The sequence below is a fragment of the Streptomyces sp. NPDC059957 genome (assembly GCF_042730015.1).
In the GTDB taxonomy this organism is placed as follows: Bacteria; Actinomycetota; Actinomycetes; order Streptomycetales; family Streptomycetaceae; genus Streptomyces.
The window spans coordinates 1-56,101 of sequence record NZ_JBHWMB010000057.1; the positions used below are offsets into that span (position 1 = coordinate 1).

51 protein-coding genes and 2 pseudogenes (1 of these 53 cut by a window edge) are annotated in these 56,101 nt (G+C 72.1%); 26 read left to right on the top strand and 27 right to left on the bottom strand.

What is annotated here, in order from left to right; genetic code table 11:
- Positions 1-142 precede the first annotated feature (142 nt).
- The 3 genes from mtnB to ACFWBW_RS30300 are packed head-to-tail and all read right to left on the bottom strand — an operon-like array spanning position 143 to position 2,033.
- Positions 143-742 carry a methylthioribulose 1-phosphate dehydratase gene (mtnB, locus tag ACFWBW_RS30290; protein ID WP_385379067.1) on the bottom strand — a complete coding sequence of 200 codons (600 nt, stop codon included), beginning with the start codon at positions 740-742 and terminating at the stop codon, positions 143-145.
- On the bottom strand, positions 739-1,452 hold the full coding sequence (gene mtnC / locus ACFWBW_RS30295) for an acireductone synthase (RefSeq protein ID WP_385379070.1): 714 nt from the start codon (positions 1,450-1,452) through the stop codon (positions 739-741). The genes mtnB and mtnC overlap by 4 nt, the downstream gene beginning before the upstream one ends.
- The gene (locus tag ACFWBW_RS30300) at positions 1,449-2,033 is read right to left on the bottom strand and encodes an acireductone dioxygenase (protein WP_385379073.1); all 585 of its coding nucleotides are present in this window, start codon (positions 2,031-2,033) and stop codon (positions 1,449-1,451) included. Before ACFWBW_RS30300 ends, mtnC begins: the two co-directional genes overlap by 4 nt.
- A gap of 266 nt (positions 2,034-2,299) precedes the next feature.
- Here ACFWBW_RS30300 and ACFWBW_RS30305 point away from each other — a divergent pair, with 266 nt between their 5' ends.
- The 4 genes from ACFWBW_RS30305 to ACFWBW_RS30320 all read left to right on the top strand — a co-directional run bounded on the left by ACFWBW_RS30305 (position 2,300) and on the right by ACFWBW_RS30320 (position 6,825).
- Complete coding sequence (locus tag ACFWBW_RS30305) at positions 2,300-2,398, top strand: putative leader peptide (RefSeq protein WP_385379076.1); 99 nt, start codon at positions 2,300-2,302, stop codon at positions 2,396-2,398.
- Positions 2,399-2,758: 360 nt separating this feature from the next.
- A complete protein-coding gene (locus ACFWBW_RS30310; RefSeq protein ID WP_385379079.1) occupies positions 2,759-5,110 on the top strand; it encodes an arylsulfatase in 2,352 nt (783 codons plus the stop codon).
- Between the two features lie 169 nt (positions 5,111-5,279).
- Positions 5,280-5,411 carry a putative leader peptide gene (locus tag ACFWBW_RS30315; protein WP_385379082.1) on the top strand — a complete coding sequence of 44 codons (132 nt, stop codon included), beginning with the start codon at positions 5,280-5,282 and terminating at the stop codon, positions 5,409-5,411.
- A gap of 304 nt (positions 5,412-5,715) precedes the next feature.
- Entirely contained in the window at positions 5,716-6,825 is a 1,110-nt protein-coding gene (locus ACFWBW_RS30320) for an aliphatic sulfonate ABC transporter substrate-binding protein (protein WP_385379085.1), read from the top strand.
- 1 nt (position 6,826) lies between these two features.
- Here the strand turns inward: ACFWBW_RS30320 and ACFWBW_RS30325 are convergent, their stop codons facing one another.
- On the bottom strand, positions 6,827-7,750 hold the full coding sequence (locus ACFWBW_RS30325; RefSeq protein ID WP_385379087.1) for an AraC family transcriptional regulator: 924 nt from the start codon (positions 7,748-7,750) through the stop codon (positions 6,827-6,829).
- Between the two features lie 96 nt (positions 7,751-7,846).
- Here ACFWBW_RS30325 and ACFWBW_RS30330 point away from each other — a divergent pair, with 96 nt between their 5' ends.
- Positions 7,847-8,569: an SDR family oxidoreductase gene (locus ACFWBW_RS30330; protein ID WP_385379090.1), complete on the top strand. Its 723-nt coding sequence runs from the start codon at positions 7,847-7,849 to the stop codon at positions 8,567-8,569.
- A gap of 25 nt (positions 8,570-8,594) precedes the next feature.
- Here the strand turns inward: ACFWBW_RS30330 and ACFWBW_RS30335 are convergent, their stop codons facing one another.
- From ACFWBW_RS30335 to ACFWBW_RS30345, 3 genes are all read right to left on the bottom strand, one after another.
- Positions 8,595-10,058 (bottom strand): oxygenase MpaB family protein, encoded by a 1,464-nt coding sequence (locus tag ACFWBW_RS30335; RefSeq protein ID WP_385379093.1) that lies wholly within the window; start codon positions 10,056-10,058, stop codon positions 8,595-8,597.
- The gene (gene uppS, locus ACFWBW_RS30340) at positions 10,055-10,741 is read right to left on the bottom strand and encodes a polyprenyl diphosphate synthase (RefSeq protein WP_382739587.1); all 687 of its coding nucleotides are present in this window, start codon (positions 10,739-10,741) and stop codon (positions 10,055-10,057) included. The genes ACFWBW_RS30335 and uppS overlap by 4 nt, the downstream gene beginning before the upstream one ends.
- A 275-nt stretch (positions 10,742-11,016) precedes the next feature.
- The gene (locus ACFWBW_RS30345; protein WP_385379097.1) at positions 11,017-11,454 is read right to left on the bottom strand and encodes a SpoIIE family protein phosphatase; all 438 of its coding nucleotides are present in this window, start codon (positions 11,452-11,454) and stop codon (positions 11,017-11,019) included.
- Positions 11,455-11,645: 191 nt separating this feature from the next.
- Between ACFWBW_RS30345 and ACFWBW_RS30350 the strand changes: the two genes are divergently transcribed.
- The 3 genes from ACFWBW_RS30350 to ACFWBW_RS30360 all read left to right on the top strand — a co-directional run bounded on the left by ACFWBW_RS30350 (position 11,646) and on the right by ACFWBW_RS30360 (position 15,484).
- Positions 11,646-12,923, top strand: coding sequence for an Nramp family divalent metal transporter (locus tag ACFWBW_RS30350; protein ID WP_385379099.1), 1,278 nt, complete (start codon positions 11,646-11,648; stop codon positions 12,921-12,923).
- A 199-nt stretch (positions 12,924-13,122) separates the two neighbouring features.
- The gene (locus ACFWBW_RS30355) at positions 13,123-13,965 is read left to right on the top strand and encodes an alpha/beta hydrolase family protein (protein ID WP_385379102.1); all 843 of its coding nucleotides are present in this window, start codon (positions 13,123-13,125) and stop codon (positions 13,963-13,965) included.
- A 118-nt stretch (positions 13,966-14,083) separates the two neighbouring features.
- Positions 14,084-15,484: a carboxylesterase/lipase family protein gene (locus ACFWBW_RS30360; protein WP_385379105.1), complete on the top strand. Its 1,401-nt coding sequence runs from the start codon at positions 14,084-14,086 to the stop codon at positions 15,482-15,484.
- Positions 15,485-15,497: 13 nt separating this feature from the next.
- On the opposite strand, the gene ACFWBW_RS30365 is transcribed toward ACFWBW_RS30360, so the two are convergent.
- From ACFWBW_RS30365 to ACFWBW_RS30395, 7 genes and pseudogenes are all read right to left on the bottom strand, one after another.
- Positions 15,498-16,646: a PucR family transcriptional regulator gene (locus ACFWBW_RS30365; RefSeq protein WP_385379108.1), complete on the bottom strand. Its 1,149-nt coding sequence runs from the start codon at positions 16,644-16,646 to the stop codon at positions 15,498-15,500.
- A gap of 104 nt (positions 16,647-16,750) precedes the next feature.
- A pseudogene (locus ACFWBW_RS30370) lies at positions 16,751-17,491 on the bottom strand (AMP-binding protein); the annotation flags it as partial.
- A gap of 43 nt (positions 17,492-17,534) precedes the next feature.
- Entirely contained in the window at positions 17,535-18,965 is a 1,431-nt protein-coding gene (locus ACFWBW_RS30375) for a dihydrolipoyl dehydrogenase family protein (protein ID WP_385379111.1), read from the bottom strand.
- 40 nt (positions 18,966-19,005) lie between these two features.
- Complete coding sequence (locus tag ACFWBW_RS30380) at positions 19,006-19,413, bottom strand: thioredoxin family protein (protein WP_385379113.1); 408 nt, start codon at positions 19,411-19,413, stop codon at positions 19,006-19,008.
- 314 nt (positions 19,414-19,727) lie between these two features.
- Positions 19,728-21,167 (bottom strand): aldehyde dehydrogenase family protein, encoded by a 1,440-nt coding sequence (locus ACFWBW_RS30385; protein ID WP_385379116.1) that lies wholly within the window; start codon positions 21,165-21,167, stop codon positions 19,728-19,730.
- Between the two features lie 158 nt (positions 21,168-21,325).
- Entirely contained in the window at positions 21,326-22,525 is a 1,200-nt protein-coding gene (locus ACFWBW_RS30390; protein ID WP_385379119.1) for a thiolase family protein, read from the bottom strand.
- A gap of 420 nt (positions 22,526-22,945) precedes the next feature.
- Complete coding sequence (locus ACFWBW_RS30395; RefSeq protein WP_385379120.1) at positions 22,946-23,992, bottom strand: LacI family DNA-binding transcriptional regulator; 1,047 nt, start codon at positions 23,990-23,992, stop codon at positions 22,946-22,948.
- A 286-nt stretch (positions 23,993-24,278) separates the two neighbouring features.
- Here ACFWBW_RS30395 and ACFWBW_RS30400 point away from each other — a divergent pair, with 286 nt between their 5' ends.
- From ACFWBW_RS30400 to ACFWBW_RS30415, 4 genes are all read left to right on the top strand, one after another.
- On the top strand, positions 24,279-25,526 hold the full coding sequence (locus ACFWBW_RS30400; RefSeq protein ID WP_385379123.1) for an MFS transporter: 1,248 nt from the start codon (positions 24,279-24,281) through the stop codon (positions 25,524-25,526).
- Between the two features lie 132 nt (positions 25,527-25,658).
- A complete protein-coding gene (locus ACFWBW_RS30405) occupies positions 25,659-26,354 on the top strand; it encodes an alpha/beta fold hydrolase (protein ID WP_243341112.1) in 696 nt (231 codons plus the stop codon).
- Between the two features lie 525 nt (positions 26,355-26,879).
- The gene (locus tag ACFWBW_RS30410) at positions 26,880-27,578 is read left to right on the top strand and encodes an alpha/beta fold hydrolase (protein WP_385379126.1); all 699 of its coding nucleotides are present in this window, start codon (positions 26,880-26,882) and stop codon (positions 27,576-27,578) included.
- Positions 27,579-27,704: 126 nt separating this feature from the next.
- Positions 27,705-28,367, top strand: a complete 663-nt coding sequence (locus ACFWBW_RS30415) for an HAD family hydrolase (RefSeq protein WP_385379129.1) — start codon at positions 27,705-27,707, stop codon at positions 28,365-28,367.
- 78 nt (positions 28,368-28,445) lie between these two features.
- On the opposite strand, the gene ACFWBW_RS30420 is transcribed toward ACFWBW_RS30415, so the two are convergent.
- Positions 28,446-28,853, bottom strand: a complete 408-nt coding sequence (locus ACFWBW_RS30420; RefSeq protein ID WP_385379132.1) for a RidA family protein — start codon at positions 28,851-28,853, stop codon at positions 28,446-28,448.
- 77 nt (positions 28,854-28,930) lie between these two features.
- Here ACFWBW_RS30420 and ACFWBW_RS30425 point away from each other — a divergent pair, with 77 nt between their 5' ends.
- The 4 genes from ACFWBW_RS30425 (at position 28,931) to ACFWBW_RS30440 (ending at position 32,032) form a co-directional block, all read left to right on the top strand.
- Entirely contained in the window at positions 28,931-29,620 is a 690-nt protein-coding gene (locus tag ACFWBW_RS30425) for a TetR/AcrR family transcriptional regulator (protein WP_385379135.1), read from the top strand.
- On the top strand, positions 29,617-30,078 hold the full coding sequence (locus tag ACFWBW_RS30430) for a type II toxin-antitoxin system PemK/MazF family toxin (RefSeq protein ID WP_385379138.1): 462 nt from the start codon (positions 29,617-29,619) through the stop codon (positions 30,076-30,078). The genes ACFWBW_RS30425 and ACFWBW_RS30430 overlap by 4 nt, the downstream gene beginning before the upstream one ends.
- 106 nt (positions 30,079-30,184) lie before the next feature.
- Positions 30,185-31,033 carry a class I SAM-dependent methyltransferase gene (locus ACFWBW_RS30435; protein WP_385379141.1) on the top strand — a complete coding sequence of 283 codons (849 nt, stop codon included), beginning with the start codon at positions 30,185-30,187 and terminating at the stop codon, positions 31,031-31,033.
- Positions 31,034-31,192: 159 nt separating this feature from the next.
- Positions 31,193-32,032: a dienelactone hydrolase family protein gene (locus ACFWBW_RS30440; protein WP_385379144.1), complete on the top strand. Its 840-nt coding sequence runs from the start codon at positions 31,193-31,195 to the stop codon at positions 32,030-32,032.
- A 33-nt stretch (positions 32,033-32,065) separates the two neighbouring features.
- On the opposite strand, the gene ACFWBW_RS30445 is transcribed toward ACFWBW_RS30440, so the two are convergent.
- Positions 32,066-32,959: a TIGR02452 family protein gene (locus ACFWBW_RS30445; RefSeq protein ID WP_385379147.1), complete on the bottom strand. Its 894-nt coding sequence runs from the start codon at positions 32,957-32,959 to the stop codon at positions 32,066-32,068.
- 72 nt (positions 32,960-33,031) lie between these two features.
- Here ACFWBW_RS30445 and egtA point away from each other — a divergent pair, with 72 nt between their 5' ends.
- The 4 genes from egtA to egtD are packed head-to-tail and all read left to right on the top strand — an operon-like array spanning position 33,032 to position 37,768.
- Entirely contained in the window at positions 33,032-34,477 is a 1,446-nt protein-coding gene (gene egtA / locus ACFWBW_RS30450; RefSeq protein WP_385379149.1) for an ergothioneine biosynthesis glutamate--cysteine ligase EgtA, read from the top strand.
- A complete protein-coding gene (egtB, locus tag ACFWBW_RS30455; RefSeq protein WP_385379151.1) occupies positions 34,474-35,841 on the top strand; it encodes an ergothioneine biosynthesis protein EgtB in 1,368 nt (455 codons plus the stop codon). The genes egtA and egtB overlap by 4 nt, the downstream gene beginning before the upstream one ends.
- Positions 35,841-36,710 carry an ergothioneine biosynthesis protein EgtC gene (gene egtC / locus ACFWBW_RS30460; protein WP_385379154.1) on the top strand — a complete coding sequence of 290 codons (870 nt, stop codon included), beginning with the start codon at positions 35,841-35,843 and terminating at the stop codon, positions 36,708-36,710. The genes egtB and egtC overlap by 1 nt, the downstream gene beginning before the upstream one ends.
- A complete protein-coding gene (gene egtD, locus ACFWBW_RS30465; protein WP_385379156.1) occupies positions 36,707-37,768 on the top strand; it encodes an L-histidine N(alpha)-methyltransferase in 1,062 nt (353 codons plus the stop codon). Before egtC ends, egtD begins: the two co-directional genes overlap by 4 nt.
- A 233-nt stretch (positions 37,769-38,001) precedes the next feature.
- Here egtD and ACFWBW_RS30470 read toward each other — a convergent pair.
- From ACFWBW_RS30470 to ACFWBW_RS30480, 3 genes and pseudogenes are all read right to left on the bottom strand, one after another.
- Positions 38,002-38,535, bottom strand: a pseudogene (locus ACFWBW_RS30470) (lysophospholipid acyltransferase family protein); the annotation flags it as partial.
- Positions 38,532-39,410 carry a GNAT family N-acetyltransferase gene (locus ACFWBW_RS30475; RefSeq protein ID WP_385379158.1) on the bottom strand — a complete coding sequence of 293 codons (879 nt, stop codon included), beginning with the start codon at positions 39,408-39,410 and terminating at the stop codon, positions 38,532-38,534. The gene ACFWBW_RS30475 and the pseudogene ACFWBW_RS30470, both read right to left, overlap by 4 nt.
- A 200-nt stretch (positions 39,411-39,610) precedes the next feature.
- Entirely contained in the window at positions 39,611-40,870 is a 1,260-nt protein-coding gene (locus tag ACFWBW_RS30480; protein ID WP_385379161.1) for an extracellular solute-binding protein, read from the bottom strand.
- 166 nt (positions 40,871-41,036) lie between these two features.
- Here ACFWBW_RS30480 and ACFWBW_RS30485 point away from each other — a divergent pair, with 166 nt between their 5' ends.
- Positions 41,037-41,252 (top strand): dodecin, encoded by a 216-nt coding sequence (locus ACFWBW_RS30485; protein ID WP_243341332.1) that lies wholly within the window; start codon positions 41,037-41,039, stop codon positions 41,250-41,252.
- 247 nt (positions 41,253-41,499) lie between these two features.
- On the opposite strand, the gene ACFWBW_RS30490 is transcribed toward ACFWBW_RS30485, so the two are convergent.
- Together ACFWBW_RS30490 and ACFWBW_RS30495 are read right to left on the bottom strand one after the other, a co-directional pair.
- Complete coding sequence (locus ACFWBW_RS30490; RefSeq protein ID WP_385379164.1) at positions 41,500-41,994, bottom strand: hypothetical protein; 495 nt, start codon at positions 41,992-41,994, stop codon at positions 41,500-41,502.
- A gap of 56 nt (positions 41,995-42,050) precedes the next feature.
- Positions 42,051-42,590 carry an NUDIX domain-containing protein gene (locus ACFWBW_RS30495; protein ID WP_385379167.1) on the bottom strand — a complete coding sequence of 180 codons (540 nt, stop codon included), beginning with the start codon at positions 42,588-42,590 and terminating at the stop codon, positions 42,051-42,053.
- A gap of 116 nt (positions 42,591-42,706) precedes the next feature.
- On the opposite strand from ACFWBW_RS30495, the gene ACFWBW_RS30500 reads away from it, so the two are divergent.
- The 4 genes from ACFWBW_RS30500 (at position 42,707) to ACFWBW_RS30515 (ending at position 48,889) form a co-directional block, all read left to right on the top strand.
- The gene (locus ACFWBW_RS30500; protein WP_385379170.1) at positions 42,707-44,215 is read left to right on the top strand and encodes a hypothetical protein; all 1,509 of its coding nucleotides are present in this window, start codon (positions 42,707-42,709) and stop codon (positions 44,213-44,215) included.
- A gap of 101 nt (positions 44,216-44,316) precedes the next feature.
- Entirely contained in the window at positions 44,317-45,360 is a 1,044-nt protein-coding gene (locus ACFWBW_RS30505) for a S41 family peptidase (protein WP_385379173.1), read from the top strand.
- Positions 45,361-45,435: 75 nt separating this feature from the next.
- On the top strand, positions 45,436-46,479 hold the full coding sequence (locus tag ACFWBW_RS30510) for an MsnO8 family LLM class oxidoreductase (RefSeq protein ID WP_385379176.1): 1,044 nt from the start codon (positions 45,436-45,438) through the stop codon (positions 46,477-46,479).
- Between the two features lie 10 nt (positions 46,480-46,489).
- Positions 46,490-48,889 (top strand): ABC transporter, encoded by a 2,400-nt coding sequence (locus ACFWBW_RS30515; RefSeq protein ID WP_385379179.1) that lies wholly within the window; start codon positions 46,490-46,492, stop codon positions 48,887-48,889.
- A gap of 70 nt (positions 48,890-48,959) precedes the next feature.
- Here the strand turns inward: ACFWBW_RS30515 and ACFWBW_RS30520 are convergent, their stop codons facing one another.
- The 5 genes from ACFWBW_RS30520 to ACFWBW_RS30540 form a co-directional block, all read right to left on the bottom strand.
- On the bottom strand, positions 48,960-49,325 hold the full coding sequence (locus ACFWBW_RS30520) for a cupin domain-containing protein (protein WP_385379182.1): 366 nt from the start codon (positions 49,323-49,325) through the stop codon (positions 48,960-48,962).
- 92 nt (positions 49,326-49,417) lie between these two features.
- Positions 49,418-50,065 carry a hypothetical protein gene (locus tag ACFWBW_RS30525; protein WP_385379186.1) on the bottom strand — a complete coding sequence of 216 codons (648 nt, stop codon included), beginning with the start codon at positions 50,063-50,065 and terminating at the stop codon, positions 49,418-49,420.
- Between the two features lie 105 nt (positions 50,066-50,170).
- Positions 50,171-50,917 carry a succinate dehydrogenase/fumarate reductase iron-sulfur subunit gene (locus ACFWBW_RS30530; RefSeq protein WP_243341339.1) on the bottom strand — a complete coding sequence of 249 codons (747 nt, stop codon included), beginning with the start codon at positions 50,915-50,917 and terminating at the stop codon, positions 50,171-50,173.
- Positions 50,914-52,866, bottom strand: coding sequence for a fumarate reductase/succinate dehydrogenase flavoprotein subunit (locus ACFWBW_RS30535; protein ID WP_385379189.1), 1,953 nt, complete (start codon positions 52,864-52,866; stop codon positions 50,914-50,916). Before ACFWBW_RS30535 ends, ACFWBW_RS30530 begins: the two co-directional genes overlap by 4 nt.
- 1 nt (position 52,867) lies before the next feature.
- A complete protein-coding gene (locus ACFWBW_RS30540; RefSeq protein ID WP_385379192.1) occupies positions 52,868-53,572 on the bottom strand; it encodes a succinate dehydrogenase cytochrome b subunit in 705 nt (234 codons plus the stop codon).
- A gap of 94 nt (positions 53,573-53,666) precedes the next feature.
- On the opposite strand from ACFWBW_RS30540, the gene ACFWBW_RS30545 reads away from it, so the two are divergent.
- Positions 53,667-54,545, top strand: a complete 879-nt coding sequence (locus ACFWBW_RS30545) for a LysR family transcriptional regulator (RefSeq protein ID WP_385379195.1) — start codon at positions 53,667-53,669, stop codon at positions 54,543-54,545.
- 164 nt (positions 54,546-54,709) lie between these two features.
- Here the strand turns inward: ACFWBW_RS30545 and ACFWBW_RS30550 are convergent, their stop codons facing one another.
- Positions 54,710-56,101 carry the 3' portion of a putative bifunctional diguanylate cyclase/phosphodiesterase gene (locus ACFWBW_RS30550; RefSeq protein WP_385379198.1) on the bottom strand. The gene runs 798 nt beyond the window's last position, so only the last 1,392 of its 2,190 coding nucleotides appear in the window; its start codon lies off the right edge, out of view — the gene reads right to left on this strand; the stop codon is at positions 54,710-54,712.

Here is a 56,101-nt window from a genome sequence, read left to right on the forward strand (position 1 = left end):
CAGGCTTTCGCCCGGTGCGGCGAGAGCGCGTGCCAGGCGTCGCGAGGCAGGCGGGAGTTTGACGACAGGCCCTAGGGCGCTCCCCGGACGGGGAGCGCCCTCGGCGCGGCGGGCGACGCGGCGTATCGGGTGGTGTGACGTATCAGCCCGTCGCCAGCTCCAGTTCCAGGAGCCATTCCACGATCTCGGTGTGGTGGCGGGCCTGGCGGGGCGAATCGCCCCACGCGTACAACCCGTGTCCCGCCACGACCACGGCCGGCATCCGCGGATCGCGGGCGGCCTCCAGCCGGTCTCCGAGCACCCGCATGTCCTGGCTGTTGGCGATCACGGGCAGGGTGATCTCCTCCCCCTCCGCCGGATGGCCGACGCCCTTGAGCATCTCCAGGTCCTTCAGCACGATGCCGCCCGGCTGCTTGCGCCCCATGAGGACGGAGGCGACCGTGTGCACGTGTACGACCGCGTTCGCACCCGTCAGCCGGGCCACGCGCGCGTGCAGCTCCGCTTCGGCGGACGGTTTGCCGCCTCGCACCGCGGCGCCCCGTTCGTCCACCAACACCACGTCTTCGGCAGCGAGTTCCCCCTTGTCGTGACCGCTCGCCGTGACGGCCAGCCGGAACGGGTCGCGGGAGAGGAGCACCGAGAGGTTGCCGGAGGTGCCGCGCATCCAGCCGAAGGAGGCGAAGCGTGCCGCCTCCGCGGCCAGTACCGCCCCGGCCTGCTCCAGGTCTGTCACCGTCGTCACGCCCCGCTCCCCACCGCGTCGATGTCTTCGAAGGTCCGGGCCTCCGCATGGCCCCGCAGGCCCTGCTCGTAGTACGGCTCCCCGGGCCGCCGCACGCCCACGGCCCGCCATCCCGCCGCCCGGGCGGCGTCCAGTTCGCCCGGCCGGTCGGAGAGGAACAGCAGCCGGTCCGGGTGGATCCCGGTGTCCGCCGCGATCGTGCGGTAGGACGCGGCCTCTTGCTTGGGACCCGCGTTCTGTGTGTCGTACCAGCCGCTCACGAGGCCCCGCAGATCGCCCTCGGGGCTGTGCCCGAACCATGCCCGCTGCGCCGTGACCGATCCGGACGAGTACACGTAGAGCCGTGCGCCCGCCGCGTGCCAGCGTCTCAGCGCGGGCACCACGTCCGCGTAGAAGTGCGAGACGAGCTCACCGCGCGCGAACCCTTCGGCCCACAGCACACCTTGAAGCGCCTTCAGCGGCGTCAGCTTCCGGTCCTCGTCGAGCCAGGCGTTCAGCGCCTGCTCGATCCGTGCCGGGCCCGCCTCCGGCTCGCCCAGCTCCGCCCGCACCTGGGAGAGGGCGCGGGCCACCTCCGGCTCCTCGGACCGCTCGGTGATCAGCGCGCCGAACCGCTCGCGGGCGTACGGATAGAGGACCTCGACGACGAACCCGGTGGCGCTCGTGGTCCCCTCGATGTCCAGGACGACGGCGTCCGCTCCCCGACTCACGCCGCGTCCTGAGCCGTGATCGTGTCGAAGTCGGGGAAGCGCCGTGCGATCCCGCTGCCGGTGAAGGTGCCGATCCAGCCGTCCTCCTCGTGGAAGAAGCGGATCGCGGTGAAGGCCGGCCGGGTGCCCATGTCGAACCAGTGCGTGGTGCCCCTCGGTACGCCGAGGAGGTCGCCGCGCTCGCACAGCACGGCGTGGACCTCACCGTCCACGTGCAGGTAGAAGATGCCGGAACCCGCGACGAAGAAGCGCACCTCGTCGTCGTCATCGTGCGTGTGTTCCTCGAGGAACTTCTCCCGCGCGGCCTTCGCCTTCTCGGCGAATCCGGGGTCGTCGCCGGGGTGCAGGGCGACCACGTCGACGGTGGCGAAGCCCTCCTCCAGGGTCAGCCGGTCTATCTCGGCCCGGTAGGCGGTGAGGACGGCTTCGCCGTCGGCGTCCACCGGAACGTCGTCGCGTACCGGCCACTGCTCGTAGCGGACCCCGAGGGGTGCCAGTGCGGCGGCGATCTCGGCGGGTTCAGAGGTACGGCGGACAACGGTCCCGGGGCCGCTCTCCGGCCAGGTCGTCAGTAGCGTCACGGAATGCTCCAGGGATGGAAGGGCGGGGTGCGGGGGTGCGGCCCCCCTGGCCCCGGGCCGATTCTCGCCTCCTGTTGTTGCCACAGCGTGGCGGCAGCATGGCACGTGCTCCTGGGGCCCGGCCCAGGGCACGGGGGATCGGCCGGGGCGGTCGTCCTCCTGCCAGACCGGTCGATCCGGATGTGGTGTTGGTGCACGGGATGTGCGGCGATCCGCTACGAACAGTGGCGTTTGACCAGCCATCGGGTGTCTGACAATCTGCGCCCATGACCCCGACCGTGCGGCTCTTTTCCCGCAGGCATGTCGACCTTTGCCGACATGCCAGTGCGATCTGTGCCGTGCCGTCGCCGGGCTGTCCTCGCTGATTTCGATGTCAGCCTGAGCCGGGACAAAGCCCCGGACGCAGCCCCCGGCACGGTCCCGGCAGACGGGGCCTCCCGGTGTGACGCGGCTGCCAAGCCTCGTCCCGCGCTCGGCACTCCTGACCGGACCGCTGCGAAGCCGCTCCGCCTGCCATGCACGCTCCTGCCCACCCGCTCGTGCGCCTGAGCCGGCCGGCCCCGGATGCCCTCCGCACATCGCAGTGACGCGCCGCGGACGGGGCGGCCGAGACCGGTCCCGCCGACGAGGTCTGCACCCGTCCCGCACCCCCTGCGTCCGCACCCTGGTCGCTGCCGTCCCTCGTCCCCCGCTCTCCGCCCTCCGCCTCGAAGGAGCTCCACCCCGTGACCAGCCCGACCACCCCCACGCCCCCCGCCACCCCGAACCGCCGTGATCCCTACGAAGGGTTCGCCGGACGGGTGGGCCGTACCTTCGCCGAGTCCGCGCCGTCCTGGCCGCCGCCGCGCCGGCCCGCGGGCGGCCGCGCCCCGAACGTCGTCGTGGTCCTCGTCGACGACATGGGCTACAGCGACATCGGCCCCTTCGGCTCGGAGGTCCCCACCCCCGTACTCGACGAACTGGCCGAAGGCGGCCTCCGCCTGGCCAACTACCACACCATGCCGCTGTGCTCCCCCGCCCGCGCCGCACTGCTCACGGGTCTCAACCCGCACCGCGTCGGGTACTCGACGGTCGCCAACTTCGACCCCGGTTTCCCCGGCTACGGCATGGAGGTCGGCGAGGACATCCCCACCCTGGCAGAGCTCCTGCACGACGCGGGCTACGCCACCTACGCCGTCGGCAAGTGGCACCTGACCCGCGACTCGGCCTCCAACGCCGCCGACGACCGGCGCAACTGGCCCCTGCAGAAGGGCTTCGACCAGTACTACGGCGTACTGGAGGGCCTGACCAGCCTCTTCCACCCGCACCAACTGGTCCGCGACAACAGCCCGCTGGACATCGACGAGCTGCCCGACGGCTACTACTACACCGACGACATCACCGACCAGGCCATCTCGATGGTGAAGTCGCTCCGCGCACACGACCCCGACAAGCCGTTCTTCCTCTATGTCGCGCACAACGCCGTCCACGGCCCCCTCCAGGCCAAGCCCGCGGACATCGCACGTCAGCGCGGGCGCTACGACGGCGGCTGGGACGCCCTTCGCCGGACCCGCTTCGCCCGCCAGATCGCCGACGGCCTCTTCCCGGAGGGGACCGCCCTGCCGGACCGCAACTCCGAGGCCGGCTTCGACGTAGGCCCCTGGGACGAGCTGACGCCTGATCAACAACGGCGCTACGCGCGCTACATGGAGGTGTACGCGGCGATGGTCGACAACATCGACCAGAACCTCGGCCGACTCACCGAAACCCTGCGCGCCCTCGGCGAACTCGACAACACCATCATCGTCTTCACCTCCGACAACGGCGGAACCGGAGAAGGCGGCGCCGAGGGCACGCGCAGCTACTTCAGCCGCTTCGTCCACCAGCCCGTCCCCGACGACTGGAACGAGGACGTGGACCGGGACACCGAGCTCATCGGTGGCCCGCAGAGCCTCGTGCACTACCCGCGCGGCTGGGGCATGGCCTCCAACACCCCCTTCCGGCTCTACAAGGGCCAGACCTACGCGGGCGGCGTGCGGGTGCCGTTCGTCATCTCCTGGCCCGAGGGCCTGCGCCGGTCCGACGGTGATTCCGGGGTCCGGCAGCAGTACCAGTACGTCACCGACATCACCCCCACCCTCCTTGAACTCACGGGCGTACGGCGCCCGGAGCTGCGGCACTCGCGGCCCGTCCAGGAACCGGACGGCGTCAGCTTCGCCCCCGTCTTGCACGACGGGCGGGCCCCCAGCGCCCACACCGAGCAGTACTGCGAGATGTCGGGCAACCGCAGCTACTACCGCGACGGCTGGAAGCTGGTCACCCTCCACCGGCCCGGGACACCGTACGACGACGGCGAATGGGCGCTGTACGACCTGCGCAGCGACCCGACCGAAACCCTGGACGTCGCCCGGGACCGCCCGGAGGTGGTGAAGGAGCTGGCAGCGGCCTGGGAGTCGGCGGCCTGGCGCAACGGTGTCTTCCCCCTCGCCGACGGCAGCGGCGCACTCGCCCGTCGCAACCCCGCCGAGGAACGCTTCCACCGGCCCCTCACCCTGCTGCCGGGCACGCCCGAGCTGGAGCGCTACCGCTCTTCCCGGCTCATCTCCTTCCGCTCCTTCGACATCACCGTCGAACTCGACGAACACGCCGCCCCGGACCAAGGTGTGCTGGTCTCGCACGGCGACCAGGGCGGCGGGTACAGCCTGTACGTGGAGGACGGGCGGCTGCGGTTCGCCTACAACGAATACGGAGAACTGCACGAAACCGACGCCGGCCCGCTGCCCGCGGGCCGCCGGACGATCACGCTCTCGGCCGAGGCGGTGGAGGGCCTGCGCTGGGAGTTCCGCATCCTGCTCGACGGTGTGGAGACCGGCCGGTCGGCCAGCGTGCACCAACTCATCGGCATGGCCCCGCTGCAGGGCATCAGCGTGGGCGTGGACCGCAAGTCCCCGGTCTCCTGGCCGGTCTACGAACGCCACCGCAGCTTCCGCTACACCGGCGGCCTGCGCTCGGTGACCTACACCCCCGGCCAACAGGCGCCCTACGAACCCGCGCTCGTGGCCCGCGCGCTGCGGGAGGCGGCCGCCGCGTTCGAGTGACGAAGGCTGCCCGCGGGTCCGGGAAATCTCCGCGAAGGCGGCCCGGACCCCGGCCGGCGGCGCCGGGTCACTGCACGAGGCGGTTGCCCCGTCGCAGCACGTGCTCGTCCATCATGTGGGCAACCCCTTGGGCGGTGGACTCCCGCCTGTCAAGATTCCTGTCAACCAGATGTGGAATCCAGGGAGTTGCGAGGTGGCCGTGCGAACACCGCACCAGGCGCGCCCTCTGCTGCCTGCTCTTACGGCCCGTCGGTACATCGACCTGGTCCGGACGTCCAGCGCCATCTGTCAGCCTGCCTGACGTCACCCGTAGGGCCTTGCTCCACGCGCAGTGAACCGCTGTGCGCTGTGCCTTCCCGCTCCCCATCGACCGGGCAGCCCCTCGGCGGACCTCACCGCCCCGCGCCGCCTTCGCACGCGACCTGCGATGTACGGCGGGGCGACGCCGACTCCGCGGCACATCCTCGGCACGTTTCCCTCTCTCGGCCTGCTACGGCGTTCCACCACCGGCGGCCGGGAGCGGGTGCGTGTGCCGTGCGTGTCGACGACGTCGCGTCGCCTGTCTCCCTGTCTTCCTGACGCCCACCCCGTGAAGGGACACCTCCGTGTCTGCCGCCAGACCGCACATCGCCCTGCGAGCCATTGCCGTGACAGCGGCTCTTCCTCTGCTGCTCACGGCCTGCGGCTCCCGTGTCGAGGCGAAGAAGGAGGACGGTGGAACCAACCTCGCCGCCGATGCCGGCAGGAAGCTGTCGGCCTCCGAGGTCCGCATCGGCTACTTCCCGAACCTGACCCACGCCACCGCGCTGGTCGGTCTCCAGGAAGGCCTGATCGCCAAGGAACTCGGCGCCACCGCCATCAAGCCGCAGTCCTTCAACGCCGGCCCCTCCGAGATCGAAGCCCTCAACGGCGGCTCTCTCGACATCGGCTTCATCGGGCCCTCCCCCTCGATCAACGCCTACGTGAAGTCCAAGGGCTCCAACCTGCGGATCATCTCCGGCTCCGCCTCCGGCGGCGTCAAGCTCGTCGTGAACCCGGCGAAGATCAAGACCCTGGACGACCTCAAGGGCAAGAAGATCGCCACCCCGCAGAAGGGGAACACGCAGGACGTCGCGTTCCTCAACTGGATCTCCGAGAAGGGGTGGAAGGTCGATCCGGAGTCCGGCAAGGGCGACGTCTCCGTCGTCCGCACCGACAACAAGGTCACCCCCGTAGCCTTCAAGCAGGGCTCGATCGACGGCGCCTGGGTCCCCGAGCCCACCGCCTCCAAGCTCGTCTCCGAGGGCGGCGAGGTCCTTCTCGACGAGGGCTTCCTCTGGCCGGAGAACAAGTTCGTGATCACGAACATCGTCGTGTCGCAGAAGTTCCTCAGGGAACACCCCGACGTGGTCGAGGCCGTTCTGCGCGGCACGGTGAAGACGAACAGGTGGATCCGCTCCCACCAGGACGCGGCGAGGGCCTCCGCGAATGCCAAGCTCGCGGCGGACACCGGTAAGCCTCTCGACCCGGAGGTCATCAACCCGGCGTGGCCCAGCTTCACGGTCACCGACGACCCGCTGGCTGCGACGCTGAAGGAGCAGGCCGCCCACGCGGTCAAGGCCCGGCTCATCGAGCAGCCCGACCTGAACGGCATCTACGACCTGCGGCTTCTGAACAAGGTGCTCAAGGCGGCGGGCAGGCCCGAGGTCTCCGACGCCGGTCTCGGCGCCAAGTAGGTCAGTAGCTCGCCCTGGACCGCCGATATGCCCCGGGCGGGGCGCCGAAGTGTCGCTTGAATGCCTTGGCGAACGCGAATTCCGAGGTGTAGCCGGCCTTCTCGGCCACGGCGGTCAGCGGGTCGGCCGTCTCGCGCAGCATCCGCGCCGCGACGGCCATCCGCCACGTTGTCAGGTAGCCGAGCGGCGGCTCTCCGACCACCGTGGTGAACCGCCGGGCGAACGCGGCGCGCGACAGCCCGGCCCGGCTCCCCAGCGATTCGACGGTCCACGGATGCGCCGGGTCGTCGTGGATCGCTTTCAGCGCCGGGGCGATCAACGGGTCGTTTAGCGCGGAGGCCCAGCCCTGTGTCTGCTCCCTGGGCAACTCCGCGTACCAGGAGCGCAGGATGTAGAGGAGCAGCAGATCGACGAGCGCCGTGACCACCGAGTCCGAACCCGGCTGGGGCTGGTGGATCTCGGCGCAGAGCTGGTCGACCGCCGAGCGCAGCGCCGGATGGCGACCGGGGCTCGCCGGGAGGTGGATGACCACCGGGAGGTCGCCGAGCAGCGGATGCGGCCGGTCGATGTCGAGGTGGTAGGCCCCGCACACCAGCACGGTGCGAGCGCCGTCGCCCTCGACGGCGAAACGCCCGATCGGCGAGGAGGTGTCGACGCGGTCGGGTTCGAAAGGGACCAGCTCGCTGGTGACCGCGTCGCAGATGGCGTGATCGGTGCCGCGCCGCAGGAACACGACGTCGCCGGGGCCCAGGGCTATCGGATCGCCGCCGACCGGCACGAGAAAGCAGCGTCCTTCGACGACGACGTGAAATCCGGCTCCCGCGATGGGCTGGAAGCGCACCCCCCACGGCGCCTGCGCGTCGGTGCGGACAACAGACGGACGCCCGGTGCGCAGGGCAGCAAGCGTGTCACTGAGTATGTCCATGCGCTCACCCTAGCGGGCCGGGATCGAGACGATCAGACAGGGAATCAAGACTTGAGGCCATCCACTGTCTCCGTCGTGACACGTAGCGTCCTCTCCATGAACAACACAGCAGAAACCCAGCGCGTCGTCGTCATAGGTGGCACCTCCGGCATCGGATTCGCCGTAGCGCAGGCCGCAGCGACTCAGGGCGCGAACGTGGTCGTCGCCTCCAGCAGCCGGGACCGGGTCGACCTGGCGGCGAAGAAGCTCGGAGGCCCGGCCGAAGGCATCGTGCTGGACGTCGCCGACGACGACGCGCTCGCCGCCTTCTTCGAGCGGATCGGCGAGTTCGACCACCTCGTCTACACGGCGGGCGAGTCCCTGCTGCTGAAGCAGCTCGCCGACCTCACCGCCGGGGAATCGCGAGCGTTCTTCGAGCGGCGCTTCTGGGGTGCCGTGCTCGCCGCGAAGTACGCGACGCCCAGGCTCCGTCCCGGCGGTTCGATCACCTTCACCTCCGGCTCCTTCGCCACCCGGCCCGCCCCCGGAGCCTCGCTCGGCGCGAGCGTCACAGCGGCCGTCGAGGGCCTGACGCGAGCCCTGGCCCTGGAGCTCGCCCCACTGCGGGTCAACGCGGTCCGCCTCGGCGCGATCCGCACCGAGCTCTGGGACAGCACCGTGCCCGACCCGGAGGCCTTCCTCCACGCGCAGGGCAGCGGACTTCCCGTCCAGCGCGTCGGCAGCCCCGAGGAGGCCGCGGCGGCCTACCTCTACCTCCTGGACAACGGCTACGCGACCGGCACGGTACTCACCCTCGACGGCGGAGCCGCACTGGCCTGACCTCGGCGGTGCGCAACCGTACTCGTCAGGCGTCGGCGAGGAGGGGGTCGTACGGCGTACCTGCTCGGCGGCCGGCCATGAAGGCGACGAAGTCGCCGACGAAGTCGCTCTTGCCGTATGCGCCGTCAGCGGTGGTGAGGTCTCGGTGGAAGGCGGTACGGAAGAGGGTCCGGTACTCGTCCGCGTCGATGCTCCCGTTGCCGTCCTTGTCGGTGGCGTCGAAAAGGACCTCGGCAACGCGGATGAGTGCGGGTCCGGCGAGGGAAGGGACGGCGGTGGCGTACTCCTCGGCGCTGACGCGGCCGTCGCCGTCCGTGTCGAGGGCGGCCTGGAGTTCGCGCCACCAGGCGGCGAAGGCATCGTAGAGCCGGGTCTCCTCGGGTTCGTCCAGGTCGAGTCGGGTGGAGAGTTCGCGTGCCATGGCAGCGAGGTCGGGCCAGTCGAGGTGGCCGTCGCCCGTCTGGTCCAGCACCCGGTGGAAGAACTCCTCCGCCGAGCGTCGGTTCTTGTCCGTTCCCCCCGAGGGTGCCGGTTCGAAGTCGGCGTCGCCGCTGAGCGGTGTGAGGAGGCGGAGCAGGGCCGATGCCCGCTTCATGCGGGCGCGCAGGGCGGTTGCGGTGCGGGCGCGGGGGTCGTCGCTGTCGGGCGAGAGCGAGAGGGCTTCGATGATGCTCTCGGCGTTGATCCAGCCCTCGGGCAGGAATCGGGTGAGCCCGGCAGCGAGATAGGCGCCCTGCATGAGGGTCGCGGCGCCCGGCATCTCGGGCAGCCCGGCCCGGCGCCGGTAGGACTCGGGGAGCGAGGCGACGGTGATCGCGCCCAGGAGCGGACCGACCACGGCACGGCCGGCCGCCCACAGCGTCGGCGCGCCGTCGAGCAGCGCGGGAGCGGGAAGGTGGTCGAAGAGCCGGTAGAGGATGACGCGGGCCGCCTCGGTGTTCTCCAGCTCGTTCTCGACGACCCGGTCGAAGTACCGCCAGAAGTCGTTCAGGTCCTCGGGGAGTTCCCCGGCGTCGCCGTCGAGCGCGGCGAGGTACGCACGGTACTCGGCGTACATCCGCTCCATCGTGTCCTGGTCGAGCGGCTGGCCGCTCAGCCGGCACATGGTGACGGCGCTCTCGAAGAGGGTGGCGACCACCCAGGCGCGGGTCGCGCGGTCCATCGCGTCGTAGGCGCGGCCGCGGGAGTCGGATCCGCTCATGCGGGCGTGCAGCCGGTTGAGCCGGGCGGCCTCCCGTTCGCGTTCCGCCGGGTCGGCGCCGAACATGCGCCGCATGCTGAGGAAGGTGTTGCGCAGTCGGCGCCAGGGGTGGGTGACGAAGGTGGAGTTGTCCGCGAGGGCGGCGCCGATCTGCGGGTGAGCGGCCTCCAGGACGGTGGCTCGGATGATGGCCAAGGCCCAGCGCGGGTCGTCGAAGAAGGCGCCGAACTGCGAATTCGGCCCGAACAGCGGTGCCCCGTCGGCCGTTCCCGTGGTTTCGGTGGTCATGATGGGTCTCCGTTCGTCCGGGCGGGCACGCCGCCGAAGCGGCGGTCGCGGTGCCGGTAGGTGTGCAGGCAGGCCAGGAAGTCGGGGGCCCGGAAGTCCGGCCACAGCACCTCGGGGAAGACCCACTCGGCGTAGGCGACCTGCCAGAGCATGAAGTTGGAGATGCGCTGCTCACCGGAGGTACGGACGACCAGATCCACATCGGGGGTGTCGGGGAAGGGCAGGTGGTCCGCGAAGAGCCGCTCGGTCACCTCATCCGCAGGCGTCCCGCTGAGGATCAGCGACCTCGCGGCCTCGACGATGTCGCGGCGCCCCCCGTGGTCGAAGGCGACGGTCAGCGTCATCCCCCGGTTCTCGGCGGTCAGTACCGCCACGTCCTCGAAGTCCTGGGCCAGTGCACGGGGGATCCTCGGGTCGCTGACCCCGAGGAAACGGCAGCGGATACCGCGCGCGAGCAAGAGCGGCGCGTGCTTGCGCACGACCCGCCGCACCAGACGCATCAGGAATTCGACCTCGGTGCCGGGGCGGTTCCAGTTCTCCGTGGAGAACGCGTACAGGCTGAGCCACTCCACGCCCGCGGCCCGGGCCGCCTCGATGACGTCGATGACTGCGGCCTCCGCCGCCCGGTGACCCGCCGTACGGGGAAGCGAACGCCGTTGCGCCCAGCGCCCGTTGCCGTCCATCACACAGGCCACATGCCGCGGGCCCTCCGTCACCGCACGTGCGCGCGGGACTCCGCGGTCCGTCACGCCCGGCCCTGCCCCGTCCGGAGCGGCACGACCAGCCGTACCGTGCTCTTTCACGCCCACCCCGCCTCGCCCGATCCCCACCAGCGCGTTCCGCCCCGGAGTCTGGCAGGGCGAAAGGGCCGTGATCGGCCGAACGAGTGGCCATCACCTTTGACTCGTACGTTCGGTTCCATCCGAGTGGTGACGCAACGAACTCACGCACAGGTGCTTCAAGGTCCAGAATCGATGTGCGGGTAAGGCTTCTCCTTCGCTCTCGCTGATGCGGGCAGGGGAAGGGAGAACCAGACGGCTTTGCCCTCGGCCGTGGGCAGGGTGCCCCAGGCCTCGGCGAGGGAGTCGACCAAGAGCAGTCCCCGTCCGGATTCGGCGTCGTGCGAGGCGAACCGTGCCTGCGGGAGTACAGGGCTTCCGTCGCACACTTCGACGCTGAGTTCGCGCCCCGCCTGGCGCACTCGCAGCCTGACCGGGCCGCAGCTGTGGTTCACCGCGTTGGAGGGCGCAGCGAGGAGCAAGGGGAGGTGCCCGGCCGAGCAGACGGTCAGTTCCGCGGCGTCCGCGTCGACGACCAGGTAGCAGCAGGTGACGAACTGGTCCGGGAGTTCGCTGACCACCGCGTCGAGGGCGCGCATCAGCTGCCAGGGCGGCATCCGCAGGATAGGTGGGCCGTCCCCGTCACACGGCAGCAGTGATCTCGGGGCGTTCCACAAGGTGTCCGCGTGCGAAGCGAGCGGGCGCCGGCTCGGACCAGGGCGACCAGCGGAGGGCCTCTTGCGCGACCGCCGCCGAAGCGTTTTGGTGACTCACGTCATTCAGGGGGCGAACGGGAAGGCAGCCACAGATGGCGGACACCACGCAGACGGACACCTTGGGGAGCGAGAACCACGCTCCGCGCAAAGCGAGTTGGCGATCCATCGGCCCCGGAATCGTCGTGGCGGCGACCGGTGTCGGGGCCGGCGACCTCGTTGCCACGCTCCTCGCGGGCAGCAAGTTCGGCTACACCCTGCTGTGGGCCGCGGTCATCGGCTGCCTCGTCAAGATCTCGCTCGCCGAGGCGGCCGGCCGCTGGCACCTCGCGACCGGCCGCACCCTCTTCGACGGCTGGCACAGCCTCGGCTCCTGGACCACCGTCTACTTCGCGGGCTACGTCGTCGTCTGGGGCTTCGTCTACGGCGCCGCCGCGATGTCCTCCAGCGCGCTCCCGCTGGCCGCGCTCTTCCCGGGCACCATGGACCTGAAGCTCTGGGCCGTGCTGTGCGGTCTGGTCGGGCTGGTCTTCGTCTGGTTCAACCGGTACGCCGTCTTCGAGAAGGTCATGACCGTCCTGGTCGGCGTGATGTTCCTGGTCACCGTGTATCTCGCGATCCGCGTCACGCCCCGGCTCGACGCGGCCTTCGCCGGCCTCGCGCCCGTACTGCCGGACGGTTCGCTGGTCTACACGCTCGGGCTGATCGGCGGCGTGGGCGGCACGATCACCCTCGCCGCGTACGGCTACTGGGTGAACGCGAAGGGCTGGACGAACACGAGCTGGATGAAGGTGATGCGGCTCGACAACCGCGTCGCCTACCTCACCACCGGGATCTTCGTGGTGGCCATGCTCATCGTCGGGGCCGAGCTGCTGCACTCGTCCGGCGTGGCCCTGGCCAAGGGCGACAAGGGGCTGCTCGATCTGAGTGCCGTCCTGGAGGAGCACTACGGAAGGGCGACCGCCAAGCTCTTCCTGGTCGGGTTCTTCGCCACGTCCTTCACCTCCCTGATCGGCGTGTGGCACGGAGTGAGCCTGATGTTCGCCGACTTCGCCGCGAAGTTCCGGCCGTCCCTCGTCCCGGCCGGGACGAACCCGGCGAGGTCCCTGCCCTTCCGGGTCTATCTGCTCTGGCTCACCTTCCCGCCCATCAGCCTGCTCTTCCTGGACCAGCCCTTCGGTCTCATCGTCGTGTACGGAGTGATCGGCGCACTCTTCATGCCCTTCCTCGCCCTGACGCTGCTGTGGCTGCTCAACTCCTCGCGCACACCGGCCCAGTGGCGCAACGGCCTGCTGAGCAACGCGATGCTGGGGGCCGCCGGTCTGCTGTTCGTGGTGCTGTGCGTCCAGCAACTGTGGGAGCTGCTCCGGTAGTGCTCAGGAAGCAGCGGCGGACCCGAGCATGGCACCCCCTGCACACCCTTGCCTCTCGGCAGGTTGCACGAACTCCGGCCCCGTTGCTTGCCGCGATTGCGCAGAGACGGGCTTCGAACCGTGCTTCAGGATGTGCGATCAAACAAGGTGTGAGCCGGATGTGACATCCGGTTCACCGTGACGACATGGGGAGTCGACCGTGCTCTGGAGAAAACTGCTCGTACCTCTGGCCTCGCTCGTGCTCGTGCTGACGGCCTCCGCCGGCGCGGGTGCGGCAGCGGCGCCCACCGGTTCCGCTTCCGCAGCGGTCGCGGCCGACCACGGCGCTCCCGGCCCCTACGCCACCGCGGTGGAAGTCGGGGTCGTGACCACCCTCTACTACCCGCGGGACATCGCGACCAGCGACCGCCGCCACCCCGTGATCGTGTGGGGAAACGGCACCTTCGCCTTCCCGGTCGTCTACCGCGACCTGCTGCTGCACTGGGCCGGTCAGGGCTTCATCGTCGCGGCCGCCAACACCCCCCAGTCGAACCTCGGCGTCTCCATGCGCGCCGGCATCGACCTGCTCACCCACCGGAACGCCGACCCCGGCAGTGCCTTCCACGACCGCGTCGATCTGGAGCACATCGGCGCGTCCGGTCACTCGCAGGGCGGAGCCGCCGCCATCGTCGTCGGCGCGGACCCGCGCATCGACACCGTCCTGCCCGTCCAGCCCGGGCCGCTCGCCAACATCAACGACGTGCGCGTACCCGCACTCCTCCTGGCCGGACAGAAGGACAGCATCGTCTTCCCCTTCCTGGTCAAGGCCTTCTACGACGCAGCCGACCACATCCCGGCCGTCTACGGGGAACTCCGCGGCGCCGACCACTTCACGGTCGTGGGCGACCCCGGCCCGTTCGCCGCGCCCACCACCGCCTGGTTCAAGGCGCACTTGATGGGAGATCAGGCCGCGCGTGCCCAGTTCTTCGGGGCCGGCTGCGGGATCTGTACCGACAGCGGCACCTGGTCCGACGTCCGCCGCAACGGCCTCGTCGCCCAGTGACCCGTCCCCGAAGACTTCTTCCGCCCTGACCGGTGGCCGACCCGATCCACACGTCGCCGCCCGTCCCCGACGCCGTACGGCCGGGGGCGGGCGGCCCTCCTCACACGAAAGGACTGCGATGGATCTCATCGCGACCACCGCGCAGGGCAAGGTCCGGGGCCGTTTCCACAACGGGATCGCCACCTTCCTCGGCATCCCGTACGCAGCTCCGCCCTTCGGCCCCCACCGCTTCCGCGCTCCCGCCCCGGTCGAACCCTGGGAAGGGGTGCGAGACGCGCTGGAGTACGGGCCCACCGCCCCCAAACGCCCCTACCGTCCGCCCCTCGACCGGCTGATACCCGACCCCTGCATCGCCGGGGACGACTGTCTCAACCTCAACGTCTGGACGCCGTCCGTCGGCGAGGGCCGGCTGCCCGTCATGGTCTGGATCCACGGTGGTTCCCTGCGCAACGGCTCGGCGAGCCTGCCGCTCTACGACGGGCGCGCCTTCGCGCGCGACGGGGTGGTCCTCGTCTCCGTCAACTACCGCCTCGGCGTCGAGGGGTTCGGGGTCTTCCCCGACGCCCCCGCCAACCGGGGCCTCCTCGACCAGGTCGCTGCCCTGCTCTGGGTCCGCGACAACATCGCCTCCTTCGGTGGGGATCCGTCGAACGTCACCGTGTGCGGGGAGTCCGCCGGGGCGATCAGCGTCGCGGCCCTCATGACCAGCCCCGCCGCGGCCGGGCTGTTCCGCCGGGCGATCCTGCAGAGCGGCCCCCCGCACACGGTGTCGCGCCGCGAGGGCGCGAAGGCCGTGCGGGCGATGGCGAGGAGACTGCGGATCCCGGCCACCGCCGAGGCGTTCGCGGGCGTGGACCGGGACCTGCTGCTGGACACGCAGGCCGCCGTGGTCAACCGGTCCGACCCCATCGGCGGCGGTCCCGGGTTCCACATCGTGACCGACGACGACCTCGTGCCCGCCGACCCGCCCCTTCCCCGGGCCGACCTTCTGCTGGGCTGCAACCGGGAGGAGTACCGGCTGTGGTTCGTACCCGGCGGCACGGTGGACCGCGTCAACCGGCTCACCCTGCGGCTCGCCCTGTTCAAGTTCCGTATCCCGCAGCGGTTGGCGCGGCTGTACGGAGCCACCCGACCGCACGCCAAACCCGGTGAGCTCCTCGGGGAGATGGCCACCGACCTGCTGCTGCGGGGGCCCCTCAACCGCCTGGCCGACTCCCGGCCCGACCGCACCTTCCTCTACGAGTTCGCCTGGCGCTCGCCCGTGATGGGGCTCGGCGCGTGCCACGCGCTGGAACTCGGCTTCGTCTTCGACAACCTGCGCGCCGCCGAGGACCTGACCGGGCCGGACGCCCCCCAGCCACTGGCGGACGCCATGCACCGCGCCTGGGTCTCCTTCGCCGCCACGGGGCACCCGGGCTGGCCGGGCTGGAACGCGGACCGGCCCGTCATGGTCTTCGACCACCCCGGCTCCGGCCCGGTCCTCGCGCCCCGGCACGAGGAACTCCGTGCCTGGCTGTGACCGCTGACCGGTGTCATCCGGCGATGCCACGTTGATCCGCGGGCCCGGCCAGGTCCCTGGCGACGAGCGCCGCCTGGAGCAGCCGGGCCTGTGCGGGAACCGCGAGGTCGAGGCCGGTCAGCGTGCTCACTCGCTGCAGCCGGTAGTCAAGGGTGTTGCGGTGCACGCACAGATCCGACGCCGTCCGGCGGCGGTTGAGCCCTCTCTCGACGAACACGCGCAGCGTCTCGAGCAGGAAGGGATGCTCCTCCAAGGGGTCGAGCTTGGCCGCCAGCCGTACGAGGCCGTCCCCGGGGCGCGCGATCTGATGCTCCAGCAGCACGTCGTCGAGGCGGTAGCACCCGGGCGGGCGTCCCAGGCGCCGTACGAGGTCCAGTACGCGGCCGGCCTCCTGCGCCGCTGCCGGAACGGCGGCCGGGACGGAGGAGCGGGCAGCGGCGGCCCGCACGCTCTGCCCGACGTCCTTCTCCAGCCGGGCCACCAGGCCGGGCACGTCGGCGCTGCCCGGCAGCAGGGCGATCCAGGACACGTGGTCCATCAGCACGGGGATCCCGGTGAAGGCGTCGAGCGAGGACTGCACCAGTCTCGTCGGCGGGTCGGACTCGAACGCGAAGGCGACCACCTCGTGCTCGCCCACCACGGACACCCGTGCCACGTCGGCCAGCTCCTCGTACGGCCGTCCCGCCAGCAGGGCGCCGAGCAGGGCCCGGCGTACCCGCTTGTCCTCGCTGTGGAGGTCCTCCTGGGCGTTCTGGTGGGCGAGGACGACCGCGGGCAGCGCGGCGTGCAGGCAGGCGAGGAGCCGGCCGCCCGCTCCGGCCAGCTCGCCGGGCTCCGCGACCTCGGTCAGCGTCTGCCACCACACCTCGGCGCCGATCAGGTACGCGGTGATCACCGCTTCGAGGGGGACGCGCTCCTCGGCCCGGCGCGCCGACCACTCGATGAGCCGGGTCAGGTCGCCCGGACCCATCGGACCCGCGCCCCCGTCACGCAGGGCCCTGAGCAGCAGCGCGTGCACCGCCGTGATGGACCGCGCGACCTCGCCCTCGAGGGTGGCGCGGGGCAGCGCCCCGTAGAACGGCGCCTCCGCCGCGCAGCGCGCGACCACGACGGCGGTGAGGTCACCGACGCGTGCGGCCATCCGGGCGTGCAGGTCCGACATCGGCGCATCGTCACACCACCCCGAGCGTGCCGTCAATCGCGGCTCCCGGTCCGGCGACGGGGGCCGTGCGTGCGGCGTGTCCCCGAGCCGCTCGCGGCGCGCACTCATGCGCGGGCTTCTCGCAGCTCGCGCTTGAGCACCTTGCCGCTGGGGCCCAGGGGCAGCTCGGGGAGGAAGCGTACGATCCGCGGGTACTTGTGCTGGCCCAGGCGCTCCCGGCTCCAGGCGACGAGCTCGTCCTCGGTGACTTCGTGGCGCAGCACCACCACGGCGCAGATCTCCTCGCCCCGGGCCGGATCGGGCAGTCCGATGACGGCGACCTCGGCGACGGCGGGGTGGCGGGCGAGCACCTCCTCGACCTCGCGGGGGTAGACGTTGTAGCCGCCCCGGATGACGAGGTCTTTCTTGCGGTCGACGATGCCGAGGAAGCCGTCCTCGTCGCGCACGCCCAGGTCGCCGGTGCGGAACCAGCCGTCGACCAGGGCCGCGGCGCTCGCCTCGGGGTCGTCGAGGTAGCCGGCGAAGACGTTGTGCCCGCGGATGACCACCTCGCCGACCTCACCGTCCGGCAGGAGCGCTGTGTGCTGCTCCCGATCGGGGTCGGCGATCGCGGCCTCGACGCCCCACACGGGGTGGCCGACGGTCCCGGGGCGGCGGCCGGTGGTGCGCTGGTTGAAGGTGGCGGCCGGGGAGGTCTCGGTGAGCCCGTAGCCCTCCAGGATCTCGGTGTCGAAGGCCGTCTCGAAGCGCTCCAGCAGGGCGACCGGGAGCGCCGCGCCGCCGGAGACGCACACCCGCAGCGCCGCGGGGCGGCGGTCGTCGTCCGCGGCCGCCTCGGTGAGAGCGTGGTAATCGGAACCCCTGCAGGTGCTGCCGACCGGCGGGTACCTACCCCCGGTACTCCTCCAGCAGCCGCAGCCAGATCTCGCTGATCGTCGGGAACGCCGGAACCGCGTGCCACAGCCGCTCGATCGGCACCTCTCCGGCGACCGCGATGGTCGCCGCGTGCAGGAGTTCGGCCGCGCCCGGTCCGACGAAGGTGACGCCGAGCAGGATCTCGCGGTCCAGGTCCACCACCATGCGGGCCCGGCCCCGGTACCCGTCGGCGTACAGGCCTGCTCCGGAGACCTTGCCGAGGTCGTAGTCCACGGCCCGGACCCGGTGTCCGGCGCGCTCCGCCTCCGCGAGGGTCAGGCCCACCGATGCGGCCTCCGGGTCGGTGAACACGGCCTGCGGGAGGGCCTCCGTATCGGCGGTCGCCACGTGTGCGCCCCAACGGCCGGTGTCGAGCGGTCCGTTGCCCGCCGCTCGGGCGGCGATGACGGCGCCCGCGATCCGGGCCTGGTACTTGCCCTGATGGGTGAGCAGCGCCCGGTGGTTCACGTCGCCGACCGCGTACAGCCAGTCGATGCCCGGGACCCGGCAGCTGTCGTCCACCGCGATCCAGCCGCCCGGGGTCAGCCCGACGGTGTCCAGACCGATGTCCTCGGTGCGCGGGGAGCGCCCCGTCGCCACCAGCAGCTCGTCGCCCTCCAGCGTCTCGCCGCCTTCGAGCACCACGGCGACGGGCCCGGTCGAGCCGTCCCGTACGACGGACTCGACGGCCACGCCCGTACGGACCACCGCGCCCGCCTCGCGCAGCGCCTCGGCGACCAGTTCCCCGGCGAAGGGCTCCATGCGGGGCAGCAGCCCGGAGCCCCGTACGAGCAGGGTCACCTCGGAGCCGAGGGCCTGCCAAGCCGTGGCCATCTCCACGGCCACCACGGACCCGCCGACGATCAGCAGCCGGCCCGGCGCCGCCTGCGCCGACGTGGCCTCGCGGCTGGTCCACGGGCGGGCGTCCCCGATGCCCGGCAGGTCCGGGATCACGGCCCGGGTGCCGGTCGCGACGACGACCGCGTGCCGGGCGGAGAGCACGTGGTGCTCGCCCTCCGGGCTGGTGACGGCGACCTTGCGGACCCCGTACAGCCGCCCGTGGCCCCGGTACACGTCGGCGCCGACCGACTCCAGCCAGTCGACCTGGCCGTCGTCCTTCCAGCTCCCGGTCCAGTAGTCCCGGTGCGCGAACACCGCTGCCGCGTCCAGGGGACCGGCCACGGAGCCCGCGAGACCGGGCACCCGGTGCGCGTCGGCCCGGGCCAGCGCCGGGCGCAGCAGCGCCTTGCTGGGGATGCAGGCCCAGTACGAGCACTCGCCGCCCACCAGCTCGCTCTCGACCAGCGCCGTGCTCAGCCCGGCGGCGCGGGTCCGGTCCACGACGTTCTCGCCGGCCGGGCCCCCGCCTAGGACCACTACGTCGTACTCCACCGCTTCGCTCATCGGGCCAGTCTCACCGCACGACGGGGGGCCCGTCACGTAATCAGGCGTCCGGCGTGCCGGGCTCCTCGGTCGCGGTGCCGGCGGCGCCGGCCTGCTCGGCGGCGATCTTCGTCCGCACCTCGTCCATGTCCAGGGCCCTGGCCTGGGTGATGAGGTCCGTCAGCGCCGCCTCGGGCAGCGCGCCGGGCTGCGAGAAGATCGCGACCTGGTCCCGGACGATCATGAGGGTGGGGATCGAGCTGATCTGGAAGGCGGCGGCGAGCTCCTGCTGCGCCTCGGTGTCCACCTTGGCGAAGAGCAGGTCGGGGTTGGCCTCGGCGGCCTTCTCGTAGACCGGGGCGAACTGCAGGCAGGGACGGCACCAGCCCGCCCAGAAGTCGATCAGGACGAACGAGTTCTCGCTCACCGTCTGGTCGAAGTTCTCCTTGGTGAGTTCGACAGTAGCCACGGTTTTCCAGACCTCCAGAGTGTGGTGCCGCTCGTTTCCTTGAGCTGCTTGTTTTCCCTGAACGAACGACCGGCTCGAAGCATTCCTGACCGAGCCCGATGCACGCAATGCGCGAAATGAGCACAATGGGCCCGTGAACCACACCGGCCGCGTGAACCACACCGGCCCCGTCTCCCCCGACGGCGCCACCGCTGCCGCCGCCCCGCACACCGTGGAGTTCCTCCGCCGGCTGTGCCCCGGCGAGGACCCGGACCGTGCGGCCTGGGGGGTCCGGATCGACGGTACGGGCGGACACGGTCCTCTGGGGAGGCCCCCTAGAACGGATGCCCGCCCGGGGTGGCTCGGAGCGTGGTCCAGCGCAGCTCGGTGAAGGCGTCGAGGTTCGCCTCGCCGCCGAAGCGGGCGCCGGTGCCGGACGCGCCGACGCCGCCGAAGGGGGCCACCGCCTCGTCGTTCACCGTCTGGTCGTTGACGTGCGCGATCCCGACCGGGATCCGGCCCGCCAGGTCCAGCCCGCGCGCCGCGTCGCCGGTCACGATCCCGAGGGAGAGCCCGTAGGGGCCGGCGGTGGCCAGTTCCACCGCCTCGTCCTCCGTCGCGAAGGACCGTACGGGCGCCACCGGACCGAAGACCTCCTCCGCGTAGGCGGGGCTGTCGTCGTCGGCGCCCGCCAGCACCGTGGGCCGGTAGAAGAGGTCCTGGTGGGCGCCGCCCGCGACGAGCTTGGCGCCCTGTGCGGTGCTGGCTTCCACCAGGCCGTGGACGCGGTCCAGCTGGGACCGGTCGATGAGCGGGCCCAGGTGCACCCGCTCGCGGTACGGGTCCCCGACCGCGAGCTCCTCCGCGCGCGCGGCGAGCCTCTCCACGTACTCGTCGTAGAGCGAGGCGTGCACGAGGTGCCGGCCGGCCGTCATGCAGATCTGGCCCTGGTGGAAGAAGGAGCCCCAGGAGGCCTGCGCGACGGCCGCCTCCACATCGGCGTCGTGGAGCACGACCAGTGCCGAGTTCCCGCCCAACTCCAGGTGTGCGCGCTTGAGGTGACGGCCCGCCAGTTCTCCGACGAGCCGTCCGCTCGCGGTGGATCCGGTGAACGAGACCACCCTGACCAGGGGGTCGGTGACCACTGCCGCGCCCGTCTCGGCGCCGCCGGGCAGGACGTGCAGCAGTCCGCCCGGCAGGCCGGCCGCCGCGAACACTGCGGCGAGTGCGAGCCCGCCGCTGACAGCGGTACGGCGGTCCGGTTTGAGGAGCACCGCGTTGCCGAGGGCGAGCGCGGGCGCGACCGAGCGGATCGAGAGGATCAGCGGTGCGTTGAAGGGCGCCACCACCCCCACGACACCGACCGGTTCGCGGCGGGTGAAGGACAGCCGCGGCGCCTCGCTCGGCAGCACCTGCCCGGCCGGGCGCGAGGCCAGGGCCGCGGCCTCGTAGCACTCCTGCGCGGCGACGTGCAGCTCGAAGTCGGCCTTGCCGGGGATGGATCCGGACTCCCGGACCAGCCAGTCCCGCAGCTCCTGAGCGTGGGCGGTGAACAGGTCACCGGCCCGGCGCAGCACGGCCGCCCGCTCCATGTGGGTGGCCCGCGCCCAGTCCCGCTGGGCCGCGTGGGCCCGTACGGCGACCTCCGCGACATCGGCCGGGGCGGCCAGGTCGATGGTCGCGAGGGTCTGGCCGGTGGCGGGTTCGACGACCGGTGCGGTACCTCCGGTGAGGGTGGGTCCGTCCTGCCAGAGCGTCGGATCGAGGAGCGGCATGGCGCGGGGCCTCCGGGTGCGGGGAGCGTGGCGGCGGGGGGGTGGCGGCAGCACGCGCCATCGTGCCACCCCACCGCGCCGGAGGCATCAATTCTCTTCGTTTGCAGAGCAGTTGACGCCGGACTATGACCGGAAACGATCGACAGGCCGGAGTCGGGTCAGCGCTCCAGTACGAGGGCGATGCCCTGCCCCACACCGATGCAGAGGGCCGCGATCCCGGTACCGGATCCGGCCGCCGCGAGCTGGTGCGCCACCGAACCCGCCAGCCGGGCGCCCGAAGCACCGAGCGGGTGCCCGATCGCGATGGCCCCGCCCCGCGGGTTGACCACGGCCGGATCCAGCTCGGGCCAGGCGGCGAGGCATCCCAACGCCTGCGCCGCGAAAGCCTCGTTGAGTTCGAAGGCGGCCAGATCGGCGAAACCGCGGCCCGCCTTGGCGAGCGCGCGCTCGACCGCCTCCACCGGCCCCAGGCCGAAGAGCTGGGGCTCGATCCCGGTGACGGCAGACGCGCTGATCCGGGCCAGCGGCTCCCGCCCGGTGGCGGCGAGACCCTCCTCGTCCGTCAACAGCAGTGCTGCGGCGCCGTCGTTGAGCGGCGAGGCGTTGCCCGCCGTGACCGTGCCGGTGCCGTCGCTGCGGAAGGCGGGCTTCAGGCGCGCGAGCGCCTCCGGGCCGGATCCCTCGCGGATGCACTCGTCGCGCAGCAGATCCACACCCGCGTACGGGACCACCTCGGCGTCGTACTGCCCTGCGGCCCAGGCCGCCGCGGCCTTGCGGTGGCTCTCCAGCGCGAAGGCGTCCTGCGCCTCGCGGGTGATGCCGTGCTTGTCGGCGACGAGCTCGGCGCCCTCGCCGAGCGAACCGGCCCACTCCGCGGGCATCCGGGGGTTGGTCATCCGCCAGCCGAGCGTCGTGGACCACATCTGCTGGTGCCCGGCGGGGAAGGCGCGCTCCGGCTTCTGCACCACCCAGGGAGCCCGGCTCATCGACTCGACACCCCCCGCGATGGCGACGGAGGCGTCCCCGAGCGCGATGGCGCGGGCCGCCTGCACGACGGCTTCGAGCCCGGAGCCGCAGAGGCGGTTGACGGTGACCCCGGGCACGGTCACGGGGAGCCCGGCGAGCAGCACCGCCATGCGGGCCACGTCGCGGTTGTCCTCGCCCGCGCCGTTGGCGTCCCCGAAGACGACGTCGTCGATGCGGGCCGGGTCCAGTGCGGGCGTACGGTCCACGAGCGCGCGCACCACGTGGGCGGCCAGGTCGTCGGGGCGGACACCGGCGAGGGCGCCGCCGAACTTCCCGATCGGGGTGCGGACGGCGTCGACGACGTAGACGTCGCGGACGGTACGGATGCTCATGGAGTCCCTCCGGGGCGAACGGGAGGCGGCGCGGCACACCCGACACCACTGCCCGGCCCGGCGCACGCTCCGCCCGCGCCCGGTGGGGCGCGCCCGAAGTCTCCGTCCCCCCGACCCCTCTGTCAACGGCCCCCATCCCTCATCGGGGCCCTGGCCGGCGCCCGGCGCCGACCCCGGCCGCATCCAGCCCCGCCGGCGTTTGAGGCGCGGGGGTCCGGGGGCAGGCCCCCGGGAACGGCGCGGCACACGACCACGGCGCTTCGCTCCGGCCTCGCCGGCGTTTGATACACGGCCACGGCACCGCAGCCGGAAACGGCGGCCGACCCACGCCGCCCCCGCCCCCGCCCCCGCCCCCGGACGGAGTCCCTCAGCGGCGTCCCGGCGCCGGGGCGCCCACCCGCCCGGAGCGGCACGGCAGGCTCACGTCGAGTCCCGCGGCACCGCCACCGCGGCCATCAGGTCATGCCTGCGCACCGCTGCCGAAGGCTCCCGTACCGCCTCGTCCACCAGCGCCGCCAGCCGCTCCCCGGTCGGCATCTCGATCTGCACCGTGCTGAGCCTCGGCCGCAGCAGCCGCCCGATCAGCAGATCGTCCGCGCCCATCACGGCGACGTCCTCCGGCACCCTCAGCCCCACGTCCTGGAAGGCCCGCATCAGCAGCATCGCGTACTCGTCGTTGTACGCGAACGCCGCCTCGAGCCCGAGCGAGCCCCACCGCTCCGCCAGCTTGGCCGCCGACTCCTCCGAGTAGGCCATCCGCAGGGCCACGATCTCCGCCCCCGCCACGGACCGCGCACCCTCGAGCCGGGGCGTGGAGAACAGCTCCAGCCCCTCCTCCTCCGGCACGACCACGCCGATCCGCCGCCTGCCCCGCCCCACGAGGTGCTCCGCCGCCCGGGCGCCGACCTCCGCCTGGTCCATGACCAGCGCGTGCGCCCCGGCCACGGCTTCCGGCCCCATCGTCAGCACCGCGCGCGCCCCGGCCCGCTTGAGCGTGGCCACGTTGTGCGCGGACAGGGTGATCTCCCCGAGGGAGAGCACCGCGACCGGCCGCAGCTCGGCCCAGGCCCGCGCGGCCTCGTCACCGGTGAGGCCGAGGCTGCCGTACTGGACCACCGTGTAGTCGAGGCTGCGCAGCGCCCACTGCAACTCGTTGAGGAAGGTGCTGTACAGCGGGCCGATCGGCACGTGCGAGGTGGGCAGCAGGACGATGCGCGTGTGCCCGGCACGCAGGCTGCGGGCGGCCGCGTGGGGGACGTAGCCGAGCTCTTCGGCGGCCTCGCGCACCTTGCGGCGGGTCGGCTCGCTGATGCGTACGGCCTCCGCGTTGTTCAGGACGTACGAGACCGTCGCGCGCGACACCCCGGCGAGACGGGCGACGTCCGCGCTGGTCGGCACGGGCGGCGCCGACGGTGACGGCAGTGTGGGCGGCGTGGAAGGTGTGGGGGGCTTCGGTGACTGAGACATTGCCGTGGCATCTTTCCAGACCGTTTGTGCCCAGGGGCTAGCGGATGGCCGGAAACCAATGCTACACAGTGGTTACACGATTCACTGACACGTGTAACCAGGGCGTCACCCCAGCTTCACCAAAGGTGTCTCCACACGTGCCGGTGCCGTGTCCAGTCGTGCCGCCGCCCTGCCGCGTTCCGTCGCACCCCCGCCGTCGTGACGGGGCGGCGCGCACTCCTCCCCACACCCCTCAGTGCACCCCTCCGTACCCCTCGCCCCTTACCAAACTGCCCAGGAGGGCACCGTGGCCCTTTCCTCCCCCGGCACCGGCACCGCTGCCGCCACCACCACCGACGCCCCCGCCTCCCCGCGCGGCCTGCTCCCCTTGCTGCTCGTCGGCAACGGCGCCATGTACGCGCTCTACGTCGGCGTCGCCGGCGTACTCCTCGCCCTCCAGGTCGAAGACATCGACGCGGCGAACAAGGTCGCCAACTTCGGCCTGATCGCGGGGGTCTCGGCGATCTTCGCGACCGTTTTCAACCCGGTCGCGGGCGCCCTGTCCGACCGGAGCGGACGGCGCAACCCCTGGATCCTGGGCGGTGGACTCGCCGCGATACCGGCGATGTTCCTGCTCGGCGCCGCGGACACGATCCTGCTCATCACCATCGCCTGGTGCCTCGGCCAGGCCGTGATGAACATCTACCAGGCCGCCATCACCTCCGTGGTCCCCGACCGGGTGTCCATGAGCGCCCGCGGCAAGGCATCCGCGGCCGTCGGCCTCGGCCTGCCGCTGGGCTCGACCATCGGCGCCCTGATCGGCGCGGCCTTCTCGGACGACTACCGCACCGGATACCTGATCTTCGGCGCGATCGTCGCCGGCGCCGCCGTCCTGTTCACCACCTGCACCCGCGAGGAACGGCGCCCGGCCAAGCCCTCCATGCCGGTCAAGGCGCAGCTGGCCGCCTTCGCGAGCGCCCTGGGGGACCACGACTTCCGCTGGGCGTTCATCGGGCGGGCCCTGCTGGTCCTCGGCTACTTCGCGGTGAGCGGCTACCAGCTGTACATCCTCCAGGACCACACCGTGCTGCCCGAGGGCATGAAGCCGGAAGCGGCTGTCGCCATCATGATGCCGCTGACCAGCGTGGCGATGGTCGTCTCCACCGTCCTGGGCGGCTGGCTCTCGGACAAGTACGACCGCCGCAAGCTCTTCGTCGGCGCCTCCGCCCTGCTGTCCGCCGTCGCGCTGGTGATCCCCGCCCTGTCGACCAGCTGGACGGCCATGCTGGCCTTCGCCGTGATCAACGGCCTCGCATTCGGCTGCTACATGGCCGTCGACACCGCACTCGTCACCATGGTGCTCCCCAAGGCGGAGGACGCCGCCCGCGACATGGGCGTACTCAACATCGCCAACGCCGGCCCGCAGATCGTCGCCCCCTTCATCGCCTCCGTGATCGTGTCCGTGAGCGGCGGCTACACGGCCCTGTTCATCGCGGCCGCCGCCCTGGCGGTGGCGGGCGCCCTGGCGGTCAAGCCGATCCGCAGCGTCCGCTGACGGCTCAGCCGCCCCACCCACACCCTGACCACCCACCACCCACCACCCACCACCCACCACCCACCACTCACCACCCACCACCCACCACCCACCACTCACCACTCACCACTCCTGACGATGAAGGGCACCACCGTGCAGCTCCACACCCACACCTGGGGCGAAGGCGACCGCATCGCCCTCCTGATCCACGGGATCATGGCCGACCACCGGACCTGGCGCCGGGTCGGACCCGCCCTCGCCGAGCGCGGGTACCGCGCCATCGCCGTGGACCTGCGCGGCCACGGCGCCAGCGGCCGGGGCGAGTACAGCCCGGAGGCCTTCGCCGACGACGTGGTCGAAACGCTCCCGGCCGGCGCCGAGCTCGCCATCGGCCACTCCCTCGGCGGCCTGACCCTCTCGAAGGCCGTCGACCGCCTGAAGCCGAAGCGCGCCGTGTTCTCCGACCCTGCCTGGCACTTGGCGGAGCTCGGCGAGGGCTTCGGACCCGAGATGTTCGCCCAGTTCAAGTCCGCGCCCAAGGAGCAGATCCAGGCAATGAACCCGCGCTGGGAGGAGGCCGACGTGGACGTCGAACTGGCCACTCTGGCCGTCTGGGACGAGGCCACCGCCCTGAGCCTGACCCCGCTGATGGGCACGGACCTGCTGCCGGCCGCGCCCGTGGTCCCGTCCCTCGTACAGTTGGCGGACCCGAGCTTCCTGATCTCCCCCGAGCGCGCGGCGGTCCTCAAGGAGCGCGGCTTCGAAGTCCGCTCGGTCACCGGCGCCGGCCACACCATCCACCGAGACGACTTCGACGGCTTCATGGCCTCCCTGGAGGGCTGGCTCTAGGGCCCGACCCCACCAACAAGGAGCCTCCTCCTGCCCCCCATCCCCCGCCCTCCCGGCAGAACTCGCCGTTCAGCCGGTAGGGCGGGGCAGTTGATCGCAGCGAAACGAACAGACCGCCCACATCCACCACCCACCTCCCTGATTCACTCGGTCACATGGGGAGGACCGGAACACTCATCGGCCACACACGACGACTCCTGGCGCACGAGCGGCGCCAACTGGCGAGTCTCGGCTTATGGATCACTCGACGCACGCACGGAGTGAGGGGGCCCGGACATCGCCGTCGGATACGCGCGGGCTGGGGCCTCGACGGCGTACGCGCTGGTATTCCTCTGCGCGATCGAGACGGCCGGGGTCTCCTTCATGCTTGCCCCTTATCCGGCCGCCCACTTGACCATGCTCGGTGAAACAGCAGGTCAACCACCCACACAGGCCTGCCCGAGACCGACCTTCTGCAACACCCTTGAGGACGTGTATCGAAAGTACTTCAGGGCGATCGTCAGGCTGCCCCGCTACGGTGCGGGCATGGTGAATTTCGTGCTGGTTGCAGGTGCGCGGCTCGGGGCGTGGGCGTGGGACGAGGTGGTGCCGTATCTGCATGCGGCCGGCCACGGCGTCTACCCGTTGACGCTGTCCGGTCTTGCTGACAAGCGGGGTGTGCCGGCGGGGCAGCAGACCCACGTCCAGGACATCGTTGCCGAGGTCGAACGCCAGGGTCTGCGTGACGTCGTCCTGGTCGGTCACAGCTACTCGGGCATCCCGGTCGGTCAGGCCGCGGAGCAGATCGGCGACCGGCTGGCCCGCGTGGTATTCGTCGACTCCAACGTTCCGACTGATGGCGAGTCCTTTGCCTCCGCCTGGCCGGACGGCGGGGCGGGGGTAAAGGCATCGATCGCCGAAAATGGAGGGTTCTGGCCGCTCGTGCCCGCAGCTCACTACAACGGCGAGGGTCTCACCGATGAGCAGGTCGCACGCCTCGTGCGTGGCTCGACGCCGCACCCGGGCGCCACGCTGATCGAGCCCGCCCTGCTCGCTGGGCCGCTCGACGAACTTCCGGCGACGTACATCCAGTGTCTGCTCGCCGGGGCCGAGCTCGACGACGACGTGACCGAGCTGCTGAACAGCAAGCACTGGCGGCTGGTCACGATGGACACCGGCCACTGGCCGATGTTCTCCCAGCCGCGCGAACTGGCACAGATCTTGCTTGATGTAGCCGGGGAGTAACTGCAGGTCCGTGCTTGCGCGCTCCGTTGGGGCATGTATCAAGGCGCTGGCCCAGCACGCTTCAAAAAGTGCCCGGACGCACGCGGTGATCTGATGCGGCACATGCGGTGATGGCATCCTTGGCCGGTGCTCTCCTCTGATCATGCAGGTGCCGTGTTCTTCGACGTCGATGGCACTCTCGTCCCGCGGACGAGTTCGTCGGTCTTCCTGGCCGGCTTCCTCGGACATCGCGACGAATTGGCAGAGGCGGAGGGCGGGTACGCCTCAGGCGCCCTGGACAATCGGCACGTCTCGGAGCTGGATGCGGCGGGCTGGGCAGGCGTGTCCGAGGGGCAGGTCCTCGGCTGGCTCGAGGGGCTTCCCCTGGTCTCGGGAATTCCGGAGACCGTGGCCTGGTGCTGGAGCAACAGGCTGGTGCCCGTCCTGGCGACCCTGGCCTGGTCCCCGGTCGGCAGCTACCTGACCGACCGCTTCGGCTTCCATTCGTTCAGCGGACCCCGGCTGGAGACCGCCCGAGGCCGGTTCACGGGGCGCGTCGCCCGCCACTTCGACGAGTACGACAAGCGGGACTTCGCCCTCGCGCAGGCGCAAGAGCTGGGGCTGGCCCCCCTCTCGTGCGGGGCAGTGGGAGACAGCCGTTCCGACCTGCCGCTGTTCGCCTCGGTAGGGGTGGCCGTGGCGTTCAACGCCTCGCAGCACGCGCGGACAGCTGCGACGGTCGTGGTCGAGGACGACGACCTTCGAGGTGTACTCCCGCACTTGAGCCGGCTGGCCACAGCCACCCGCTGACGGCCGCGACAGCACGCGCGGCGGCCGCCCCTGGTGAAGCAGGGCGCTTGGCCCCACCCCCTGATGGGGGGGTGGGCGTCAGTCGAGGACGGCCGTGGCTTCGACCTCGACGAGGAGATCGGGTTCCCCCAGCGCCGCAACGCCGAGCAGTGTGATCGGCTTGACGGGGTCGATGCCCAGCTTGGCCGCCGCCCGGGCCACGCCCTCCCCCAGCAGCGGCATCTTCTCAGGGCTCCAGTCGACGACGTAGACGGTCAGCTTCGCCACGTCGTCGAAGGATCCGCCGATCTCGGCCAGGGCGGTGCCGATGTTGAGATAGCACTGCTCGACCTGAGCGGCGAAGTCCCCCTCACCGACCTTCCGCCCCTCGGCATCGCGTGCGACCTGGCCCGCGAGGAACACCAGCTTCGATCCGGTGGCGATCGAGAGCTGGCGGTACACGTCGGGTTTCGGCAGCCCGTTGGGATTGACCAGCTTCACGGCCATGACGGCTCCTTCTCATCGGGGCGCACGCTCCGGCGCGCAACTCTCCAAAGCATAGCACTGCTATGTATTGTAGGAACATGGCGCGAACCAAGGACCCGGCGATCCGCTCCCTCCTGATCGAGCGGGCCGCGATGATGCTGCGCACCCGCGAACCGGTCACCCTCCGCTCGCTCGTGGCCGGGACCGGCGTGTCGACGATGGCCGTCTACACCTACTTCGGCGGCATGGACGGCCTGTGGACGGCCATGCGTCAGGAGGGCTTCAAGCGCCTGGCAGCAAGGCTCGACGCCGTGTCGATGTCCGCGGATCCGGTACGGGACTTGGCCGCGCTCGGAGCCGCCTACGTGAACAACGCCCTGGCCGCCCCCGACCTCTACCGGATCATGTTCGACGCCGGGTTCGAGCTCGAAGACGCCGAGGCCGCTGACGAGACCTTGCACTGTCTCGTCAGCGCCGTCGAACGCGCCAAGGCCGGCGGCCGCTTCCGCGACGACATCGACCCGTTGACCCTGGCGACGCAAAGCTGGGTGATCGGCCACGGACTCGCGTCCCTGGTCGCAACGGGCCCCCTGCCGCGCCAAGTCCTCAGCCAGGGCGTGCCCCTGCTGACCGCACTGTTCACGAGCTCCGGCGACGCCGCCGAAAGGTGCCTCCGCTCCGTCGAACTCGGCTGGCCGACAGCACCCGCCCCGCCCGAGGAAGGGAGCTCGACTCCCGGGACGCCGCCCGGCACCCCACGCAGCCACCCGGTAACCTCGCCCGAATGACGGCACTTTCACACCACAGCAACGGTCACGTCGAGCAGCCGGGTCGTGACGGGCACACCGCGACCGCCGAGGCCGATCCGCATGCCATCGGGCCGGTGCAGACCTCGTACGCCCCCGATCGCGACGGGGATCCCGACCCCGGGGAGATCGTGTGGACCTGGGTTCCGTACGAGGAGAACGACGGGCGCGGCAAGGACCGGCCGGTGCTGGTCGTGGCCCGCGAGGGGAGCGGCACGCTCCTCGCCGTGCAGCTGTCCAGCAAGCGGCACGACCACGACCGGGAGTGGGTCCCCATCGGGACCGGCCCGTGGGACAGCGCGGGCCGGGAGTCCTGGGTCGACGTGGACCGGGTGCTGCGCGTACACGAGGACGGCATGCGGCGGGAGGCGTGCGCGCTGGACCGGGGCCGGTTCCAGCTCGTCGTGGACCGGCTGCGCGAGCGGTACGGCTGGCGCTAGGGCCTGTCGTCACATTCCCGTCGTCGCCCGAAGGGCGGCCTCCGGCCCCGGCTCCCGCCCGCCTCTCCGACATGTGTCCTCCCCGCCCCCTTGCGACAATGGGTCCATGACCGGCACAGGGCCCCAGGGCCCGGGACGCTACGGCGAGCGGGTCTTCCGCCCCGAGGCCGGGGGCGAGGGGGACCGGATCGACCTCGGCTCCCTGACCTACGACGGGACGACCATGGCCCGGCTGCGGCAGCTGGGCGTGGGCCCGGGCTGGACCTGCCTGGACGTCGGAGCGGGAACCGGGACGGTGGCGCGCCGGCTGCTGGAGGAGGCGGGGGTCGCGGAGGTCCTCGCGGTGGACCGGGACGTACGCTTCCTCGCCGCGCACCCCGTGCCGGGACTGACCCCGCTGCAGGCGGACATCACCGCGGACGGTTTCTCCCCGGGCCTCTTCCGGCTGGTCCACGCCCGCTTCGTCCTCATGCACCTGCCGGACCGGCCTCGGCTGGTCGCCCGGCTCGTCGAGCTGCTCGCCCCCGGCGGAGTCCTGGTGATCAGCGACGCCGTGGACCTGACGACGGAATCCGCGCCCCCCACCCCGTACACCGACGCGATGCGGGCCATGTGGCGCGGGCTGCGCGACAGCATCGGCACGGACGTGTCGCAGGTGGTCCACCACCCCGAGCTGCTGGAGGCGGCGGGGCTGGAATCGGTGGCGGCCGAGATCCACGTGCCACCGCTGCTGCCGGGCAGTGCGATCAGCCGGTTCTGGGCGGACACCTGGGACCGGGCCCGGGCGGACATGCTGGCGACGGGGCTTCTCGACGAGGACCGGCTCGCCGAGGCCCTGCGGCTGCTGGACTCCCCCGGGTACGCCGGGCTGTCTCCCGGCATGCTCACGGCCTGGGGCTGGAAAACCGGAGCACCCGGAGTGCCCGGAGCACCCCGAGTGCCCGAAGCTTCGTAGGCGTCCGCCGCGGTCCGGCACCCGGCCGGTTACTCGGGGGTAGGCCTGCTCCGTCCGGGTGTTGTACGGTCCCTCCCGTCAGCGGAACGCAAGCGGAGGGTGGTGCCGTGCGTCCTCCACCACCGCGTGCGCCACGGTCGATGAGTGAGGCGGTCGTCCATGGCGGACCATGACCTGTCGGGCTTCGAACGCGACGCGTTCACCCACGGGGACAGCACGCGCCCCGTCCTGCGCCTCGGCAGCGGGCCCGCGGTGATCGTGATCGCGGAGATCCCCGGGATCACCCCGAAGGTGCTGGAGTTCGCCGAACGGGTGGCCGCGCTGGGCTGCACCGCCGTACTCCCGGTGCTGTTCGGCACACCCGGACGCGATCCCCACCCCACGGCCCACGGCCTGCTGCGGGGCGCGCTGTACACCGCGTCCAGCATCGGGAACATCTGCGTGAGCCGGGAGTTCACCGTCCTGGCGACCGGCCGCAGTTCGCCCGTCGTGAGCTGGCTGCGCGCGCTGTCCGCGTACGAGCACCAGCGCTGCGGCGGCCCGGGCGTGGGCGCCGTCGGCATGTGTCTGACCGGCGGCTTCGCCCTCGCCATGGCCGTCGACGAGCACCTCCTCGTGCCGGTCCTGTCGCAGCCGTCCCTCCCCCTGGGCATCACCGCCCGCCGGCGGGCCGGCATCGACATCTCCCCCGAGGACCTCGCCACCGTCCGCGGACGCTGCGAGCGCGAGGGCCTGCAGGTGCTGGGGCTGCGCTTCAGGAGCGACCGGCTCACCCCCGACGCGCGTTTCGCGTTCCTGCGCCGCGAGCTCGGGGAGGCCTTCGTCGCCGTCGAGCTGGGGGACGACGCCGCCAACCCGGAAGCCGTGCTCCCGCCGCACTCCGTCCTCACCGAGCATCTCGTCGACCAGCCCGGCCAGGCCACCCGCGCGGCGCTGGACCAGGTGCTCGACCTCTTGCGGACCCGCCTGCTCCCGGATGCGGCCCAAGCCTGGACCTAGGCCGGGGGCCTGGCCCTAGGCCTGGCCCTGACCCTAGGCCTGACCCTGACCCTGACCCTGGCCCTGGCCCGGACCCCAGGCCTGGCCCTGGCCCACCCCCGCCAGCACCCGCTCGAACGTCTCCCGCGTCTCGGGCTTCCGGTCGAGCACGCCGAACACCACCTGTTCGAACACGCCGGCGAACCGCCCCGTCAGCAGCCCCCGGAAGGCCTCCGCCACCTGGGCGGGGTCGTTCCGGAAGACCCCGCACCCCCAGGCGCCCAGCACCAGCCCCCGGTAGCCGTGCAGGGCGGCGACCTCCAGCACCAGCTCCGCGCGGCGGGCGAGCGCGGCGGGGATCTCGGGCTCGCGGTCCGGTTCCTGGCGGCGGATGGTGCCCGCGTTCGGGGCCGGCGAGGTGAGGAATCCGGCGCGGAAGGGGGTGTCCAGCAGGTCGCCCCGGTCGTCGCGGAAGACGGGGACCCCGGGCGAGTGAATCACCCGGTCGGTGTAGAAGGTGCTGACCTCGGCCCGGTGGACCTCGTAGTACTCCGGGGCCTCCAGGAGGGTCTCGTACAGCGCCGAGGCGCGGCAGAGGGCCTCCTCCTGGGCCTTGGCCCCGCGGACGTAGCCGCCCCCGGGATTCCGGGCCGAAGCGAAGTTCAGGACGGCCACCGGGACGGTCCGGGCCGCCCCCGGGCCCTCTTGGGCGAGCCGCCGGGCGGCGACCGTGCTGCTCTCGCCGGTGACCTCGACGACGGTCCGGCGGGTGTCCTTGGAGGCTGGTTCGCCTGGAATGACCTGGTTTGGGCCATATATCCTGGTTCCTGCCTTGGCCTCCGCCACGGCGGCGGCGATCGACACCTGCCGTCCCGACCGCGTCCGGTACCCCCCGGCCGCCACGATCTCCGCGTTCTCCCGCGCGATCTCGCGCAATCTGCCGCTCATAAGGCGATCTTCGGCGCTCCGGCAGGGCGCCCGCAATGGGTTTGTGCTCCAAGGGACGGGTAGGCACGAGTGATGTCACAGCCGACGACAGGAGACGAGGGCCCCGTCATGCCCCAGGACTCACTCACCCGACTGACCGAAGCGAACGCCGAGGAACTGATCCACGGCATCTGTTTCAAGACCGGCCCGCCCCGCCTGCTGGGCGCGGAGCTCGAATGGCTGGTGTTCGATGCCGAACGGCCCGACCGGCCCGTTTCCCACGAACGCCTGGCCGCCGCGCACGACGCGGCCCGCGCCCTCCCCCTCGGCTCCCGCGTCACCGTCGAGCCCGGCGGCCAGCTGGAACTCAGCTCGGCCCCCGCCTCCTCCCTGACCGGCTGCGTCGACGGCCTCCAGTCCGACCTGAAGGCCGTCAGGGGCGTCCTGCGCGACCAGGGCCTGGTCCTGCGCGGACTCGGCCAGGACCCGCGCCGGCCGCTGCGGCGGATGCTGACCAGCCCGCGGTACGAGGCCATGGAGGCCTACTTCGACCGCACCGGCCCGGCCGGGCGCGCCATGATGTGCGCCTCGGCCTCCGTCCAGGTGTGCGTGGACGCCGGTCACGAGGAGCCCGGCCCGCTGGGCCACGGCAGGCGCTGGCGGCTCGCGCACCTCCTCGGTGCGGTGCTGGTCGCCGCCTTCGCCAACTCCCCCGCGCGCGAAGGCCCGTACGCCGGCTGGCGGTGTGCCCGCCAAGGGGTCTGGAGCGACATCGACACCCGGCGCTCCCTCGCCCCGCCCCTGGAGGCGGAGCCGCGCGGTGCGTGGATCCGGCAGGCGCTGGACACCGAGGTGATGTGCGTGCGGGCGGCCGAAGACTGCGGGACGGGCGGGACTGGCGGGGAGGACGGCGGGACGGGCGGGGGCGGAGGGACACACGCGGGCCGTGCGCCCTGGGCGGTACCGCGCGGGCTGACCTTCCGCGACTGGCTGCGCTCCGACCACGGCCTGCGCCCGCCGACCGCCGGAGATCTCGACTACCACCTGACCACCCTCTTCCCACCGGTACGGCCCCGGGGCCATCTGGAGCTGCGGATGATCGACGCCCAGCCCGGCGAGGACGGCTGGCTGGTACCCGTGGCCGTCGTGCACGCGTTGTTCGACGACCCGGAAGCCGCGGAGACCGCGTACCGGGTGGCGAAGGGGCTGGCCGACTCCTACGGCGCCCAGCCCGCGCCGCGCAATCCGCTGTGGCACTCCGCCGCTCGCGACGCGCTGACCGATCCGGAGCTGCGGTCCGCCGCCCGCGCCTGCTTCCGGGCCGCGACATCGGCGCTGCCCCGGCTGGGAGCCGACAGCCACACCGTCGACACCGTCGGCGAGTTCACCGAGCGCTACGTCTCCCGCGGCCGATGTCCGGCCGACGACCGGACCGAACCGGACCGGACCCGGAAGCCGAAGCCGGCACACGGGCAGACGCAGACGCAGACGCAGCAGGCTCCACACACCCTGCCGACCGGCGAGGAGGCACGCTCATGACCGCCGAACCGGAGCTCCTGCGCGAGCGGGCCGCCGCCGCCCTGACCGCGGCGCGCGTCCGTACGGCCGGACTCACCGATGCCGTCACCGAGGCCGAACTGACCGCCCAGCACTCCCCCTTGATGTCTCCGCTGGTCTGGGACCTCGCGCACATCGGGAACATGGAGGAGCTCTGGCTGCTGCGCAACGTGGCCGGCCGGGAATCGATGCACCCCGAGATAGACCCGCTCTACGACGCGTTCGAGCATCCCCGTGCGGAGCGTCCGAAGTTGCCGCTGCTGAGCCCCGACGAGGCCCGACGGTACGCCGCCGAGGTCCGCGGCCGGGTCTTCGACCTGCTGGACCGCACCCCTTTGGAGGGCACGGCCCTGCTGGACGGCGGCTATGTCTTCGGGATGATCGCCCAGCACGAACAGCAGCACGACGAAACGATGCTGATCACCCATCAGCTACGGCAGGGTGCACCGGTGTTGGCGGCACCCGACCCCGACACCCCGCAGGGACCGCTGCCGCCGGCGTCCGAAGTGCTCGTACCCGCAGGGCCGTTCACGATGGGGACCTCCGCGGAACCCTGGTCGCTGGACAATGAGCGGCCCGCGCACGTACGCGAGGTCGAGGCGTTCTGGATCGACACCGTTCCGGTGACCAATGCGGCCTACCAGGAGTTCATGGCGGACGGCGGCTACCGCGAGGAGCGGTGGTGGGAGGCCGCCGGCTGGGCGGAGATCCGACGGCACGGGATCGAGGCCCCGCTGTTCTGGCACCGCGAGGGCGGTACCTGGCTGCGCCGCCGCTTCGGGGTCACCGAACCGGTGCCCGGGGACGAGCCGGTGCTGCACGTGAGCTGGTACGAGGCCGACGCGTACGCCCGCTGGGCGGGGCGCCGGCTGCCCACCGAGGCGGAGTGGGAGAAGGCCGCCCGGCACGATCCGGCGGCCGGGCGCTCCACCCGCTACCCGTGGGGCGACGCGGACCCCACGCCGAAGCACGCCAATCTCGGCCAGCGCCACCTGCGGCCGGCCCGAGCGGGCGCCTATCCGGCCGGGGCCTCCCCCCTCGGGGTGCGCCAGCTCATCGGCGACGTGTGGGAGTGGACGGCTTCGGACTTCCTCCCCTACCCGGGCTTCCGGGCGTTCCCCTACCGCGAGTACTCGGAGGTGTTCTTCGGCCCCGAGCACAAGGTGCTGCGCGGCGGCTCCTTCGCCGTGGACCCCGTGGCCTGCCGGGGCACCTTCCGCAACTGGGACCTGCCGGTGCGCCGGCAGATCTTCTCCGGTTTCCGGACCGCGCGCAGCGCCGACCCCACGGGCCCCACGGCTCCCGCCCGCTCCACAAGCGCCGCAGGCTCCACCGGGCAGGCCTGATGTGCCGTCACCTCGCCTACCTCGGGGCGCCCGTGAGCCTCGGCAGGGTGCTGAGCGAGCCCGAGCACTCGCTGGTCCGGCAGTCGTGGGAGCCGCGCCGCCAGCGTTCCGGCACGGTCAACGCGGACGGCTTCGGCGTCGGCTGGTACGCGGAGGGGGACCCGGTTCCCGCCCGCTACCGCCGGGCCGGACCGATCTGGGGCGACCTGACCTTCAGCGATCTCGCCCGGGTGGTCCGCAGCGGGGCCGTGCTGGCCGCCGTACGCGACGCCACGCGGCCCGGGGCGGACGGAGAGGCTGCGGCCGCCCCGTTCGCGGAGGGGCTGTGGCTGTTCAGCCACAACGGATCGCTGCGGGACTGGCCGGACTCCGCAGCCCCGGTCACGGCCGGACTGCCGCCCCGGGAACTGCTGTCGCTGGCCGCCCGTACGGATTCGGCGCTGATCTGGGCGCTGGTCCTGCACCGGCTGCGGACGGACCCGGACCTCGGTGCGGCGCTGGCCGGGACGGTCCGGGAGCTGGCCGAGGCCGCGCCGGGATCCCGGTTGAACCTGCTGGTGACCGACGGCCGGGCCATCGCGGCGACGGCCTGGGGGGATTCCCTGTGGTACCTGGCCGACGCGGCGGCGCAGCGCACGGTGGTGGCCTCCGAGCCCTACGACGACGACCCACGCTGGTGCGAGGTACCCGACCGGACCCTGCTGACTGCCACCCGCACCCGGGTCGACCTCGTCTCCCTGAAGGAGCCCCCCGCCACCAAAACACACGCATCACACACACCACACGTGCCGCACGCACCGCTTGCACCGCTTGCACCGCTTGCACCGCATCAAGGACTTGCACCGCATCAAGGAGACGAAGGCCCGTGAACGACTTCCAGCTGACCCGCACGCTCGACGAGCACGCCGCCGAGGCGGCGCTGCGCACGGATGTGCGCGACGGGCTGACCCGGTCCCCCAAGTCGCTGCCGCCCAAGTGGTTCTACGATGCGCGCGGCAGCGAACTCTTCGAGGAGATAACGCGGTTGCCCGAGTACTACCCGACGCGCGCCGAGCGGGAGATCCTGCTCGAACGGGCCCGGGAGATCGCCTCGGTGAGCGGGGCCCGCACCCTGGTGGAGCTGGGTTCCGGTTCCTCGGAGAAGACCCGGCACCTGATCGAGGCGCTGCCCGCGCTGGACACGTACGTCCCGGTGGACGTGAGCGAGAGCGCGCTGACCGGGGCGGCGAAGATCCTGCTGGAGGAGCATCCGGGGTTGCGCGTACACGCGTTGCTGGCCGACTTCACCCGGGCGATGCGGCTGCCGGAGTCACCCGGGCCCCGGCTGGTGGTGTTCCTGGGCGGCACGATCGGGAACCTGCTGCCGCCGGAGCGGGCCGTGTTCCTGGCGGACGTACGCGCGATGCTGTCGCCCGGGGACGCCCTGCTGATGGGGACGGACCTGGTGAAGGACCCGGCCGTCCTGGTGTCGGCGTACGACGACGCGCAGGGGGTGACCGGCGAGTTCAACCGGAACGTGCTGTCCGTGGTGAACCGGGAGCTGGGCGCGGATTTCCACACCGCCGACTTCGAGCACGTGGCGGTGTGGAACCGAGAGCACGAGTGGATCGAAATGCGACTGCGGGCCCGCGGGCCGGTGGTGGTCAAGGTCCGGGCGCTGGATCTGGAGGTGCCCTTCGAGGCGGGTGAGGAGATCCTCACGGAGATCTCGGCGAAGTTCCGTCAGGAGGGTGTCCGCCGGGAACTCGCTGCTGCCGGGCTGGAGTTGACCCATTGGTGGACGGACGCGGCAGGCCGCTTCGCCCTGTCGCTGTCGGTGGCGGACGGCATCGGCACCGACGGCTGGGAGGGCACGCCGGGCAGCGGCGCCGCCGCCGGCCGTGACGCGGGTACCGGCTCGACGGGTTCGGCGAGCACCGCGGCCTGAGCCGCCGCCGCGAGGTCCCGCCGGTGCGCGTACCGGCCCGGCGGGATCCGCGGCAGCAGCCACACCTCGGCACGTACCCCGCGGGACCGCGCGATCCGCCACAGCGACGCGGTCAGCACATCGTCCCCGACGAAGGCGGGCGCCCCGGCCGGCCCCCCGTCGTCGAGCAGGTAGCTGATCCGTACGGGCTGTACGGGTACCCGCGCGTCCAGCGCGGCCTGGAACGCGGCCCGCCGGAAGGGGCCCTGGGCGCGTCCGCACCAGGTGGAGCCCTCGGGGTAGACGGTGACGCGGTCGCCGGCGAGCAGGGCCCGGGCGAGAGCGTCGACGGTGGCGGGCAGGGTGCGCAGCCGGTCGCGTTCGATGAAGAGGGTGCCGGCCTGCCGGGAGAGCGGCCCGAGGACCGGCCAGCTCCGGATGTCGCTCTTGGCCAGCATCCGGGAGGGCAGGGCGGCCGCGACGAGCGGGATGTCCAGCCAGGAGATGTGGTTGGCGACGATCAGCCGGCCCCCGCCGGGGCCGGGGGTCCCGTGCACGGTGATCCGCAGGCCGAAGGCGCCCAGCAGGGCGGCGGCCCAGGCCCGTACGACCACGTGCCGGGGCCGCTCCGGCAGCAGCCTCAGCGGCGGGGCGCCCAGGATTCCGAGCAGGACCAGGGCGACGGCGCCGGCGAGGCGCAGTACCGCGCGCGGCACGCTCGCGGTGCGTCCCCCGTGGTCGGCGCAGACCGCGGGAGTGCAGGGCGAGGTCGGGAGCCAGGCGCTCATGCGGCCGGGGCGAGCGCGAGGAAGTGCTTGAGGTAGCGGGGGTTGGTGCGCCGCAGGGAGAGCAGGACGTACAGGTCGGCGCAGCCGAACTCGGCGTCGAGGGCGGGCTCGCCGCAGACCCAGGCGCCCAGGCGCAGGTAGCCGCGCAGCAGCGGGGGCAGTTCCATCCGGCCGGGGAAGTCGATGCCTTCGGGGCTCCAGGGGAGGTGCGGGGTGACCCGGTACTCGACGGGGGCGAGGCTGCGGGTGAGGACGTTCTCCCGGGTGGCGGCGGCCAGCACCCCGCCGTCGGAGAGCGGTATGGAGCAGCAGCCGGCGAGCCAGTTGTGCCCGGAGCGGTCCATGTAGCGGGCAAGGCCGGCCCAGATGAGGGCGATGACGGCGCCGTTGCGGTGGTCGGGGTGGACGCAGGAGCGGCCCACCTCGACCAGGTCGGGGCGGATAGGAGCGAGGGCGGAGAGGTCGAACTCGCCCTCGGAGTAGAGGCGTCCGGCGACGGCGGCGCGTTCCGGGGGCAGCAGCCGGTAGGTGCCGACGACCTGCTCGGTCTCCTCCTCGACGACGAGGAGGTGGTCGCAGTAGGCGTCGAAGGCGTCGGAGTCCAGGCCCGGCTCCGGTCCGTCGAGACGGGCGCCGAGCTCGCCGGCGAAGACCTGGTGGCGCAGCCGCTGGGCGGCGCGCACCTCGTCCTCGTTGCGGGCGAGGCGGACGGCGTAGCGGGGTGCGGGGGTCTCCTCGGCGTGCGGGGCGGGCGCCGAGGAGGCCGAGGAGGGGGTGAAGGCGGAGACGGGGGCGGGCGCCGCGGAAGAGGTGAAGGCGGAGACGGGGGCGACCGCGGGGGGCACGACGGACGGGGACAGGGGGGCGATGGTCATGACGGCTCCTGGTCCGGCACGGGAAGCCAGGCCGGCAGGTGTGTGGCCTGGCTTCCTTACTTCTTCCGTGACCGGCTGGATTCGACATGGCCGCTTCGCGGCCCTCGGATGTGCGGACGCTGAACTTGGTGGGCGGCCCCCTCCGGAGCCCTGCGGAGCCCTCCCCCACGCTCCCCGCCACCCCCTCCCACCCCCGTGGGTCAGCGGTCGGAGCTGAGGACCTTGCTGATGGTGTCGGAGGCCGCCTTCGCCGCCTTCCGCGGGTCCTGGCCGGTGAGGACTGCCGTCATGAACGGCTTGATCGGGTTCTCGGCCTCCACCTCGGCCCAGCGGGGGGACTGCGGGGTGGCCCGGCCCTGGGCGGCGCCGGGGGCCATCGCCGTGGCACCGTCGTTGCCCGCGACCACGTGCGCGAGGGTGGTCTTGTTGGGTACGTAGCTCATCGTGCGGGCGAGTTCGGTCTGCCATTTCTCGCTGACCAGGGCCGTGATCACGTCGACGGCGTGTCTACGTTGCCTCGTCTTCTCGGGGATGATCAGGTCCGAGCCGCCGGTGAAGACCGAGCCCACCTTGTCGGCGGTCTTGCCGGGGATCGGGAAGAAGCCGAGCTTGTCCTTGAGTTCCGGGTTCGCGGCCTCGATGGCTGCGGCCTGGCCGGGCGGGGCGATGATCTGGGCGATCCCGCCGCGGGCGAAGACGTCGGACTGCGGGGGCGTCTCCTCGTCGGCGTCCCTGGGGCCGTCACCGAGGGCCTGGAGTTGCTGGTAGAACTCCATTCCGGCCAGGGCCTTCTCCTCGTCGAGGGTGCCGTGCCACTGGCCGTTGCTCTCGACGGCGAGCTCGCCGCCCTCGTCCCAGACGAACCCGGCGAGGACGTACCAGTTCTGCCCGGCGAGGTAGATGCCCTGCTGGCTGCCCTTGTCGAGCTTCTGCGTGGCCTGGATCCATTCCTGGCGGGTCTTGATCGGCGCCTTGACCCCGGCGTTCGCGAAGAGTTCCTTGTTGTAGATCACCACGCGGTTGGCGGCGTACCACGGGACGCCGAACTGGGCGCCGTTGACCTTTCCGGGTTCGGAGAGACCCTTCAGCCAGTCCTTGCCCTCCCACTCGCGCAGGGCTTCCAGGGTGAGTTCGGAGACGCCGCCGCCCTCCACGTACTGGGCGACCTGGGTGTTGCCGACCTCGATGACGTCGGCGCTCTCCTCGCTCGTGCCGGCCAGGACGGCGTTGACCTTGTCGCCGATGCCCTTCCATTCCTGGATCTTCACTTCGAGGTCCACGCCCGGGTGTTCCTTCTCGAAGGTGCTGGTGAACTGGCCTATGAACTCGTCGGAGGCACTGCCCTTCATCAGCCAGAGCGTCACCTTCTGCGTACCTCCGCCCGACCCGGTGAGGCCGCAGCCGGCGAGGGCGGTCACGGCCGCGAGAGTGGTGGACACGGCAAGGAAGCGCATCTTCACGAGGAGTCACCTTCTGGGGATGGGTCTCAGATGGCTTGAAATTGGCATAGACCAATGGGTGGGTCAAGGGGGTATCGCTATGGATTGTTCACGCATAGTTCGCGTACCCGGACTTACTGGGGCACCGTAGAACAAGGCAACAGCCACCCAGTGTCGGGAGACCCCCATGTCCAATCACACGTACCGGGTGACCGAGATCGTGGGCACGTCCCACGAGGGCATCGACCAGGCCATCCGCAACGGCATCGCCCGCGCGGGCGAAACGCTGCACAACCTGGATTGGCTTGAAGTCGTCCAAATCAGGGGCCACATCGAGAACGGTGAGATCGCGCACTACCAGGTGGGGATCAAGGTCGGCTTCCGTCTCGACGGCGAGGCCTGAACCACGTCCGTCCCTCCGGGTCCTCCGGGGCTCTACGGGTCCTCCGGGGCTCTCCGGGGCTCCCCGGGGCTCTCCGGGCCCCTCGGGAGCGCCCGGGGCCCCTCGGGCGCCCACGGGCCACCGCGGGCCCGTCCGGAGCGCTGTACCCGTCCTCAGGGCCGTGCCCGCCCGAGGAGCACCGGGCACGCCCGGCACGCCCGGCACGCCCGGCACGCCCGGCACCCCCGAGGCGCAGGCGGGGACGCACTCAGGTGCGTCCCTCCCCCTCCTGCGCGTCCTTGAGTTCCGGCGCGTCCGCCGCCCAGTCCGCCAGGACCACACGGAAGCCCGCCGCGCGCGCCGCCTGACACACCAGCTCGTCGTCGTCCACCAGCATCCGCACCTCGCGGCCCCGCGAGATCCGCCGGAGGACCTCGAGCTTGGTCGTGCGGGCGGGCCGCCGGTCCTGGTTCCCGCGCATCCACAGCCGCCCCTCGGGCAGCCCGTTGCGAACCAGCCAGTCCTCCGTGTCCGCGCGGCACCGCTCCGGGCGCCCGGTGAGGTACACGACCTCGCAGTCGGCCGCGCTCTCCACGGCGAGCGCGATTCCGCGGGCGAGGGGTGGATCGGCCGGGGCCGCGGCGAAGAACCCGCTCCAGTCGCGCGGCCGCCGCTCCAGGAAGTGCTGGCGGTGCGCGGTGTCGGCCAGGGTGTTGTCGATGTCGAAGACGGCCAGGGGCCTGCGGTTCTGAGTCTCGGTCACCCCGCCAGACTAAGCAGCGACGCCTTCCGGACGGCGCGGGATTCCCGGTGGCGGCATCAAGGCCCAGAAGGCCCGGCCGCGTCGGCGCCGCCTCCGAGCCGGAGGGCGCACTGCTCCATGCGGAGCCGATCGCCGGAGAACCATCCCTGCCACGGCTCGCCGAGTCGGTGCCAGGCTGCAGGCTGGCCGCTTTCGGGCACCAGCCGCATCCGCTGATCGACGACCACCACGTAGGAGATGCCCGCGGTGGCCGACCAGCCGGGGTGGTACGAGCGGACCGTGGCGGCCGCCGGTGTCGCGTGCGGTTCCGCCCGTACACCGGTTTCCTCGAACAGCTCCCGACGCGCCGCCTCTCGCGGCGTCTCGCCGGGATCCACCTTCCCGCCCGGTGGCACCCACCCTCGCCGGCGGTGCCTCACCAGCAGGACGCGGGTCAACGTGCGGTCGAACACCCACACCTCAGCGGCGAGCGGACCTTCCAGGGCCGCATCGGGGCGGAGCAGCCACTCCACCGTGCCGTCGTGGTCGGACAGAGCACGACGCGCATCGCGCACCGCGGCTTCAAGGATCCGTGCCTCCATGGGATGTCCGCTCACCTGCCGGAGCGTACGACGGGCCACTGACAATCGGGCTCGGTCCGTGGCCGGGCGAGGCCGGTAGGGTCGTGGCCCGGTGGTCCCGGGGGGCCGACTGAGCACGGGGGTTACGACACATGCCTACGCCTGAGAAGATCTGGGAGGCCGCAGACCTGCCTACGCGCCGGCTCGCCGGGGTGGCCCTCAATCCGTCCTCTCCCGAGGACGTGCTGCTGCGTCTGCTCGCCGACGGTCCGCCGGCCGTACGGATGGTGCTGTGCCGGGACCGGATCCTGCCCGACGCCGTCGTGGAGGCCGTGCTCGAGCACCCTGACACCCGTACCCGTAGCTTCTTCGCCCGCAACCCCCACGTCGATCCGGCCCAGCGGGCACGACTGGTCGACGATCCGGAGTGGTTCGTCCGCGCGCACCTCGCGGACGCACCCAGACTGCCCGCCGGAGGCGTGAACAGGCCACTGCCCGACGAGGTCGTGGTCCACATGATCAGCACCTACGACAACGACATCCTGATGGGCACCATCCACCGACAGATCTCCACCGCGCTGGAGCGGTCCATGCCCACCCATCCGGTCGCGAAGGTCCGCCGCTGGGGCGTCGGCAGGTGGGAGCAGCTGCCCGCCGAGATCCAGGCCTCGCTGCTGGCGGATCCCGACCAGGACGTCCGGGAGAGCCCGCGGAACAGTGCGCAGAGATCCGCGCAATCCCGGGATCCGGCGTGGGTGGAGCGCGAACTGCCCGGCTGGACCTGCCACGCACGCTGGGACATGTTGATGTACCAGGCCCTCAGCAGAACCGTCGTGGACAACGTCCTGACCGCTCCGGTCGCCGAGGAGGAACGGGTGGCCATCGCCGGCAACCCCGGTCTGCCCGCCGACGTGGTGGTCCTCCTGGCAGGTGATCCGGACCCCGCGGTGCGTGAGCGGATCGCCCACCGCGCGGACCTCGGACCCGCCGAGCGCCGCGCGCTCGCCGTGGACCCCGATCCGAGGGTGCGGCTCGCCCTGTCCGTACACCCCGAGCTGAGCGAGGAGGAGCGGGCAGCGATCGACTACGAGATCCCCGCGGGCGGCTGCTTCCAGGCGTGGCGCGGGCCCACCGTGCCCCGGGACCCTCAGGACGTCCGCCGGGACGCGAACTCCGGTCACCCGCTGATTCGCCAGAGAGCGGCCGTCGTCCGCACCCTGCCGCCCGACCTCCTGGAACGCCTGGCCGCCGACGAGGACCTCGGCGTACGCGTCCTGCTGGCCCAGAATCATCCGGACGCCCCGGCCTCCCTCCTGCTGCGCAGCTTCCTCGAATACACCGGCCACGAGCGCGCGCGCCTCACCACCCGGCCGAACTTTCCCACAGCCGGTCTGGCGGCCTTCGCCGACCGCGAGGACCCCGAGGTCCGCGCCCTGGCCGCCCGCGACCCCGACACCGCGCCGGCAACCGTCGAGCGCCTCACCCGGGACCCGGACCCGGCCGTGCGCGCGGCGCTGGCACGCCACCCGAACCTTCCGCAGACCCGGCTGCTGGAACTCCTCGACGACGAGGAACTGGCCCACGCGGCGGCGGCGAACCCCGCGCTGGATTCCGAGGTGATCCAGCGGCTGGTGGCAGCCGGACGGGAGGCCGGCCGGTGAGTGCGTCGGGGTCTTCGGTACCTTTGGCCTGAACTGGGCGAATGGCCTGAACTGGGCGAACCTCGTGGAGCAGACGGCCCGCGAGAGAACGGCTGATCCGCATGAAATCCCGAACCCCGAAGCCCGTGGCCCGCCGCCGGCTCATCGCCGCGGCAGCGGTGGCCCTCCTCGCGGCGACAGGCTGCGCGGGTCCGCACCGGGCAGAGGGAACGGCCATGTCGCCGGGAGCGCGCGGATACCTCACCACCGCGCTGGACCTCATGGAGGGCAACTCGCTCTTCGCGGCGGACATCGACTGGCCGACCGTACGCCGCGAGGCCTTCGCCCGGGCGGGAAGCGCGCAGGCCCCCGCCGACACGTACGGGGCCGTCAGGGAGGCGTTGCGGAGCCTGGGCGACCGGCACAGCCAGTTCATGACCCCGCAAGAGGCCGAGCAGGCGCTGAGCCCGGCACCCGGCTCCTCCGCGCTGCCGGAGGCAAGGGTGCTCGCCGGTTCCATCGGCTACCTGTCCCTCCCGGCGGTGTCCTCCGACCGGGCCGCCGCCGACTACGTGAAACAGGCCCGGCAGGCCGTCGCCAAGGCCGACGGACAGGGGGCCCGCGGGTGGATCGTGGACCTGCGCAGCAACACGGGCGGGGACATGTGGGGGCCGCTGGCCGCGGTGGGGGCCGTCCTGGGCGACGGGGACGCCGGAGCGTTCGTGGAGGCCGACGGAAAGCGGACTCCGTGGACGGTCGAGAAGGGTACGCCGCGCCAGTACCTCGCCACCTGGGGCCCCGCCGAGCCGCTGGCGCAGGCGGCTCCCCCCGTGGCGGTGCTCACGAGCAGCCGGACCGCGAGCGCCGCCGAGGCGGTGACCATCGCATTCCGCGGCCGCCCCGACACCCGGAGTTTCGGCCAGGCCACCCGCGGCGTCCCCACGGGCAACGATGCGCACCCCCTTCCCGACGGCGCGCTCATCCTCCTCACGCAGGCCCGGGAAGCCGATCGCACGGGCCGCATCCACAACGGCCCCCTCCCGCCCGACGAAGAGGTCCCGGACGACAGCCGCGCCCTCGGCAGCGGCTCGGACCGGACACTCGAAGCCGCGGCCCGCTGGCTCCGCGGCCGGACGTCCCCCGCCCGAACGCCCGGGGGATCCTGACGCCCGGGGGATCCTGATGCTCTGGGATTCCTGATGCTCTGGGAATCCTGACGCCCTGCGCGCGTTGACCACGGTGTGATCCGCACACTCTCGATACTCGACCGGTCCCGCACCCGCGCGGGGCACCCCGCCGCCCAGGCCCTGCGCGACACCGTGGAGCTCGCCCGCACCGCCGAAGGGCTCGGGTACCGCAGGTTCTGGGTTTCCGAGCACCACAGCGTGCCCGGGGTCGCCGGATCCGCGCCCACCGTGCTCGCCGCCGCCGTGGCCGGGGCGACGGCCCGGATCCGCGTCGGCACCGGCGGTGTGATGCTGCCCAACCACCAGCCCCTGGTCGTCGCGGAGCAGTTCGGGGTCCTGGAATCGCTCTTCCCCGGCCGCATCGACATGGGGCTCGGCCGCTCGGTCGGCTTCACCGGCGGGATCCGCCGCGCGCTCGGGCGGGACACGGCCGACGCCGACCGGTTCGAGGAGCAGCTCGCGGAGCTGCTGGGCTGGTTCGACGGCTCCCAGCGGGCGCACCCCGAGGTGCACGCCCGCCCGGCGGAGGGGTTGCGGATCCCGGCCTACGTGCTGGCCACCGGCGAGGGGGCGGGCATCGCGGCCCGCGCCGGTCTGCCCCTGGTCGTCGGGGACCTGCGGACCCGTGCCCGGGTCGCGGAGGTCATCGAGGCGTACCGCGCGGAGTTCCGGCCATCCCCCTGGGGGGCGCGGCCGTACGTCGTGGCCTCCGGGACGGTCGCGGTGGCGGCCACCGCCGAGGCGGCCCGGCGGATCCTGGTGCCGGAGGCCTGGGCGGTCGCGCACTCCCGCACCCGGGGCAGCTTCCCGCCGCTGCGCCCTGCCGAGGAGGTCGAGGCCCTCGCCATGAGCCCCAAGGAGCGGGAGCTGTACGAGGGCGCCCTGGCCGGGCACATCCACGGCACGGAGGAGCAGGTCGCGGCGGAGCTCGCCGAGGTCGCGGAGCTGACCGGGGCGGACGAGCTGCTGGTCACGACGTCCACGTACGACCGGACGGCGCTGCTGGACTCCTTCGGCCGGCTCGCCCGGCTCACCGGCATCACTGGCATGACCGGCATCACCGATACCACGGAGCGGTCCGCCCTCCCCGGCCACTAAAATGGGACGAATGCACCAGCCCGTCGCTCCGCACGCCCACGATCCCTACGTCCGCGTCCGGGGCGCCCGGGAGCACAATCTGCGCGGGGTGGACGTGGACATCCCGCGGGACGCACTGACCGTGTTCACCGGGGTCTCCGGGTCCGGGAAGAGCTCGCTGGCCTTCGGCACGCTCTTCGCCGAGGCCCAGCGCCGGTACTTCGAGTCCGTGGCCCCGTACGCCCGCCGACTGATCCACCAGATCGGCGCACCGAAGGTCGACTCCGTCACGGGGCTCCCGCCGGCCGTCTCGCTGGAGCAGCGGCGCTCCTCCCCCGGCTCCCGGTCCTCGGTCGGGACGGTGACCATGCTGTCCAACTCGCTGCGGATGCTGTACTCGCGGGCGGGCTCCTACCCGCCGGGCGCCGAGCGCCTGGACTCCGACGCCTTCTCCCCCAACACCGCGGCCGGGGCGTGTCCTTCCTGCCACGGCCTCGGGCGCGTGCACCGCACCAGTGAGGAACTGCTCGTCCCGGAGCCGGGCCTGTCGATCCGTCAAGGTGCCATCGCGGCCTGGCCGGGCGCCTGGCAGGGCAAGAACCTGCGCGACATCCTGGAGGCCCTCGGCCACGACGTGGACGCGCCCTGGCGGGAGCTTGCGGCGGCGGACCGCGAGTGGATCCTGTTCACCGAGGAGCAGCCGGTGGTGACGGTGCATCCGGTACGGGAGGCCGACCGGATCCAACGCCCCTACCAGGGAACGTACATGAGCGCGCACCGGTACGTGATGCGCACCTTCGCCGACAGCAAGAGCCTCACCCTGCGGGCCCGCGCCGAGAAGTTCCTGACCGATTCGCCGTGCCCGGTGTGCGAGGGCAGGCGGCTGCGTCCGGAGGCGCTGGCCGTGACCTTCGCGGGCCGCACCATCGCGGAACTGGCGGCCCTGGCGCTGACCGAGCTCGACGGGCTACTGGCCCGCGAGCGCGGCGGCGGCGAAGCGGCCCGCGTGCTCAACGAGGACTTGCGCTCCCGGATCGGCCCGATCGCCGAGCTGGGGCTGGGGTACCTGAGCATGGACCGCGGCGCCCCGACCCTGTCGGCGGGCGAGCTGCAACGGCTTCGGCTGGCGACGCAGTTGCGTTCGGGGCTGTTCGGGGTGGTGTACGTGCTGGACGAGCCGTCGGCGGGGCTGCATCCGGCCGATACGGAGGCGCTGCTCGGCGTCCTGGACCGGCTCAAGGAGGCCGGGAACACGGTGTTCGTGGTGGAGCACGACCTGGACGTGGTGCGGCACGCGGACTGGCTGGTGGACGTGGGCCCGCTGGCCGGGGAGCACGGCGGACGGGTGCTGCACAGCGGGCCGCCGCAGGACCTGGCCGCGGTGACGGAGTCGGCGACGGCCCGGTACCTGTTCGGCACCCCGCAGGCCCCGGGGTCTCGCTCGGGGGCCGCGCGGAGGGCGACCGGGTCCGTCCGGCTCAGCGGCGTCGACCGGCACAACCTGCGGGACCTGGCGGCCGAGTTCCCGCTGGGGGTGTTCACGGCGGTGACCGGGGTGTCGGGGTCGGGGAAGTCCACGCTGGTGGGCCAGGTGCTCGCTCGGGAGGTCCACGAGCGGCTGGCGGAGCCGGAGTTCCCGGTGCGGCGGCTGGTGGAGGTGGACCAGAAGCCGATCGGCAGGACCCCGCGTTCCAACCTGGCCACCTACACGGGGCTGTTCGACGTGGTCCGCCGGCTCTTCACGGCGGCGCCGGAATCGAAGGCGCGGGGCTGGAAGGCGGGCCGCTTCTCCTTCAACGTGCCGGGCGGGCGGTGCGAGTCCTGCCAGGGCGAGGGTTTCGTCTCGGTGGAGCTGCTGTTCCTGCCCAGTACGTACGCCCCCTGCCCGGAGTGCGCGGGTGCCCGGTACAACTCCGAGACCCTGGAGGTCCGTTACTCGGGGCTGAACATCGCGGAGGTGCTCGCCCTGACCGTGGAGTCGGCGGCCTCCTTCTTCGCCGGGGTGCCTGCGGCGGCCCGCAGCCTCGGGGCGCTGTCGGACATCGGCCTGGGGTACCTGCGGCTCGGGCAGCCCGCCACGGAGCTGTCGGGCGGCGAGGCGCAGCGCATCAAGCTGGCGACGGAGCTCCAGCGCCTGCGCCGCGACCACACCCTGTACCTGCTGGACGAGCCGACGACGGGGCTCCATCCGGCCGATGTCACGGTGCTGCTGCGGCAGTTGCAGGGCCTGGTGGACGCCGGGCATTCGGTGGTGGTCGTGGAGCACGACATGGCGGTGGTGGCGGGCGCCGACTGGGTCATCGACCTGGGTCCCGGCGGTGGCGCGGACGGCGGCCGGGTGGTCGCTGCGGGCACCCCGGCCGAGGTGGCCCGCGCCACGGGCAGCCGTACGGCGGCCTATCTTGCGCGGGCCCTCGCGGTGCGGCCGTAGCGGTTCGGGCCCGGCCCGTGCGCGCTCATGTGGCCGACGTGTCCGTGGCCGACTGCGTCAGCCGGCTGCTTCAGGTGCGCTTGGCGTAGTCCCCGTAGCCCTGCCAGTCGAGAACGACGCACGGCTCGTCACCGAGCACCCACGCGTCGTGGCCGGGGGTGATCTGGATGAAGTCCCCTGCCTGCGCCTCGGCGTCCTCCCCGTCGTCCATGACGATCTTAATCCGGCCGCTCACGACGTAGCCCACGTGGGGCGCCTCGCAACTGTCGGTCCCCGCAATGGGCTTGACGTGCTTCGACCACTGCCATCCGGGCTCGAACACGGCTCGGCCCACGGGGCCCTGGTCGGTGTTGAGCAAGTCGAGCCTGCCCATGCCGTCCTCGAACGGACGCGTCTCATCGGCGGAGTCGAAACCCCGCCGCACGATTCCTGACATGATCGTCCACCCTCCGGCACACGACTGCCCCGAGTCCACTTCTCAGCGTACGCCCGTACCGCGGGGCGGCGAGCTCCCGGCGTACGAGGCCGCTACGCGTCCCCCTGGAGCAGGTGCTGCGGCAGCTCGCGGAAGGTCCAGACGCCCTGCTTGCGGGTGAACATCCACACCAGGTCGTAGCGGTCGGGCCAGGCGGCCGGCAGCCCCAGCACGTCCTGCGCTCCGAGGCCCCGGATCAGGCGGGGCATCCCCTGGTGCTCCCAGCAGACCAGGACCGGCATCCGCTCCGCCAGCACCGCGCGGGCCAGGGCGGGCTCCGCTCCTACGGCGAACTCCGCGCGGACGGGCGTACCCAGTGCGGTGGCGAGCGCCTCGACGGTCTGACGGCACCGCGCGGGCGCCCCCGCCTTGCCGCCGGCCGCGAAGACGGCCCCGGGCCGGGGCAGGGCGGCACCCCGGGTCGGCGGGAAGAGGGTGGGCAGTTCCTGGGCGCGGCGGCGGCCCCGGACGGCGAGGAAACCGGGGTCCTCGTTGCCGTCGTCGTCCTCGCCGGTGTCCCCGGCGTACGGCTTCTCCGCGTGCCGGATGACCATGACCAGCGCGTCCTTGACCACCTCGGGGCCGGGGCGCGGCTCGGGGGGCCGTTCCTCCCCGGCGCAGGCGGCCGCCGCCAGCGGGGCGAGGGCGGCGGCCAGCACGGTACGGCGGCGCGGGCCGGGTCCGGCGGGGGCTTGAGGCATGCGCCCACTGTCACCCATGCCCGGGAAACCGGCCGGTCACGGCGCGACGGGGGCCGCTCCGATCATCCGATCGGCGGACGCCTCATGGCCCGTGCAACCCGCACGTCAGCGGGGGCCTCGGCGGACGGCCCGCAGCCACTCCTTGTTCATGGCGGCGATCGACGGCAGCGGGATGCCCTTCGGGCAGGCCGTGGCGCACTCGCCGGTCAGGGTGCACCCGCCGAAGCCCTCGGCGTCCATGGTGGCCACCATGTCCAGGACCCGGGTCTCGCGCTCCGGCGAGCCCTGCGGGAGCACGTTCAGGTGGTTGACCTTGGCGGAGGTGAAGAGCATCGCGGAGCCGTTGGGGCAGGCCGCCACGCACGCCCCGCAGCCGATGCACTCGGCGTGCTCGAAGGCGTAGTCGGCGTCGGGCTTGGGGACGGCCGTGGCGTGCGCCTCGGGCGCGGCGCCGGTCGGGGCGGTGATGTAGCCGCCGGCCTGGATGACCCGGTCGAGGGCCCCCCGGTCGACGACGAGGTCCTTGACGACGGGGAAGGCCGAGGCCCGCCAGGGTTCGACGTCGATGGTGTCGCCGTCGTCGAAGGAACGCATGTGGAGCTGGCAGGTCGTGGTGCGCTCCGGGCCGTGGGCGTCGCCGTTGATGACGAGGCTGCACGCGCCGCAGATGCCCTCGCGGCAGTCGTGGTCGAAGGCGACCGGGTCCTCTCCGCTCAGGATGAGGTCCTCGTTGAGGGTGTCGAGCATTTCGAGGAAGGACATGCCCTCCGAGATGCCGTCGACCTCGTACGAGGCCATCGCTCCGGGGGCGTCGGCGTTCTTCTGGCGCCAGACGCGCAGGGTGAGCTTCATGCGTAGCTCCGCTGGGTGGGGTGGACGTACTCGAAGACGAGGTCTTCCTTGTGCAGGACGGGCGCGACGCCGGTTCCGGTGTACTGCCAGGCGGCCGCGTACCCGAACTCCTCGTCGCGGCGGGCGGCTTCGCCGTCCGGGGTCTGGGACTCCTCGCGGAAGTGGCCGCCGCAGGATTCGGCGCGGTGGAGGGCGTCGAGGCACATCAGCTCGGCGAGCTCCAGGTAGTCGACGATCCGGTTGGCCTTCTCCAGCGACTGGTTGAACTCCTCGCCGCTGCCCGGCACCTTGATCCGCTTCCAGAACTCCTCGCGGATCTCCGGGATCCGGGCGAGTGCCTTGCGCAGGCCCTCCTCGGTCCGGGCCATCCCGCAGTACTCCCACATCAGTTCGCCGATCTCCCGGTGGAAGGAGTCGGGCGTGCGGTCCCCGTCGACGGCGAGCAGCTTGGCGAGGCAGTCGCGGGTCTCGCGGACGGCGGCCGCGGCCTCGGGGTGGTTGTCGTCGACGGTGTCCCGGTGCGGATGGCGGGCCAGGTAGTCGTTGATGGTGGAGGGGAGCACGAAGTAGCCGTCGCCGAGGCCCTGCATGAGGGCGGAGGCGCCGAGGCGGTTGGCGCCGTGGTCGGAGAAGTTGGCCTCGCCGATCGCGAACAGGCCGGGGACGGTGGTCTGGAGGTCGTAGTCGACCCACAGTCCGCCCATCGTGTAGTGCACGGCGGGGTAGATCCGCATGGGGACCTCGTACGGGTTCTCCGCGGTGATCCGCTCGTACATGTCGAAGAGGTTGCCGTACTTCTCGGCGACCTTCTCCTTGCCCATGCGGCGGATGGCGTCGGCGAAATCGAGGTAGACGCCCTGGCCGCCGGGGCCGACGCCGCGGCCCTCGTCGCAGACGTTCTTGGCCGCGCGGGAGGCGATGTCGCGGGGCACGAGGTTGCCGAAGGAGGGGTAGATCCGCTCCAGGTAGTAGTCGCGCTCGGCTTCCGGGATGTCGGCGGCGGGGCGGGTGTCGCCCTTGGCCTTGGGGACCCAGATGCGGCCGTCGTTGCGCAGGGACTCGCTCATCAGGGTGAGCTTGGACTGGTGGTCGCCGGTGCGCGGGATGCAGGTGGGGTGGATCTGGGTGAAGCAGGGGTTGGCGAAGTACGCGCCGCGCCGGTGGGCGCGCCAGACGGCGGTCGCGTTGGAGTTCATGGCGTTGGTGGAGAGGTAGAAGACGTTGCCGTAGCCGCCGCTCGCGAGGACGACGGCGTCCGCGTAGTAGGTGTCGATCTTGCCGGTGACCAGGTCCCGGGCGACGATGCCGCGGGCCACGCCGTCGACGGTGATCAGGTCGAGCATCTCGGTGCGGGCGTGCATCTCGACGTTGCCGGCGGCGATCTGCCGTGAGAGCGCCTGGTAGGCGCCGAGCAGGAGTTGCTGCCCGGTCTGGCCGCGGGCGTAGAAGGTGCGGGAGACCTGGACGCCGCCGAAGGAGCGGGTGTCGAGGAGGCCGCCGTACTCGCGGGCAAAGGGGACGCCCTGGGCCACGCACTGGTCGATGATCTCGACGGAGATCTGGGCGAGGCGGTGGACGTTGGACTCGCGGGCGCGGAAGTCGCCGCCCTTGACGGTGTCGTAGAAGAGGCGGTGTACGGAGTCGCCGTCGTTGCGGTAGTTCTTGGCCGCGTTGATGCCGCCCTGGGCGGCGATCGAGTGGGCTCGGCGCGGGGAGTCGGAGAAGCAGAACTGGACGACGTGGTAGCCCTGTTCGGCGAGGGTGGCGCCAGCGGCGCCGCCGGCCAGGCCGGTGCCGACGACGATGACGGTGTGCCCGCGCCGGTTGGCGGGGTTGACCAGCTTGGCCTCGAAGCGGCGGCGGTCCCAGCGCTCGGCGATGGGGCCTTCGGGGGCCTTCGCGTCGGCGATCGGGTCCCCGGTGGTGTAGTCGGCGTAGTCGTTGCTCATGTCAGCTCACCACTCCGGTCATGACGGCGACGGGCACGGACACGAAGCCCGCGAAGAGGACGAGGGCGAGGGCGTTGGCCAGGAACTTCAGCGTCCTGTCCCGTCGGGCGTTGCCCGCGCCCAGGGTCTGGGCGGCGCTCCAGAAGCCGTGGCGCACGTGCAGGGCGAGGGCGGCCATCGCCACGAGGTAGATGGTGTTCCCGTACCAGGTGGAGAAGGTGGCGAGGACGTTCTCGTACGGGTGCCCGGCCCAGGCCCGCTCGTTCACGGTGAGCGTGGTGAGGTCGAGCAGGTGCCAGACGATGAAGAGGGCGAGGATGATGCCGCCCCAGCGCATGGTGCGGGTGGCGTAGCTCGCGCGGCGGCGCTTGTGGGCGTACTTCACCGGGCGCGCCTTGATGTCTCGGCGGCTGAGCTGGTACGCGCAGACCCCGTGCGCGACGACGGCCGCGAGCAGGGCCACGCGGACGATCCACAGGGCCCACTCGTGGTGCAGGAAGGGCGAGCCGAGGGTGCGGAGCCAGTGCGCGTAGCCGTTGAACTCGTCCGCCCCGAAGAAGATCTTGAGGTTTCCGAGCATGTGTACGACGAGGTAGCCGAGCATGATCAGGCCGGAGACGGCCATCACGGACTTCTTGCCGACGGAGGAGTCCCAGAGCGTGCGCGTGGTGGACGGCCGTCGATCCGTCCGCGTTGCCAGAGCCATGGCATTGACCGTAAGGACGAAGGTCCCGAAAGGTCCAAGACATGACAGAGCTCAAGTCGATAGGCTCAGCCTATGTAGCCGCTAGCCTGGGGCCATGCAGTTCCAGCAGCTGGTCTACTTCGTCGCCGTCGCCGAGACCCGCCACTTCACGCGGGCGGCCGAGCGCGAACACGTGGCCCAGCCGTCCCTGTCGCAACAGATCAAGGCGCTCGAACGGGAACTGGGCGCCGAGCTCTTCAGCCGGGCGCGCGGAAACATCACGCTCACCGACGCCGGCGAGACCCTGCTGCCGCTGGCCCGTCGGATCCTCGCGGACGCGGACACGGCCCGCCTGGAGGTACAGGAGCTGGCACAGCTCCGGCGCGGCCGGATCCGCCTCGGGGCCACCCCGAGCCTGTGCACCGGTCTGCTGCCGGGCGTGCTCCGGGCCTTCCACACCGCCCATCCGGGGATCGAGCTGCTGATCGAGGAGAGCGGTTCGCTGGACCTCGTACGGGCGCTCGCGCGCGGCTCCCTGGACCTGGCGCTGATCGCCCTGCCACTGCCCCCCTCGGCGCCGGCGCTGACCACGGTGGAGCTGCTGACGGAGGACCTCGTGGTGGTCTCCTCTGCGGCCCTCCCACCGCCGGCGGGCGGTGGTTCGCTCACCGTGTCCGCGCTGCGCGACGAGCCGATGGTGATGTTCCGGCACGGCTACGACCTGCGGGACCTCACCGTGGCGGCCTGCCGGGCAGAGGGCTTCGAGCCGGTGTTCACCGTGGAGGGCGGCGAGATGGACGCAGTACTGGGCTTCGTCCGCGCGGGCCTCGGCATCGCGGTGGTCCCGGCGATGGTGGTCGCCCACGCGGGCTCGGGCCTGCGCGCCACCCCCCTGGCGGGCTCCCCCCTGCGCCGCACGATCGCCCTGGCCCACCGCACCGACGTGGCACCCCCGCGCGCGGCCCGGGAACTGAAGCGCATCCTGCTGGGCTGACCCTTCGGACTCTTCAGATAGGGGAAGCGAGGCCGGTGACCGGGTCGTGGGAGATCATGGCAGGGCGAAGAACCACACGGCTCCGAACCGGGCCCGGAAGCAGAAGCCCTCGCCCTCGCCCTCCGGCTCGTCCGCCCAGCGGCGGAAGAGGTCGGCGGCGGCGTTCACGAGGTGGGGACCGCGTCCGACAGGGACAGGGTGTGGATGCGGTCCGCGGCGCCCGGGCGGGCGTAGTACCAGCCCTGGGCCGTGTCGCAGCCGAGGGCTCGGAGCTGGGCGGCCTGGGCGCCGGTTTCCACGCCCTCGACGGTGACGGCGAGTTCGAGGCTGTGGGCCAGAGCGACTATGCCCTCCACGATCTTGACGTCGACCGGGTTGGCCGGGGTGTGCTGCATGCCCTTGGTGAAGGAGCGGTCCAGCTTCAGCACGCTGACGGGCAGGCGGCGCAGGTTGGCCAGGTTCGAGTAGCCGGTGCCGAAGTCGTCGAGGGCGATGTCCACGCCCAGTGCGGCGAGCCGGCGCAGCGGTTCGAGGAGCTCGTCGTCGGCGCCGATCAGGGCCGACTCGGTGACCTCCAGACACAGCGTGCCCGGGGTCAGGCCCGAGGACTCCAGGACGCGGATCGTGTCGGCGACCAGGCCGGGGTGGTGCAGCTGGGTCGGTGACAGGTTGACGTTGATCCGCAGGGTGGCACCGCCCTTCTGGTGCTGCCAGGCGCGGGCCTGGCGGACGGACTCCTCCAGGACCCAGCGGCCGAGCGGCACGATCAGGCCGGTGCGTTCGGCGAGCGGGATGAACCGGTCCGGGCCGAGCACCCCGTGCTGCGGGTGCGACCAGCGCACCAGCGCCTCGGCGCCGTGCACGCTGCCGTCGTGCATGTGGACCAGCGGCTGGTACTCGATGAAGAACTCGCCGCGTTCCAGCGCCGCCGGGAGGGCGTTGGTCAGCCCGTGCCGGGTGATGGCGCGCGCGTCGGCCGCGGCGTCGGCGAACTCGAACCGGTTGCCGCCGGCCGCCTTGGCCCGGTACATGGTGATGTCGGCGCTGCGCAGCACCTCGGCGGGGGTGCGCTCGCGCGCCGGGCCCTCGACGATGCCGATGCTGCCCCGGACCGTCAGCTCGCGCCCCTCCAGGCGGATCGGGACGGAAAGGGCGGAGAGGATACGGACCGCGAGCTCGGTGGCCTTCTCCTCGGTGTCGGGGCCGGTGGTCAGCGCCACGAACTCGTCGCCGCCGAGCCGGGCGACGACTTCGCCCGGTCCGGTCGCGCAGCTCTGCAGGCGGTCCGCGACCTCCACCAGCAGCCGGTCGCCGGCCGAGTGGCCGAGGCTGTCGTTGACGGCCTTGAAGCCGTCGAGGTCGAGGTAGCACAGGCCGAAGCGCGAGCCGCCGGAGCCGCTCAGGGCCTTCTCCAGGCGTTCGAAGAAGAGGGTCCGGTTCGGCAGGCCGGTCAGCGCGTCGTGGGTGGCCTCGTAGCGCAGACGCAGGTTCAGCAGCCGGCGCTCGGTGGTGTCCTCCATCAGCGCCAGCTGGTACTGCGGCACGCCCTCGGCGTC

Excerpts from the sequence above, each read along its gene's own strand:
- ACFWBW_RS30305 (WP_385379076.1), top strand. The coding sequence starts at position 2,300 with ATGACCCCGACCGTGCGGCTCTTTTCCCGCAGGCATGTCGACCTTTGC.
- ACFWBW_RS30315 (WP_385379082.1), top strand. The coding sequence starts at position 5,280 with ATGTGGAATCCAGGGAGTTGCGAGGTGGCCGTGCGAACACCGCACCAG.
- ACFWBW_RS30325 (WP_385379087.1), bottom strand. The coding sequence starts at position 7,750 with ATGGACATACTCAGTGACACGCTTGCTGCCCTGCGCACCGGGCGTCCG.
- ACFWBW_RS30330 (WP_385379090.1), top strand. The coding sequence starts at position 7,847 with ATGAACAACACAGCAGAAACCCAGCGCGTCGTCGTCATAGGTGGCACC.
- ACFWBW_RS30335 (WP_385379093.1), bottom strand. The coding sequence starts at position 10,058 with ATGACCACCGAAACCACGGGAACGGCCGACGGGGCACCGCTGTTCGGG.
- uppS (WP_382739587.1), bottom strand. The coding sequence starts at position 10,741 with ATGGACGGCAACGGGCGCTGGGCGCAACGGCGTTCGCTTCCCCGTACG.
- ACFWBW_RS30345 (WP_385379097.1), bottom strand. The coding sequence starts at position 11,454 with ATGCCGCCCTGGCAGCTGATGCGCGCCCTCGACGCGGTGGTCAGCGAA.
- ACFWBW_RS30350 (WP_385379099.1), top strand. The coding sequence starts at position 11,646 with ATGGCGGACACCACGCAGACGGACACCTTGGGGAGCGAGAACCACGCT.
- ACFWBW_RS30360 (WP_385379105.1), top strand. The coding sequence starts at position 14,084 with ATGGATCTCATCGCGACCACCGCGCAGGGCAAGGTCCGGGGCCGTTTC.
- ACFWBW_RS30365 (WP_385379108.1), bottom strand. The coding sequence starts at position 16,646 with ATGTCGGACCTGCACGCCCGGATGGCCGCACGCGTCGGTGACCTCACC.
- ACFWBW_RS30375 (WP_385379111.1), bottom strand. The coding sequence starts at position 18,965 with ATGAGCGAAGCGGTGGAGTACGACGTAGTGGTCCTAGGCGGGGGCCCG.
- ACFWBW_RS30385 (WP_385379116.1), bottom strand. The coding sequence starts at position 21,167 with ATGCCGCTCCTCGATCCGACGCTCTGGCAGGACGGACCCACCCTCACC.
- ACFWBW_RS30390 (WP_385379119.1), bottom strand. The coding sequence starts at position 22,525 with ATGAGCATCCGTACCGTCCGCGACGTCTACGTCGTCGACGCCGTCCGC.
- ACFWBW_RS30395 (WP_385379120.1), bottom strand. The coding sequence starts at position 23,992 with ATGTCTCAGTCACCGAAGCCCCCCACACCTTCCACGCCGCCCACACTG.
- ACFWBW_RS30410 (WP_385379126.1), top strand. The coding sequence starts at position 26,880 with ATGGTGAATTTCGTGCTGGTTGCAGGTGCGCGGCTCGGGGCGTGGGCG.
- ACFWBW_RS30420 (WP_385379132.1), bottom strand. The coding sequence starts at position 28,853 with ATGGCCGTGAAGCTGGTCAATCCCAACGGGCTGCCGAAACCCGACGTG.
- ACFWBW_RS30425 (WP_385379135.1), top strand. The coding sequence starts at position 28,931 with ATGGCGCGAACCAAGGACCCGGCGATCCGCTCCCTCCTGATCGAGCGG.
- ACFWBW_RS30430 (WP_385379138.1), top strand. The coding sequence starts at position 29,617 with ATGACGGCACTTTCACACCACAGCAACGGTCACGTCGAGCAGCCGGGT.
- ACFWBW_RS30435 (WP_385379141.1), top strand. The coding sequence starts at position 30,185 with ATGACCGGCACAGGGCCCCAGGGCCCGGGACGCTACGGCGAGCGGGTC.
- ACFWBW_RS30440 (WP_385379144.1), top strand. The coding sequence starts at position 31,193 with ATGGCGGACCATGACCTGTCGGGCTTCGAACGCGACGCGTTCACCCAC.
- ACFWBW_RS30445 (WP_385379147.1), bottom strand. The coding sequence starts at position 32,959 with ATGAGCGGCAGATTGCGCGAGATCGCGCGGGAGAACGCGGAGATCGTG.
- egtA (WP_385379149.1), top strand. The coding sequence starts at position 33,032 with ATGTCACAGCCGACGACAGGAGACGAGGGCCCCGTCATGCCCCAGGAC.
- egtB (WP_385379151.1), top strand. The coding sequence starts at position 34,474 with ATGACCGCCGAACCGGAGCTCCTGCGCGAGCGGGCCGCCGCCGCCCTG.
- egtC (WP_385379154.1), top strand. The coding sequence starts at position 35,841 with ATGTGCCGTCACCTCGCCTACCTCGGGGCGCCCGTGAGCCTCGGCAGG.
- ACFWBW_RS30475 (WP_385379158.1), bottom strand. The coding sequence starts at position 39,410 with ATGACCATCGCCCCCCTGTCCCCGTCCGTCGTGCCCCCCGCGGTCGCC.
- ACFWBW_RS30485 (WP_243341332.1), top strand. The coding sequence starts at position 41,037 with ATGTCCAATCACACGTACCGGGTGACCGAGATCGTGGGCACGTCCCAC.
- ACFWBW_RS30500 (WP_385379170.1), top strand. The coding sequence starts at position 42,707 with ATGCCTACGCCTGAGAAGATCTGGGAGGCCGCAGACCTGCCTACGCGC.
- ACFWBW_RS30505 (WP_385379173.1), top strand. The coding sequence starts at position 44,317 with ATGAAATCCCGAACCCCGAAGCCCGTGGCCCGCCGCCGGCTCATCGCC.
- ACFWBW_RS30515 (WP_385379179.1), top strand. The coding sequence starts at position 46,490 with ATGCACCAGCCCGTCGCTCCGCACGCCCACGATCCCTACGTCCGCGTC.
- ACFWBW_RS30520 (WP_385379182.1), bottom strand. The coding sequence starts at position 49,325 with ATGTCAGGAATCGTGCGGCGGGGTTTCGACTCCGCCGATGAGACGCGT.
- ACFWBW_RS30525 (WP_385379186.1), bottom strand. The coding sequence starts at position 50,065 with ATGCCTCAAGCCCCCGCCGGACCCGGCCCGCGCCGCCGTACCGTGCTG.
- ACFWBW_RS30530 (WP_243341339.1), bottom strand. The coding sequence starts at position 50,917 with ATGAAGCTCACCCTGCGCGTCTGGCGCCAGAAGAACGCCGACGCCCCC.
- ACFWBW_RS30535 (WP_385379189.1), bottom strand. The coding sequence starts at position 52,866 with ATGAGCAACGACTACGCCGACTACACCACCGGGGACCCGATCGCCGAC.
- ACFWBW_RS30540 (WP_385379192.1), bottom strand. The coding sequence starts at position 53,572 with ATGGCTCTGGCAACGCGGACGGATCGACGGCCGTCCACCACGCGCACG.
- ACFWBW_RS30545 (WP_385379195.1), top strand. The coding sequence starts at position 53,667 with ATGCAGTTCCAGCAGCTGGTCTACTTCGTCGCCGTCGCCGAGACCCGC.